Below are 56,829 nucleotides of genomic sequence, written 5' to 3'. Positions count from 1 at the left end.
GCCGAAGCGCTCCTGCTCGAGCTGCGACTGCTCGACGTGCCCGGCACCACCATCGGCGCCGTCCTTGCCGAGGTCGAGTCGCACTGCGCCGAGAGCGGCCAGGACGCACCCGAGGCCTTCGGCGACGCCGTGGCCTACGCCCGCAGCCTGGACCTGCCGACCCGACCGTCCTCGGCCACCGACGTGGTCCGCTCCGCCGTGCCGACCCTCGTGCAGGTCGCCGGCACCATCCCGCTGGTCCACGCCTACGGCGCCTGGCGCTCCTCCGAGTCCGTCACCGTGACCGTCGGTCAGCTCGTCTCGGTCGCCGTGGGCCTCGCACTCGTGGTGATCGCCGTGCGCCACCTCGACACGGTCCTGCGCACCGTCGTGCGCCGGCCCGTCGTGGCCTGGCTCGCCCTCACGGGCGGCACGATGGTGCTGGTGCTCACCCAGCTGCTCCTGACCGGGGTCGTCGGCGAGCTCCCTGCCGGACCGACGGCACTCGCCTCCGCCGCCGTCCTCGCCGCAGGCGTCGTGTGGGCGGTGCTGCACGCGCGGCTCGGTGCCGACCCGGCAGACCCCGTCGTCGCACCACTCGACGACGCGGAGTCCGTGCCGATCGGAGGTCGCTCCACGCTGCTCGTGCGCGCCACAGCGGCCGTGGTCCCCGTGTGGACCCTCGTGCTGCTCGGCCTGACCTGGTGGACGACCCGCTGAACCCGAGGCCGCAGGGCCCACCCGGGACCACCGTGCTCAGGCGTGCCGGACGACCCAGGTGTGCATCGCGATCGCTGCGGCCGCGCCCGCGTTGATCGATCGGGTCGAGCCGAACTGGCGGATGTGCAGCACGTCCTGGGCCGCCTCCTGCGCGGCGGGCGACAGCCCGACGGACTCCTGACCGAACAGCAGCACGCACGCGCGCGGCAGCGGGTAGCCCTCCAGCGGCACCGAGCCGGGCACGTTGTCGATGCCGATGACGGGCAGCGCCCCACCGTCCGGGCCGGCCGTCGAGGCCCACGCCAGCAGGTCCTCGACCGTCGGGTGGTGCCGCACGTGCTGGTAGCGATCGGTCACCATGGCCCCGCGCCGGTTCCACCGGCGACGCCCCACGATGTGCACCTCGGCGGCGGCGAACGCGTTGGCGGTGCGCACCACCGAGCCGATGTTCATGTCGTGCGCCCAGTTCTCCACTGCGACGTGGAACGGGTGCCGACGGGTGTCCAGGTCGGCGACGACCGCCTCGACGGTCCAGTACCGGTACCGGTCGACCACGTTGCGGCGGTCGCCGTGCTCGAGCAAGTCCCGGTCGTAGCGGGGGTCGTCGGGCCAGGCCTGCGGGCCACCCGGCCACGGGCCCACCCCGACCTGCTCGGACGGCTCCTCCTCCACCGGCACCTTCTCGTCCGCCGGCACGTCAGACCAGGTCGACGCGCAGCGCCGCGGCCGATCGACGCGCTCGGTCCAGGGCCTCCTCGACGTCCGCACCGCGCGCGACCGTCACCGCCACGCGCCGACGCCCCGCCACGGACGGCTTGCCGAACAACCGCACCTGCGCCGTCGGCACCGCCAGCGCGTCGCCCACGCCGGAGAACCTCGGCACGCCCGTCCCCTCGGCGAGCACCGCGACCGACGCCGACGGCCCCAGGGTCGTCACCTGCGGCACCGGGAGCCCGAGCACCGCGCGCGCGTGCAGCGCGAACTCCGACACGTCCTGCGAGGCCAGCGTGACCAGCCCGGTGTCGTGCGGACGCGGGGACACCTCGGAGAACAGCACCCGGTCGCCCACCACGAACAGCTCGACACCGAACACGCCCCACCCGCCCAGGGCCTGCGTCACGGCACCTGCGACCCGCTGCGCCTCGGCCAGCGCACCGGCAGGCAGCGCGGCCGGCTGCCACGACTCGCGGTAGTCGCCGTCGACCTGCACGTGCCCGATCGGGTCGCAGAACAGCGTGCCGTCGCGGTGGCGCACGGTCAGCAGGGTGATCTCGGAGTCGAAGTGCACGAACCCCTCGACGATGACGCGCGCCGGTACGTCCGACCCGGGCGCACGCCCACCGGTCTGCGCGTACTCCCACGCGCCGTCGACGTCACCGGCGGTCCGGATCACCGACTGGCCCTTGCCCGACGAGGACATCACCGGCTTGACCACGCACGGCAGTCCCACGTGCTCGACGGCGGCCCGCAGGTCGTCCAGCGAGTCGACGAACCGGTACGGGGACGTCTCCAGCCCCAGCTCCTCGGCGGCCAGCCGACGGATGCCCTCACGGTCCATCGTCAGGCGCGTGGCCCGAGCCGTGGGCACCACACGCACGCCAGCGGCCTCGACGTCCGCGAGCACCTGCGTGGCGATCGCCTCGATCTCCGGGACCACCACGTGCGGGCGCTCCGCGTCGAGCACCGCGCGAAGGGCCACCGGGTCGAGCATGTCGACCACGTGCGCGCGGTGTGCGACCTGCATCGCCGGTGCGTCCGGGTACCGGTCGACCGCGACGACCTCGACGCCCAGGCGCTGCAGCTCGATCGCGACCTCCTTGCCGAGCTCGCCCGAGCCGAGCAGCAGCGCGCGCGTCGCGCCGGGGGTCAGCGGGGTGCCGAGGGTGCCGTCCATGGTCTGGGTCACGGCGACCATCCTGGCAGCCGCGACGCACCGCAGGCACAGCGACCGGTGGCCACCCGCACAGGGTCTGCACACGAGACGTCCGGGGTCTCGACAGGCACGCCCGTAGGCTGGTGCCCATGCCTTTGACGACCGCGCTCGCGGCCATCCAGCCCGCCGTCGGCACCCTGCACGCCCTGGGCCCCGACTTCCTGAACGCCGAGAGCCTCATCGAGTCCTTCGGCACGGCCGCGCTCATCGGCATCGCCGTGGTGGTCTTCATCGAGACCGGGCTGCTGTTCCCGTTCCTGCCGGGCGACTCGCTGCTGTTCACCGCGGGCGCCCTCGTCGCCCAGGGCACGCTCGACCTGAACATCTGGGGGCTGTGCGCGCTGCTGTTCTTCGCCGCGTTCGCCGGGGACCAGGTCGCGTACCTGATCGGGCGCACGCTGGGCCCGAAGGTGTTCAGCCGGCCCGACTCGCGGTTCTTCAAGCAGAAGTACATCGACCAGACGTACGCGTACTTCGACAAGTACGGCGGTCGGACGATCATCGTGGCGCGGTTCGTGCCGTTCGTGCGCACGTACGCACCCGTCGCGGCGGGCGTCGGCAAGATGAGCTACCGGCACTTCGTCTCGTTCAACGTCGTCGGCGCACTGCTGTGGGGTGTGGGCGTCACCCTCCTCGGCTTCGTGCTGGGCAACGTGACGTTCATCAAGGACAACATCGAGGCGCTGCTGATCCTCATCGTGGGCGTCTCGGTGCTGCCGGTGGTCATCGAGCTGTGGCGTGCCCGCCGCAAGGAGGCCGCGCTCAAGGACGCCGGGGTCGACGAGGCGACCGTCGCCGAGGGGCGTGACACGCGCTACGACGAGGCTGCCGAGCGGGCCGCCGTCGAGGAGCGCGCCTTCGGCCGGGCCGGTGCCGAGAGCCCCGAGGCGTGACCCGGTCCATCGCCGGCTGGCTGTCCGACATGGACGGCGTGCTGGTGCACGAGAACCAGGCGCTGCCCGGTGCCGCCGAGTTCATCCGTGCCCTGCGCGACCACGGCCGCCCGTTCCTGATCCTGACGAACAACTCGATCTACACCCCGCGCGACCTGCGGGCCCGCCTGACCGCGACGGGCCTGGACGTGCCCGAGGACGCCATCTGGACCTCGGCGCTGGCCACCGCCCAGTTCCTCACCGACCAGCAGCCCGGCGGCTCCGCGTACGTGATCGGCGAGGCGGGCCTGACCACGGCGCTGTACGAGGCCGGGTACACCCTGACCGCCGCCGAACCGGACTTCGTCGTGCTGGGCGAGACCCGCACGTACTCGTTCGAGGCGATCACGCAGGCCATCCGGCTCATCCAGGGCGGTGCGCGGTTCATCGCCACCAACCCGGACGTCACGGGCCCGAGCGCCGACGGCGACCTGCCGGCCACCGGTGCCGTGGCGGCCATGATCACCGCCGCGACCCGTCGTGAGCCGTACTTCGTCGGCAAGCCCAACCCGATGATGATCCGCTCGGCGCTGAACCGGATCGACGCGCACTCCGAGACGACCGTCATGGTCGGCGACCGCATGGACACCGACGTGGTGGCCGGCATCGAGGCGGGCCTGCGCACGTTCCTGGTGCTCACCGGGTCGACGCGACGCGAGGACGTGGCCCGGTTCCCGTTCCGGCCCAGCGAGATCGTCGACTCGATCGCCGACCTGGTCGACCGGGTCGGCACCCCCGCCTGAGCTGCCCCGGAGGCTGACGTGGCGCGCAAGGGCGGGTGGGTGCCCGACCAGCACGGGGCCTGGGCGATGCTCGCCGTCCCCGTACTGGTCGGCGCCGTCGTGTCAGGGGTGACGTGGCGGCACGCGCTGCTGCTGGTGAGCTGGCTCGTCGCCTACCTGGCGTTCTTCGCCGCCGGGCTGTGGCTGCGCTCGGGCCGCAAGGCGCGCTACCTGCCACCCGTGCGCGCGTACGCCGTGGCCACTGCCGCGCTGGGCGGCTCGCTCGTGCTCACCGCGCCCGGGCTGCTGCGGTGGGCGCCCGTCTACGCGGTGCTGCTCGCGGTGAGCCTGGTGTCGTCCGTGCGCCGCACCGACCGGGGGTGGCTCAACGACACGGTCACCGTGCTGGCCGCGATGCTCATGACGGTCGTCGCCGCCGGGCTGGGCCACGACGCCGACCCGGGTGCCGCCACGCTGCTCGCCGACGGCACCGGCGTGGCTCGTCTGGTGCCGCCCGGCGCCGCCGACCCGCAGGTGTGGCTCGCGACCGGGCTGCTGACGGCGTACTTCCTGGGGACCGTGCCCTACGTGAAGACCCTCATCCGCGAGCGCGGCAAGCGGACCGTGCTCGCCGTCTCGATCGGGTACCACGCGGCCCTGGCGGTCGCCGCGGCCGTGTGGGCGGTGCTGGCGGTCGCACCGGCGGTGACGGCCGTGGCCGTCGTGGCGGTCGCATTGCTGGTCCGGGCGGTGCTGGTGCCACGTCGTCGTCCGTGGCCCAGCGCGAAGGCCGTCGGGCTGGGTGAGGTGGCCGCGACCGTCGCCGTGTGCGCGGCCACCCTCGCCTTGGTGCTCTGAGCCGTGGTGCTCCGACTGCTCAGAAGCTGACCTGGGGTGCGGCGCGCACCTCGGGGTCGTTGACCTCGAAGTACTCGGCGCGCACGAACCCGAACATGTTCGCGATGACGTTCGCCGGGAACGACTCGACCTTGGTGTTCAGGCTGCGCACGTTCGCGTTGTAGAACCGGCGACCGGCCGCGATGCGGTCCTCGGTGGTCGACAGCTCGGTCTGCAGCTGCTGGAAGTTCTCGCTCGCGCGCAGCACCGGGTAGGCCTCTGCGACGGCGAACAGGCGGCCCAGTGCGGCCGAGAGCACGTTCTCCTGCTGGGCCTGCGCCGCCGGGCCGACGCCCGCGCCGGAGGCGGCCGCGCGAGCCTGGGTGACCTCGTCGAACACGGCACGCTCGTGCGCCGCGTAGCCCTTGACGGCCTCGACCAGGTTGGGGATCAGGTCGTGCCGGCGGTGCAGCTCGACGTCGATCTGGCGCCAGGCCTCCTGCACCAGGTTCCGCAGCCGGACGAACGCGTTGTAGGTCACCACACCCCACAGCAGCACGATGACCACGAGCACGAGCAGGACGATCAGCACGACGCCGACGGTGTTCACGATCAGGCCTTTCGCAGGTTCTCCGGTGAACTCGGATCGTAGCCGTGGTCGAGCCAGACATGGCGGGGCACGCTGCGCACCACGGCCGTCAGCAACCCCAGCCGGGCTGCGAGCGTGCTCAGGTCGGTGCCGCCCGAGGTCCACGACACGATCCAGGTGCCCTCGATGCGCCACGGGTTCCGCACCGCGTCGGGTCGCAGCAGCCGTTCCATCAGCCGGGGGTGCAGCACGGCGTGCGCGGTGCGCTGGTCACCGGCGGCCACCCGGTACGCCCGGTTGAAGTCCTCCGACTCGAACTGCATGTCCTGCGCGCCGAGCATCTTGGCGAACCGGGCACCGATCCCCTCGGGCGTCACCTCGATGGTCGGCAGGTAGGCGGGCAGGGCGAGGGCCACGACATGGGCATGGTGGGTCGTCTCCTCCTTGCCGCTGCCCGTGTCCCACTGGTAGTCGAACGAGACGGCCGGCATGCCCTCGAACCGGCCGGTCATCACCTCGGTCGCCCGCCGGGCGTGCCCCTGCCCGAACGGTTGGCCACGGTGCAGCCCGGCGTAGCGGTCGTCGCGGTCGACATACGTCCACCCGTTCCGTAGCGCCCACTGCTGCAGCTGCTGGCGGCGCCGGTGCTGCAGCCACCACCCGAGGCCGAGCAGCCCCAGCCCGAGCAGGGGCACCAGGTAGACGACGAACGCGCCGGGCACGTCGCTCACAGCGCCTCCTCGCTCCACCGTCCGGAGTTCAGCAGCTGGACCTCGCGCCGGGTCAGCCCGTCCGGCAGCGGCGGGTGGTCGTCGACGACGAACGCGGGCAGCAGCTCGGCGAGGTCGAGCGCCACCTGCGCCAAGGACTCGATGCGCCCGAGGTCCGTCCGACCCGGCACGTGGACGGCGACGTCGGCGCCCTCGACCAGCACGCTGAGCCCGTCCGTGTCGGGTCTGCTCAGGCGTTCCATGACCTGCGGGTGCAGCACGGCGTGCGCGAACCGCGCCTGGCCGGCCTGGATACGCCACCGGGCGTTGAAGTCCTCCCACTCGACGGTGACGTCCTGCCCGCCGAGCCGACGGGCCAGCCTCTGCGCGCCACGTTCGGGGGTCAGCACCAGGCCCGGTCCCCGCATGGCCCGCTCCACCATGACGACGTGCCGTCGGCGCAGGCCGCTGTAGGTGAACGAACGGATGCGCCCGCGTTCGTCGTCGCGTTCGAGCGCGTCGGTCGCCACTCCCCCGCCGCGCCCGAACGGCGGTGCCTCCCACCGGCCCACGAGCACGGTGCGTGCCACGTCCGTGCACCAGCCGCGCTCCGCCGCCCAGCGTTCCACCTGACGACGCCGCCGTCGGTCACGCCGGGCGGACAGCACACCGGCCAGGACCAGGCTCGCGCACAGCACGGCGGTCGTGGCGATCGCCCACGGGTCGGCGAGCTCGGGCTCGTCCACGGGCACGCCGCGCACGACCGCCACCCCGACACTGATCCCGGCGTGGGCCATGAGCACGCACGGCACGAGGAGGGCGGCGAGCAGGACCGCCACCACGCCGAGGAGCACCTTCTCCCCCGTGCTCCGCGGGCGCGCGCCCGGCAGCGACCCAGGACCGCGCGTATCGCTCACCGGGGGACAATCGGCAGCAAGACACCCCGACCTGAGGCCACCGACACCGTTCGTGCAGGTCGGCGGTCAGTCGCTGCTCAGGCGAGGCCGAGGTCCGCCAGGCTGTACAGGTAGTGGTACGGCACGCCGAGGGCTTCGATCTTCTCCTGGGCGCCGGTCGCCCGGTCGACGATGACGGCGACACCGAGCACCTCGGCACCCGCCTCACGGGCGGCCTCGACGGCCGCGATGGGCGAACCGCCCGTGGTCGAGGTGTCCTCGAGGACGACGACCTTGCGGCCTGCGATGTCAGGGCCCTCGATGCGCCGCTGCATGCCGTGCGCCTTGGCCTCCTTGCGCACGACGAACGCGTCGAGGTCCTGCCCGCGCGACGCAGCGGCGTGCAGCAGGGCAGTCGCGACAGGGTCCGCGCCGAGCGTGAGACCGCCGACGGCGTCGATCTCCGCGGTGCCGAGGCCGACCTCCTCGAGCCTGTCGAGCAGCACGTGCCCGATGAGCGGCGCGGCCCGGTGGTGCAGGGTGACGCGGCGCAGGTCGACGTAGTAGTCGGCCTCACGCCCGGAGGACAAGGTGACCTTCCCGTGCACGACGGCAAGGTCGACGATGAGGTCGCGCAGCTGCTCGCGCGGGGTCGGGGAGAGGTCGTGGCTCACGGCCGTCAGGCTACCGGGACGAGCCCCCGGAGGCCGTGCCCGCGCCGTCGTCGCCCGCGCCGGCCACATCCAGCGGACGGCGGTAGCGGCCGAGCGCGCGGATCGCCGAACGCGGCACGATCCGGGCCACCGCGGCCGCCGTGCGATAGCGCAGGCTCGGCGTCGAGATGACGACACCGCGGCGCACGTCGGCGAGCGCAGCGGCCACGACGTCCTCGGCGTTGAGCCAGGCGATCTCGGGCAGGGCGCTGGTGTCGATGGCGCCGCGCTGGTGGAACTCGGTGTGCACGAACCCGGGGCACAGCACGGTGGCGGTCACGCCGGTGCCCTTGAGCTCGACGGCCAGCCCCTCGGTGAACGTGCGCACCCAGGCCTTGTGCGCCGAGTACGTGCCCGAGGCCATGAGCGCCGCGATGGACGCCACGTTGAGGACGGCACCGCGGCCTCGTTCGACCATGGCGCCGGTCGCGGCGTGCGAGAGCACCATGACCGTGCGGACCATGACCTCGAGGGCCATCTCCTCACGCTCCAGGTCACCGCCGACGAACTCCTGGTTGAGCCCCAGGCCCGCGTTGTTGACCAGCAGGCCCACGGGGTTCTCCGGGCTGCGCAGCCGGTCGGCGACCCGCTCGACGTCCTCGCGCACCGACAGGTCGGCGACGATCACCTCGGTGCGGATGCCCGCGGCCGCCTCGAGCTGCGAGGCAAGGCGGTGCAGGCGCTCGCGGTCGCGCGCGACCAGGACGACGTCGTGCCGGGCGGTGGCCAGCTGCCAGGCGAACTCCAGGCCGAGGCCGGCGCTGGCGCCGGTGACGAGTGCGGTTCCCATGGACGACACCCTACGGAGCCTCCCCGCTGCCGCGCACCGAACCGCACCTCTCGCGCAGTTCGATCAGATGCTCGCCGCCCTGGACGCCGCGCCGCGCCGCGTCCCCGCCCTGGTCGACGCTGCCGCACGCCGACGCATCTTCACGCACGAGTGAGCGACGCGCCCGAGTACGTCGTCCGCGAGCCCGACGGCTACTCCTCCGGGTTCGACACGTTCACCTGCGGCCATCCGACCTTGGACGCATGGCTGCAGGACAGTGCGCTGCGCGCGCACAAGGCCGGCTCGACGCGGGTTCGTCTCCTCTGGCACCTCGACAGCGCGTCCTTGGTCGGGTACTACGCGATCTGCCCGACAGAGGTGCGTCGGGCAGAGCTCCCGCTGTCCTCGAAGGTGCGCGCGGCGATGTCAGCAGTGCCGGGGTTCATGCTCGCCAAGCTCGCGATCGCGTCGCACGCGCAAGGGCGGGGGCTGGGCCGGGACCTCCTCCTCGATGCCCTCGAGCACATCTGCGACGCCTCCGACCTCGCGGGCGGGCGGATCATCGTGGTCGACCCGATCGACGACGGCGCCACCGCGTTCTCCGCACGATCAGGCTTCCGGGCCGTCGACGGACACACGCGGATGTACCTGCTCGTGCAGGACGCGAAGGCGTCGTTGGACCTGGAGTAGACCCGCGTCAGCGCTCGCCGAGGGTCACGACCACGTGCACGTGGCTGCCTGCCGGGCGGGCCGTGATCGGGGCGCCCGGGTCCTGCTCGACACCGTCGACCACGAGGCTGCGCACCCCGTGGCTCACCCGGTCGGGGTTGCGGACCTCGATGTCGTAGACGGCGCCGCGCCACTCGCGACGCATCTCGAACCCGTCCCAGTCGTGCGGGATCGCGGGGTCGACGACGAGCCCGTCGAGCGTGAGCCGCACCCCCAGGACGTACTTGGTGACCGCGGTGTACATCCAGCCGGCGGTGCCGGTCAGCCACGGGTTCTGCGCCTTGCCGAACCACTCGTGGTCGCGCCCGTAGAGGAACTGCACGTAGGCGTACGGCTCGGCGCCACGCACCTCGATGTTGTCGTTCTGGTGGTACGGGAGGATCGCGTCGTAGAACTGCACGGCCTCGTCGCCGCGGCCCAGCAGCGCCTCGGCGATGATCGGCCAGGCGTTGGGGTGGGAGAAGATCGCGGCGTTCTCCTTGATGCCCGGGTAGACGCGCGTGACGAAGCCGACGGTGTCGTCGACCTGCGTGAACGCCGGCCAGTTCAGGTGGTTGCCGTACGGCGAGCCGAGCAGGTCGCGCACCGAGTCCATCGACCGGGCGCCGCGCTCGTGCGTGGTGATCCCGGCGATCACGGGCCAGGCCTGGTGCTCGAGGAAGATCTTGCCCTCGTGGTTCTCGTGCGAGCCGATCTTCACGCCGTCGCGCGTGTACCCACGCACCCACCAGTCGCCGTCCCACAGCTCGGTGTCGGCGACGCGGGCGATCCGGTCGAGCTCGGCGCGGTACCGCTCGACGTCGTCCGTGCGGCCCAGCGGTTCGGCGACCTCGAGGAACGCGCGGATGGCCCATGCGTGCAGGAACGTGACCAGGGCGGTCTGCCCGCCGCCGAGGTTGAGGCAGTCGTTCCAGTCGGCGCGCAGGCCCAGGGCGACGCCGTTCGGCCCGACGTGCCGCGACGAGAAGTCCAGGGCGCGACGCAGGTGCTCGTAGACCGTGCCGGGCGTGCCCTCGGCGAACGGGATCACCTGGTCGAGGAAGCCGAGGTCGCCGGTCTCCTTGACGTACTCCACGACCGACGGCACGAGCCACAGGTGGTCGTCCGAGCAGGTGTCCTCCAGCCCGTGGATCAGCGAGGCACGGTCGGGCGTGGGCACGATCGTCGGGCTGGGCACGTCGGGCAGCTGCGGCGCGTCGGGGTCGAAGGCCGCCGGGTCGAACAGGTGCAACCCGTAGCCGGCCTCGGTCTGGGCGCGCAGCAGCTCGACGATGCGCTGCCGCGTCTTCGTCGGGTTGGAGTGGATGACGCTCATGACGTCCTGCGCGGTGTCGCGGTAGCCCAGGCCGTTGCGCCCGCCGACCTCGACGAACGACGCGAACCGGGACCACTGCACGCAGGTCTCGGCCTGCAGCAGCGTCCAGGTGTTGATCATCGTGTTCATGCCCTCGTGGGGCGTGCGGATGCGCAGCGCGTCCTGCTTGGCGGACCAGTACGCGCGCAGGCGCGCCCGCTCGAGGTCGACGGTGGGCAGGTCGGCGTACTTGGCACGCATGGCCCGGCCGGCCTCGTCACGCGAGCCGTAGCCGAGCAGGAACACCAGGCGCTTGGTCTGACCCGGCGCCAGCACGACCTCGTGCTGCAGCGAGCCGCAGTGGTTCTGCGTGGTGGCCGACCGGTTCGAGCCGTGGCCGCGCTCGATCGCGACCGGGTTGCTCTCGCTGCGGTACGGGCCGATGAACTCCTCGCGCAGCGAGTCCCACGAGCTGGGCTCCTCGCTGGAGGTGAAGAAGTGGTGGGTCCACGGCTCGTAGTAGAAGTCGTACTCGATGATCCCGTCGGCGTACGAGGAGCCCGACGCGTACAGGGACATCTGCAGGTTCTGGTTGTCGATCGTGATGGTGTGGAAGCTGAACTCCACGTACGAGCCCACGGTCAGCCGGCGTTCGACGTCGCTGCGGTTGGTGACCTCGACGTCCCACACCTCGACGTCGTCGTCGAGCGGCACGAACACGGTCTGGCTGGCCTCGATGCCCTTGTACGAGGCCTCGAACCGCGTGTAACCCATGCCGTGCCGGGTCGTGTACTCCGCGCCGTCCTCGACGCCGTCGGCCGCGAGCGGCTTGCCGACCGGCTGCCACGACACCGACCAGTAGTCACCGTCGGCCGCGTCCCGCAGGTACACGTAGTGACCCGGACGGTCCAGGGGGACGCCGTTCTGCCGGAACCGGGTGATCCGGCCGTACTGCGAGGACTTGTAGTACGAGTACGCGCCGCCGGCGTGCGAGATCACCGTGCAGAGGTTCTTGGTGCCCAGGTAGTTCGTCCACGAGACGGGGACGTCGGGGCGGTCGACGACGTACTCGTCGCGGGCGGTGTCGAAGTGGCCGTAGCGCATCGTCGTCGCTGTTCCTGTCGGCTGGGAGGGTCGCGGGAGCGGGGGGAGGGTCAGACGCCGGCGGTGACGAAGCCGCGCAGCCAGTCGAGCAGCTCGGTGGCCTTCTGCGGGGTGTCGGCCTCGACGAACATGCGCAGCACCGGCTCAGTGCCGGAGAACCGCAGCAGCGCCCAGTTGTCGTTCTCGAGCAGGATCTTCGTGCCGTCGAGGTGACTGACGGAGACCACCGGGTACGGGCCGACGTGCGTGAGCGGCTGGGCCTCGAGCCGGCGCGGCACCGCGATGCGCATCTCCGGCGTGGACGGCACGCCCGCCTCGAGGGTGTGCAGCCGACCGGTGATCTCGTGGATCGCCGTGCGCAGCTCGGAGATGGTCCGACCGGTGCGCGCGAGCATCTCGACGACCAGCGCGCACGCGAAGATGCCGTCCTTGCCCAGGATCCAGCCGCGGATGGTCAGCCCACCAGAGGACTCCCCGCCGAGCACCGCACCGATCTGCTCCATGCCGGCGGTGACGTGCTTGAAGCCGACCTTGACCTCGAGCGACTCCTCGCCGAAGTGCGCGGCCAACCGGTCGAGCAGGTGGGTGGTGGCCAGGTTGCGGACCACACCGCCCTTCTCGCCGCGGACCTCGTGCAGGTACCAGTACAGGAGCAGCAGCAGGTCGTTGCTGGAGACGTACTCGCCGGTCTCGTCGACGATGCCGATGCGGTCGGAGTCGCCGTCGGTGGCCAGGCCCAGGCCGTAGCGTCCGGCGCCCTCGCGGATCATGCCGATGAGCGTGGACAGCCGCTGCAGGTCGGGAGCCGGGGCGACACCGCCGAACAGCGGGTTGTGCGCCTCGTGGATGAACTCGGCGGGCACCCGCATGTCGGACAGGATCGTGCCGAGGGTCAGCTGGCTGGTGCCGTACATGGGGTCGACGACCACCCGCAGGTCGGCGCCGCGGACGGCGTCCACGTCGATGATCTGCTCGATCGCGTCCACGTAGGGCGCGGTGAGCGTGCGCTCGGTGACCACACCGGCCCGCCGCGCCAGGTCGATGTCGAGCGTGATGACGTCCTCGACGGACATGGCGTTGGCCTCGTCCTGGTACCGGTCGGTCTCGTCGTCCAGGGGCAGCGAGCCGTCCTGGCGGAACACCTTGATGCCGTTCCACTCGGGCGGGTTGTGGCTCGAGGTGACGATGATCCCGTAGGCCGCGCCCAGGTACGGGGCGGCGAACGTGACCAGCGGGGTCGGCACGTCGTCGGGCAGCAGGGTCACCGGGATGTTGTTGCCGGCGAACACCTCGGCGGCCGCGATCGCCGAGTCGCGCGAGAGGAACCGCCGGTCGCCGCCGATGACGACGCCCTTGGCCTCCAGGCCCTGCCGCATGGTCTCGTTCGCGATGGCCTGCGACAGCCGGCGCACGTTGGCCAGCGTGTAGCCCTCGCCGATCACGGCCCGCCACCCGCCGGTGCCGAACACGATCTTCGTGTCGGTGTTCTTGGTCGGCACGAACAGCCGCTTGAGCACGATGTCGGCGGCGACGGCGAGCTCCTCGGGCGTGTTGATGCCCTGCACCTCGTCGGTGTCGTGGATCTGGTGGCTGGTGATCTGCTTGCCGCGGGCGATGACGCGGCGGGCCAGGTCGGTGAGCCGGTGCTCGCCGGCGGTGGCCATCGCGTCGAGCTCGTCGAACAGCAGGCCGGGGGCGGCCACGTAGGCGCCGACGTTGATCTCGACGGGGGCGTCACCGGTCGGAGCGGGGTCGGGCGCGCCGTCGTCGCCGGGCTCGGCGATCGCGACGATCCGCCCGTCCTCGCGCACCACGCGGCCGTACCCCTCGGGCGCGGTGTCGACCACGGCGGTGAGCAGCGAGAGGTCGGCGCCCTTGAGCTCGTGCCGGTTGAGCAGCCCGCGCAGCGAGTCGGGGCGCAGCAGCGGGGTGTCGGCGTACGCGACGAGCACACGCTCGACGTCGCGGCCCACGGCCTCCGCGGCCGTGCGGGCGGCGTCTCCGGTGCCGAGCGGCTCAGGCTGCTCGACGTAGGTCAGGTCGTCGCCGAGCAGTGCGGGCAGCCGGTCGTCCCCGGGGGCGATCACCACGACGATCCGGTCGGCGGGGACGACGCGGCGCACGGTGGCCACCGCCAGCTCGACGACGGTCGCGTCGCCCAGCGGGCGGGTGAGCAGCTCGCGGGACGCCTCGTCGTGCCCGGCGGCGAGCACGACCGCCGCCCGGGAGCCGTGCCTGGGTGCGCGCGTGGACCTGGTCATCGCTACCTCGCGGACGTAATTTGTTCGGACTCCTGCGTAACCCATCATGCCCGATGTCGCGCGGAATGGCGAGAGCCCTCGACCGTCGGAGCCGCCCGCTAGCGTGGGCGCCATGCGGCTGGCCACCTGGAACATCAACTCGATCCGTGCACGCCTCGACCGTGCCCTCGCGTTCGTCGAGCGCTCCGGCGTCGACGTCCTCGCGCTGCAGGAGACCAAGTGCAAGGACGAGCAGTTCCCGCGCGAACCGTTCGAGCAGCTCGGCTACGAGGTCGTGACCAGCGGTTTCAGCCAGTGGAACGGCGTGGCGATCCTGTCCCGCGTCGGCATCGCCGATGTCGAGGTCGGATTCCCCGGGCAGCCGACCTTCGGCGACCCGGGCGTCGTCGAGGCCCGGGCCCTCGGCGCCACCTGCGGCGGCGTGCGCGTGTGGAGCCTCTACGTGCCCAACGGCCGCGAGATCGCCGACCCGCACTACACCTACAAGCTCGAGTGGCTCGCCCGGCTGCGCGACCAGGCGGAGCACTGGCTCGCCGAGGACCCTGCCCTGCAGGCCGCCCTGGTCGGCGACTGGAACATCGCCCCGCTGGACACCGACGTGTGGGACCCCGAGTTCTTCGCGGGGCGCACCCACGTCACCCCCGCCGAGCGCGACGCCTTCCGCGCGTTCGCCGAGGCCGGCTGGACCGAGGTCTCCCGCGAGCACGTGCCCGCCGAGCACACCTACACCTACTGGGACTACCAGCAGCTGCGGTTCCCCAAGAACCAGGGCATGCGGATCGACCTGACGTACGCCACCCCGGCGCTGGCCGCACGGGTCGCCGGCGTCTCGATCGAACGCGTCGAACGCAAGGGCAAGACCCCGTCCGACCACGTCCCCGTCGTGATTGATCTCACAGATTGAACAATTCCGACATCTCGGACACGTCTGGTTGGGTGAGAACTGCCCTCAACGGCCCCTCGCAGGCCTGCCGCTCCACTACGTTGCACGCATGAGCACTGAGCACGGGAGCAGCGGAGAGACGTCCGCACCCGAACCTAACGCCTTCGCCGCCCCCGCATCGCCCGTCGCCCCGACCGCCGGCACCTACTCCGCCCCGCCCGCCCCCAGCGGCTACGAAGCGGTCCCGCAGACGGCCTCCACCCCGGCACCCCCCGCGTACGGTGCCGCCGCGCCCACCTACGGTCAGCCCGCCGCCGACCCGTACGGCCAGCAGCAGCCGGCCTCGCCGTACGGCGCGCAGCCCACCCAGGCCTACGGGCAGCAGCCCGGCGCACAGGCCTACGGCGCCCCGCAGGCCACGCCCTACGGCGCCCAGCCGCAGTACGGCGCCTACGGTGCCGCCGCACCGGCCTACGGCCAGCAGTACGGCGGCGCGCAGAAGACCGACGGCCTGGCCATCGCCTCGCTGGTCACCAGCATCCTGGGCTTCTCGGCGATCGCGCTCGGCCTGGGCATCGCCGCGCTGCGGCGCATCAAGCGCTCGGGTGCCGCCGGTCGCGGCATGGCCATCGCCGGCATCGTCATCAGCTCGCTGACCATCGTGGGCATCCTGCTCGTCGTGCTGTTCACGGTCGTGCTCGGCGCCAGCGGTGCCCTCGACGACATCGACACCGGCGACACCACCGGCACGTGGGACGAGCCCCTGGACGACACGGCCGACGGGTCCACCGACGGCGACCTCTACAAGGACCCGGACGACACCGTCCTGCCCGACTACACGCTGGTGACGGGCCTGCAGCCCGGCGAGTGCCTGACCTACAGCGGCACCTACGACCTCAGCGGCGCGGACAGCATCGACTGCGCGCTCACGCACGACATGGAGATCGTCGCGCTGGTGCCCATGAGCGGACCCGTGGAGCTGTCGCTGTCCGCGGACGACCCGGTCTGGTACGAGGCGTCCACCAGCTGCGAGCAGCTGGTCGAGGCCGCCGCCCCCGGTCTGCAGGACTCCACCGGCTGGGCCGACCTGTACTACCCGCACCCCGACCAGTACGCCGCCGGTGAGACCACGGCGTACTGCACGTTCACGTCCTACGGCACCGACCTGACCGGGTCGATCGCCGCAGGCACGCTGAGCGTCGCCGGGACCGGAGCCTGAGCTGACGGCCGACCAGCCCGGCTACCCCGAGCCGTACTACGCGCCGGGGTGGTCGACGGCGTCCCTCGAACGCCCACGTCTCGAAGGGACCGCCGTCGCCGCCCTGGTCACCGGCCTGCTGGGCCTCGGCCCGGTCGCCGTGGTGCTCGGGCTGGTCGGCCTGCACAGGACCCGCACCCGCGGCACGCGCGGCCGCGGGTTCGCCATCACCGGCGTCGTCCTCGGTGTGCTCGGCACCCTGCTCGCCGCGGCGGGGATCGTCGCCGCCGTACTGCTGGTGCGGGCGTCGAGCTCCCTGCCGTCCGACGTCGCCAGCCCGCGCGACGCCCACGTGCAGCAGCTCGTCACGGGCAACTGCCTGGGCACCCTGCCCGAACCCGCCGCCGACGGCACGGTCGACACCGTCCAGGTGGTGCCCTGCGGCCAGCAGCACGCCGGCGAGGTCATCTCGCAGTTCGAGTTCGCCCCGGACGCCGTGTGGCCCGGGCAGCAGGCCGCCGACGCGCGTGTGGCCCGCTCCTGCGTGCTCAGCCCCGAGGAGATCGAGGCCAACGCGACGGTCATCACCTGGGCACCGACGCAGGACGGCTGGGCGCGCGGCGACCGGACGGGCCTGTGCATCGAGGTGCTCGACCTGGCCGAGGACGTGTAGCCACCCCCGGCCCTGCCGAGCACCCCGTCAGCACCCCGTCAGCGGGCAGAGACCACCAGGCCGCCGGCGTCCGCGTCCGCGTTGAGCTCGACGAGCACGCTCTGCCCGTCGCGGATCTCGCCGGCCAGCAGGCGTCGGGCCAGCTGGTCGCCGATCTCGCGCTGCACCAGCCGACGCAACGGCCGGGCGCCGTACGCCGGGTCGTAGCCCTCGAGCGCCAACCACTCGCGCGCCGCCGGGGTGACCTCCAACGTCAGGCGACGGTCCGCCAGCCGCGCCGCCAGGGCGGCGACCTGCAGCTGCACGATCTCGCCGATCTCGGCCAGCGACAGCGGGTCGAACAGCACCACGTCGTCGAGCCGGTTGAGGAACTCCGGCTTGAAAGCACCCCTGACGGCCGCCATGACGGCGTCCTTCTTCGCGGTGGCGTCCAGCAGCGGGTCGACCAGGAACTGCGAGCCGAGGTTCGAGGTGAGCACGAGGATCACGTTGCGGAAGTCGACCGTGCGGCCCTGACCGTCCGTCAGGCGGCCGTCGTCGAGCACCTGCAGCAGGATGTCGAACACCTCGGGGTGCGCCTTCTCGATCTCGTCGAGCAGCACCACGCCGTACGGGCGGCGGCGCACCGCCTCGGTGAGCTGGCCACCCTCCTCGTAACCGACGTACCCCGGAGGGGCACCGACCAGGCGGGCCACGGTGTGCTTCTCGGAGTACTCGGACATGTCGATCCGGACCATGGCGCGCTCGTCGTCGAACAGGAAGTCCGCGAGCGCCTTGGCCAGCTCGGTCTTGCCGACACCGGTCGGGCCGAGGAACAGGAACGAACCGGTGGGCCGGTCGGGGTCGGAGATACCGGCGCGGGCCCGGCGCACGGCGTCGGACACGGCGGCCACGGCCGGCTTCTGGCCGATGAGCCGCTCGCCGAGCACGTCCTCCATGCGCAGCAGCTTGGCGGACTCGCCCTCGAGCAGGCGCCCGGCGGGGATGCCCGTCCAGGCGGAGACGACCTCGGCGATCTCGTCGGGGCCGACGTTCTCGGCGATCATCGGGGTGCCCTCGGCGCTCGCGTCCGTGTCGGCCTCGGTGGCCTCGGCGGCGGCGATCTCCTTCTCGACCGTGGGGATCTCGCCGTACAGCAGGCGGCCGGCGGCGGCCAGGTCCCCCTCGCGCTGGGCACGTTCGGCGTCGGCACGCAGCTGGTCGAGGCGCACGCGCAGGTCGCCGACGCGGTTGTGCCCGGCCTTCTCCTTCTCCCAGCGGGCGGTGAGCCCGGCGAGCTCCTCGCGACGGTCGGCCAGGTCGGCCCGCAGCTTGGCCAGGCGCTCGGCGCTGCCCGGGTCGGTCGCCTCGGACAGCACGACCTCCTCCATCTCCAGCCGCGTCACGGCCCGCTGGAGCGCGTCGATCTCGACGGGTGAGGAGTCGAGCTCCATGCGCAGCCTGGAGGCGGCCTCGTCGACCAGGTCGATGGCCTTGTCGGGCAGCTGGCGTCCGGAGATGTACCGGTCGGACAGGGCCGCGGCGGCCACCAGGGCGGAGTCGGCGATGGTGACCTTGTGGTGCGCCTCGTAGCGAGCCTTGAGCCCGCGCAGGATCGCCACGGTGTCCTCGACGGACGGCTCGCCGACGAACACCTGCTGGAACCGGCGCTCCAGGGCGGGGTCCTTCTCGATGCGCTGGCGGTACTCGTCGAGCGTGGTGGCGCCGACCAGGCGCAGCTCGCCGCGGGCGAGCATCGGCTTGAGCATGTTCCCGGCGTCCATGGCGCCCTCGGAGCCACCTCCGGCGCCGACGACGGTGTGCAGCTCGTCGATGAACGTGACGATCTCGCCCTCGGACTCGGTGATCTCCTTGAGGACGGACTTCAGGCGCTCCTCGAACTCGCCGCGGTACTTGGCGCCGGCGACCATGGCGGCCAGGTCGAGCGAGACGAGGCGCTTGCCGCGCAGGGACTCGGGCACGTCGCCGGCCACGATGCGCTGGGCGAGACCCTCGACGACGGCGGTCTTGCCGACGCCTGGCTCACCGATGAGCACGGGGTTGTTCTTGGTGCGCCTGGACAGGACCTGGACGACGCGGCGGATCTCGGCGTCGCGGCCGATGACCGGGTCGAGCTTGCCGTCGCGGGCGGCCTGCGTGAGGTCGACGGAGTACTTCTCGAGGGCCTTGTAGGTGCCCTCGGGGTTGGGGCTGTCGACCTTGGCCGTGCCGCGCACGGTGGGCAGGGCGGCGGCGAGGGCGTCGCGGGAGGCGCCGGCGCCACGCAGGGCGTCGCCGATGCCGGACTGCCCGGCGGCCAGGCCGAGCAGCAGGTGCTCGGTGGACACGTAGTCGTCGCCCAGGGCGCGTGCCTCGGACGAGGCGGCCTGCAGCGCGGTGTTGAGCTGCCGGGACGCGACGGGCTGGGTGACGGTGTCCCCCGACGAGGCGGGCAGGTTCATCAGGGCGGCCCGCACGGACCGTCCGAGCGCGGTGCGGTCGGCGCCGACGGCGTCGAGCAGGCCGTTGGCGACGCCGCCGTCCTGCGCGAGCAGCGCATTGAGCACGTGGGCGGGCTCGACCTGCGGGTTGCCCGCGGCGGACGCCTGCTGGATGGCGTCGCCGAGGGCCTCCTGGGACCTGGTGGTGAACTTGGCGTCCACGGGACCTCCGGGGTGACGGGTTGTCGGACTGCTCGGCGCAACGGCCGCGAAGTTGAGTCTATTCCGCTCAACCTTCTGCCGCCCGCCCGGCAGCAAACACGACGTCGAGCCGTCACCGACTGCTCACCCCGGCGTCGTCGGCCGGACACGCGTCCGCCCTACCGTCGAGCACGTACCGACGACGAAAGGGCACCGATGACCCTCACGCTGACGCTCGTGCGTCATGGCCAGACCTACCTCAACGCCCGGCGGCTCCTGCAGGGCTGGAGCGACTCCCCGCTGACCCGCACCGGCCGCGCCGGCGTGCGGATCACCGCGCACCACCTCGCCGACCACACCTTCACCGGCGCGTACTGCTCACCCTCGGGCCGCGCGATCGCCACCGCCACCGAGATCCTGCGGCACCACGACGACCTGCGGCTGCGCACCGACAAGGACCTGCGCGAGCTGCACTTCGGGCAGTACGAGCGCCGCCCCGAGCACGAGCTCGACGCACTCGCCCCCTGGCACGAGCTCGTGCCGTCCATGCTCGACGGCACCCACCCGGGCCTGCCCGGCGGCGAGTCGGGCAGCGACTACATGGCCCGCGTGCGGGTCGCGTTCGAGCGCATCGTCGAGGCGCACCCCACCGGGCACGTGCTCGTGGTCGGGCACGGCCTCACGCTGGGCGCATGGCTCGCCACGGTCGACCCCGACCTGGGCCTGGTGGCCCTGCCCAACGCCAGCGTGTCGACCGTGCAGGTCGACCCCGGCGGTGCCCGGCGCGTGCTGAGCACCGGGGTCGACGTGGCCGCGCAGGGGCTCGGCAGCGCACGCAGTGTGCCGACCGCGCTGCCCGTCCCCGCGGCCTGAGGTTCACTCCAGGACGAACGTGACCTCCAGGACCACCTGGAACGCGGTCACCTTGCCCTCGACGACCTCGACCTTCTGCTCCTTGACCCACGCGCCGCTGATGTGGCGCAAGGTCTGCGAGGCCCGCTCCAGGCCCGTGCGGACGGCGTCCTCGAAGCCCTTCTCGGAGCGGGCACTGATGTGCGTGATGGCGGCGACCGAACCCATGACGACCTCCTCGGCGTGCTTGCGTGCGGTCCGTCCAGGCTCACCCCGGGCTCGACCGCCCGCAACAGCACACCCCGTGGCACGATCGCCGCATGGTCGACGACGTCCTCGGGCCCGGCTGGACCGCGCGCACCCTGCCCCTGCGGCCCGACGGGCTCGGTGACGGCACACCGCCGGTCGCGACGCTCGTCTCCCGCGTCACCGACAACCCGCGACCGCGCGCCGTGCTCTACGTGCACGGGTTCGTCGACTACTTCTTCCACGACCACCTGGGGGCGGCGCTCGCCCGGCACGGCTACGAGCTGTACGCGCTCGACCTGCGCGACTACGGCCGATCGATCCGCACCGGCCGCGACCCGAACTTCACCACCGACCTGTCGGTGTACGCCGAGGAGATCGACGCGGCCGTCCGCGACCTGCGCACCCGGCACGACACGGTGGTGCTGCTGGGCCACTCGACCGGCGGCCTGGTCGCCGCCCTGTGGGCCGACGCACGCACCGACGAGCACCTGGTGGACGCCGTGGTGCTCAACAGCCCGTGGCTCGACCTGCGCGGCTCGTGGCTCGAACGGACCGTGCTGACACCCGTGCTCGACGTCGTGGGGCGCCTGGCCCCGCGGCTGGTCGTCTCGCACCTGGCGCCGTACTACGGGCAGGCCCTGCACCGGGACACCGGCGGCGAATGGGACTACGACCTGACCTGGAAGCCGCACGCCGGGTTCCCCGTGCGGGCCGGGTTCGTCCGGACCGTGCGCCGCGGGCACGCGCGGGTCGCACGAGGGCTGCACATCGGGTGCCCGGTGCTCGTGCTCGCCTCCGACGGGATCGGACCCGACGACCGGGAGCACGACGCCCTGCTCAGCACCGACTCGGTGCTCGACCCGGCGCAGATCGTCGCCCGCGCACCCTTGCTGGGCGACGACGTCACGGTCGTGCAGATCGCCGGGGGCGCGCACGACCTGGCCCTGTCCGCCGGCCAGGCCCGGCACCGGTACGTCGAGGAGGTCGTCGGGTTCCTCGACGCGCGCCTGGGCACACCGCCCGAGGGGCAGGCAGGGTCCCTGCCCTGACGGTCCGTAGGCTGGTGGACTGTGACCCTCCCGTCCGACGCGTTCCGGCACGTGGCCGCCCGGCCGCACGAACCCCTGCGCACGTTCCACCCGCGCCGCTCCGTGCTGGGCCGCGACCGCGAGGAGGCGCTCGAGCGGCTGTGGCCCCGGTGGGGCTTCTCGGTGCACGACGACGACCTCGGCTCGGCGCCCCTGACCCCCGCGGGCACGCTCGACACCGCGTCGCTGTACGGCCGGCAGGCGCCGATCGTGCTCGAGATCGGCTCCGGCATGGGTGAGACCACGGCTGCCATGGCCGCAGCCGACCCCGACCGGGACTACCTGGCGGTCGAGGCGCACCTGCCCGGCATCGCGAACCTGCTGCTGCTCGTCGAGCGGGCCGGGCTGACCAACGTGCGGGTCGCGCACGGCGACGCGCTCGACCTGGTCCGTCGTCGGATCCCGGCCGACACCCTCGACGCGGTGCACGTGTTCTTCCCCGACCCCTGGCCCAAGGCCCGGCACCACAAGCGGCGGATCATCCAGCCCGAGCACGTGGCGTTGCTGCGCTCGCGCCTGCGGGTCGGCGGCACGCTGCACTGCGCGACGGACTGGCGGGAGTACGCCGAGACGATGCGCGAGGTGCTCGAGGCCGACCCGGGCCTGGCCGGTCCCGTCGCGTTCGTCGCCCGACCGGCCCACCGGCCCGTCACCAAGTTCGAGCAGCGCGGGATCGACCTGGGCCACGAGGTGTGCGACCTGGTGGTGCGCCGGGCGCGCTGAGCCACCTCGCACCGCTCGTGCGGTGCGCCGACCGGGTGGCACCACGGCGCTCCGGTGTCGCGTCGCGCGTGGTGGTGCTGTGATGGCCGCAGAGGTCCGTCCGCAGGTCGGGCACCTGCGCGGAGGAGCGACGCATGACGATCCACCTGGAGCCCTGGCCGTCCGGCACCCCGGCCTGGGCCGACATCACCGTGCCGGACCTGCAGCTCGCCCGGGACTTCTACGGTGCGCTGTTCGGCTGGGAGTTCGAGGTCGGCGGGCCCGAGACCGGCGGGTACACGCAGGCACTCATCGACGAGCACCGCGTCGTCGGGCTCAGCGAACCCCTGGGCGACGACCCCGCACCGCCACCCGCCTGGTGCCTGTACCTGGCCACCGACGACGCCGACGCGACGGCACAGGCCGCGCAGGAGCTCGGCGCGCACGTCGTCTTCCCCGCGATGCAGGTCATGGACTTCGGGCGCCTGGCCATCCTCACCGACCCGACCGGTGCCGTGTTCGGGCTGTGGGAACCGGCGTCGCACAACGGGTGGCAGGTGGTCGACGAGCCCGGTGCGCCCGCCTGGAGCGAGCTGATGACGCACGACCAGCCTGCCGCGCTCACGTTCTACTCGACCCTGTTCGGCCTCACCGCCGAGGACATGAGCAGCGACGGGTTCCAGTACGCCTCGCTGCACCACGAGGGGGCCGCGGCCGTCGGCATCGGCGGGTACGGCGACAGCGTGGACGCTGCGGTGCCCGCGGCATGGACCGTGTACTTCGCGGCGGCCGACGTCGACGCGAGCGTCGCGCGGGTGGTCGAGGGCGGCGGCGCGGTGGTGCGGGCACCCGAGGACACCCCCTACGGCCGGTTCGCCCTGGTCGCTGGACCGTTCGGCGAGGTGTTCGCGCTCATCGCCTCGGACGCGACCGCCGGCTGACGTCGGGCACCGTTCCCACCCCGGCGTCGCACCTCCCCGGCGGTCCGCGTCAGGGGTCGTCCGTACGCTGAGCGCGTGAACCAGCCCGCCAGCACCCTGCCGTCGAGCTTCCGCCTGCTGCTCGTGCCCGGGGTCAACCCCGACCGCTGGCTGCGCGTGTGGGCCGAGCGTCTGCCCGACCACCCCGTCGAGCTGGTGCACGCCGAGCCGCGCGACCAGCTGGCCGTGCTGCACGAGGGCCGCGCCGACGCCGGGCTCGTGCGGTTGCCCACCGACCGCACCGGGCTGCAGGTCGTCGAGCTGTGGACCGAGCGGACCGTCGTCGTCGTGCCCGACGACCACGTGCTGACCGTGGTCGAGGAGGTCGACCCCGCCGACCTGGCCGACGAGACCCTGCTGGTCCCGGCCGACGACCTCATCGGCTGGTCCGACGCCCCCGGCCGGCCGTTCGCCGGGGAGGCACCCGCCACCACCGCCGACGCGCTCGACCTGGTCGCCGCCGGCACCGGTGTGCTGCTGCTCCCCCAGTCGCTCGCACGTCTGCACCACCGCAAGGACCTGACCTACCGGCCGGTGCGGGACGCCCCGCAGACCTCCGTCGGCCTCGCGTGGCTGCGCTGGCAGGACGACGACCTGGTGCAAGAGCTCGTGGGCATCGTCCGCGGGCGCACGGCCGGCAGCTCCCGCGGCCGTGGTGAGCAGCCCCCGGCCCGTTCGACGGCGCAACCGCCCCGCACAGTCACCCGCTCCCGGGGGTCCGGTGAGCGCAGCAAAGCCTCACGGCCGCGCCGCGGCCACCGATCGGGAGGATGAGCGCACGGGCGCGCCAGGCCGCCACGGCCGCAGGCAGAAGGGCGGTGACGACATGGACGACGACGTGCGCGAGGCGCTCGAGGCGCGCCTCGCCCAGCTCGAAGCCGTCATCGAACGTGCCCCCGTCGGCATCGGCGTCGTCGACCTCGAGGGCCACACCCCCCTCACCAACGCCCACCTGCGCCGCATGCTCGGCTACACCGCGGAGGAGTTCGCGGGCATGCCGTTCGCCGCGTACTCCCACGCCGAGGACAACGCCCGCAACCTGCAGCTGTGGGAACGGATGGTCGCCGGCGAGATCGACGACTTCGCGATGGAGAAGCGCTTCGTCCGCAAGGACGGCAGCCTCGTCTGGGCCGAGCTGACCGTCTCGCTCGTCCGCGACGGCCTGCCCGCCCCGTACGCGATCGGCATGTCCCAGGACATCACCACCCGCAAACGGCTCGAGGCCGAGCTGCGCGCCGCCGAGCTGCGCTCCCGCCTGCTGGTCGAGCGTGTGCCCGCGGTCGTCTACATCAGCGAACCCGGGGCGTCCGGCGCGTGGCACTACGTCAGCCCCCAGATCGAACGCATGCTCGGCTACACGCCCGAGGAGTGGATGGCCGACGCGAGCCTGTGGTTCGGGCGGATCCACCCCGACGACCGCGAGTTCGTGCTCGACCGCACCGTCGAGATCATGTCGAGCGAGCACGGCGAGCTGAACTCCAGCACGTACCGCCTCACGCACCGGGACGGTCGGACCGTGTGGGTGCGTGACGACTCCGTGGTGCTGCGCGACCCCTCCGGCCGTGTCGCGTTCCACGGGGTGATCGTCGACGTCACCGCCGAGAAGGCCCTGGAGGCCCAGCTCGAGTACCAGGCGGCCCACGACTCGCTGACCGGGCTGGTCAACCGCACCAGGTTCCGCCGCGAGGTCGAGGACGCCATCGCCGGCCTGCCGACCGACCGGCGGCGGCCCGCCGTGCTGTTCGTGGACCTCGACGAGTTCAAGGACGTCAACGACCGGTTCGGCCACACCGTCGGCGACCACGTGCTCGTCGCCGTCGGTGCCGCCCTGCAGAGCACCGTGGGCGAGCACGGCACGGCGGCCCGGTTCGGCGGCGACGAGTTCGCCCTGCTGGTGCACGACGTGCCCGAGGACCGCCTGCCGGAGTTCTCCGAGCAGGTGCTCGCGGCCGTGCGCAGCGCCACCGTGCGGCACGAGGGCGTCGACGTGCACGTCGACGCGAGCGTCGGCACGGCGGTCATCGGCCCGCAGGACACCGTCGAGCACCTGCTGCGGCGAGCCGACACCGCCATGTACGCCGCGAAGCGCGCCGACGACCCCGACCCGGTGTAGGCCGCGCGCCCGGCGCCTCGGGCGTCACCGGGCGCCTACGACTGCGGGTGAAACGCGCACGCACGGACGAAGGTCCCCGCGTGCGGGCCGCCGCACGGCCGATGGTCACAGGTCGGGGCACCGAGCGGTGCACCGAGCGGACAAGAGATCAGAGGAGCTCGGTGCCCGAACCCCGTGCCGACGACTTCGGTCGTGCCGTGCTCGACCAGCTGGGCGAGGCCGTCTACGTCGTCGACCGCAGCAGCCGCATCGTGTACTGGAACGCGCAGGCGGAGGCTCTCACCGGCTTCACCGCCGAGCTGGCCGTGGGCCGCTGGTGCGGGGACGGCCTGCTCAACCACGTCGACGAGCTGGGGCGCCCGATGTGCGGTCCGACCGTCTGCCCGCTGCGCCTGACCACGCTGGACGGCGAGACCCGGCGCGCCCGGGTCTTCGCCCACCACAGCGCGGGCCATCTGACGCCCGTCCAGGTCACGGCGTCCGCGCTGAGGGACGCCGACGGCACGATCGTCGGGGCCGTCGAGACGTTCCACGACGACTCGGACGCGGTCGCCTCCGCCGTTCGCATCCGGGAGCTGCAGGACCAGGCCCGACTCGACCCGCTGACCCGGCTCGGCAACCGCCACCACCTGGAGGACCGGCTCGCCACACGTCTGGCCGGGCTGCACCGCGGCCGCGCCGGGTTCGGGCTGCTCCTGCTCGACCTCGACGGGTTCAAGTCGATCAACGACACGTACGGGCACCTGGTCGGTGACGAGTGCCTGCGTGCCGTGGGAGCCAGCCTCGCGGCGGGGAGCCGGGTCGACGAGGACGTCGTCCGGTACGGCGGTGACGAGTTCCTCGTCCTCACCTCGGTCGAGGACGCCGACGCGCTCAGGGGCGTGGCGGCGCGTCTCGCCGGACTCGTGCACCACACCCGGGTGCACGGGTTGACCGAGGGCCGCCACCTCACGGTGTCCGGAGGAGCGGTGCTCGCCCGCCCGGACGACGACGAGGACTCGCTGCTCGCCCGGGCGGACGAGGCCCTGTACACCGCCAAGCGGTCCGGACGCGGCAGGGTGCACCTCGGCGTGTGAGAACGCCGTCGGAGCAGCGCCGCCGCAGGAGCGTGCGGACGGCACGGGCCTGGTGTAGAACCTGCCTGTGACGCGAGCCCGCAGAGCGGTGTGGCAGTCGGTCGGAGCCGTCGTGGTGGTCGGGCTCGTCGTGACCTTCGGGACCACGACCGTGCCCGACGTGATCGGCGACGACACCCGGACCGCGATGCAGAGGCTTGACGCCGCGGGCCTGTCGGACCACCCTCACGTCGCCGGCACGGGAGACACCGTCGTGGGCGTGATCCCCGGGGTCGGTACCCGCGTTGTGCGGTTCTCGGACGTCGAGCTCGTCTTCGGTGAGGGCGCGGACGGCTGACGCGCCGTGCGCCGCCTGACGACGTCGGCTCTCAGAGCGGGACGCGGACGTCCGAACCGCCCTCGGGGGTCTGCCGCCGGGCCATCTGCACGACCGCCGGCTGACCGACGAACCCGCCGGCGAACAGCACCTGCCCCTGCCGGAACCCCGGCGAGCGCTGCAGCAGCTCGGCCGGGGCGAACCCGAACCAGTCGGCCAGCTCGGCCAGGTCACGCGGCGAGCTCATCTTCATCAGGCCGAGGTTGTCGCACTGCGACAGGGCGTTCGGGTGGATCTTCGAGGGGCGCTGCGTCGACAGCAGCAGCCACAGCCCGTACTTGCGGCCCTCGGCGGCGATCTGCACGATCCGTTCGGTGAGGGCGACCTCGACCGGGTCGAACGGTTCGGCCGGGCACAGGTTGTGCGCCTCGTCGATGACGACCAGCAGCGGTTGACGACGGTCGCGGGTGGCCCACAGGTGGTCGAGCACCGCGAGCGCGGCGACCTTCGGCTCGTGCTGCGTGGCGAAGCCGCCGAGGTCGAGCACCGTGGCCCGCGGCCGTGTGTCGACGATGTCCTCGGCGGAGGTCGCACCCCAGGCCCACAGCTCCCACTCGAGGACCCCGAGGTTCTGCAACCGCAGCAGCAGCTGGCGGCGGGCGTGCGAGTCGGAGTCGTGCAGCGTCGCGTAGAAGCTCTCGCGGCCGGGTGTCTGGGTGGCGAACGCGTCCGCCAGGTGGAGCAGCTCGTTGTACTCCTCGGCGTCCCGCATCGGGTCGAGCCGCAGCACCGCGGCCTTCATCCGGATGTCCATCGCGGCGAACCGCACGTGCAGCCGCTCGGGCCAGTCGACTCCCTGGGCGGCGTCGGGGTGCGGGCCCGAGCGCAGCACCCGGATGTCCTGCCCCGCCAGGACCTCGGCGATCCGCGGGTCGGCGTCCTCGCGCACCTCGGTGAGCCGCACGAAGTCCCCGTTGGGGTCCAGCACGAGGATCGGCAGCCGGGTCTGCACGAGCAGCTGCTCGAGCACGACGCCCAGCGCGTAGGTCTTGCCGGACCCGGACTGGCCGCACCAGAACGTGTGCCGGTTGAACCGTGTCGGGTCGAGCACGGCGGGCGCACGGGGGCCGTCGCCCGACGCGTCCCCGGGCTCGTCGACGAGCGTTCCCACAGGCAGGTGAGGCGTCGTGTCCACGACTCGTACGGTAGGGCGGGAGCGCCGTTCCCGCCTTCGGTGGAGACAGGCGCAGCCGGCGGCACCGGCGCGGCTGAGCGTCGCCGGTGCTGCGGGTGCCGTCGCGGCGTCGACCGCGGCGGCACCCGCTCACTCCTGACGTCAGGCGCCTGACGTCAGAACCACGACCAGGGGCACCCGCCGTGGTGCGCGGTGACGACCAGGGCGGTCGAGGTACGGGTGTCCGAGGTGACGTAGCCGCGGGCGGTGGCGGTCACGGTGACCGTCAGGGCCTTGCCGGCGTCGGACGGGCGCGGCACGTAGGTGGCCTGGTGGGCACCCCGCACCGTGCGACCGTCGACCGCCCAGCTGTAGGTGAGCTGGGCGCGGCCGGGGTCGGACTGGACGACGGCGGTGACCCGCGTGCCGACCCGTCCGGTTCCCCGCAGGTCGACCGCGGTGACGGCGACCTGCCGCTGCACGACGACCCGGTAGACGAGTCGGGTGCCGTCCTCGGCGGTCACCGTGACCGTCCCTGTGCCCCGACTGTCCGCGGGCTGCACGATCCGGACCGTGGCGGTCGGGTCGGCGGTGGTGGCGGCGAGGGTCGGCCAGGCCGATCCTCGGCTGAGCACCGTGTACCGGGTGGTCGCCGGGTCGAAGCCCTCGACGGTGGTGCCGTCGAGCGTGAGCGCGGCGAGCCGGGTGTCCGAGGACAGCGGCTGCACGGTCACGGGTGCGGACTCCCCGGTGCCATCGACCAGCCCCTCGGCGGAGGCCACCGCGCGGACCGTGAGGGCCTTGCCGCCCGCCGAGGCCGGCACCACGAGCGTGCTGCCCGTGGCTCCGTCGATCGCCTGGCCGTCGACCAGCCAGGTCAGCGCGACGGCCGCGTCGGCGGGGTCGGTGGTGACCTGGGCGGTGACGGTCTGCCCGACCTTCGCGGTGCCGAGCACCTCGACGGTGTCGATCGTGGCGTGACGGACGACGGTGACCGTGGTGGTCGTGGTCGTCGTGCCGTCCGCCGCGGTCACCTGGACCGTGCCGATGCCACGGTTGGCGGCGGTCGGCTGGGTGACGCGCACGGTGGCGTCGTCGTCGGTGGGCACGGCGGTCAGCGTCGGGAACGCCGTGCCGTCGACGTCCACGGTGTAGTCCGTGTCGGCCGGCTCGAATCCGGGCACGCTCGTCCCGTCCAGGCGCAGCGACCCGAGCGTGGCGACCGAGGCGGCGGCCGGACCGGACGCCTGCACCTCGACCTCGGAGACGATCAGGTGCGTGTTCGCGTAGGCGTTGAGCACGAACCGCACGGCCGTCGCGTCCACGCCGCCCAGGGGCACCGTGACCACGGGGGCGGAGCCGTCCGCCGGTGAGGTCACCGACACGGCCGACTCGTAGCCGGGCACGGACACCCAGGTGCCTGCGGCATCCCGGACCTGGACCTGCATCGACTGCGCCCAGCTGGTCGACGACCCGTCCTTGTAGAACCAGATCGTCGCCTCGCTCAGCTGGCGGGCACCCCCGAACGCATAGGTGAGGGTGTCGGAGGCGTTCTTGTTCGAGCCCTTCCAGTTGGACCAGCCCTTGTCGGTGCGGTCACCGTTGCGGGTGCGGTCCACGGAGTACGCCGAGCTCTCGGTGAAGGTGGCCGAGGCGGTCGTGGTGGGCAGCGTCGCGATGTTGCTGGTGCTGCGCGCGGTGAGGATCACCGTGAGCGTGGCGGGCAGCGGTGCGGCGGACGGGTCGTTCGACGTGGCCGTGCCGGGCACCGTGACGGTGCCGACGTCGGTCAGGTCCGCGTCGGTGAGGGCCGAGAAGTCCCAGGTGACAGCGGCGTCGAACGTGGCGGTCGAGGCACCCACACGGGCGGGCACGGTCACCGGTGCGACGGCCTGCACCGAGGCGAGGGACGCCCCGGCGAACGTCGTGACGGACACCGGGTCGGTCACCGTGTACCCGCCGACGTCGACCGTGGCGACGGCTTCGACCGTGCCGCCGTAGACGTCGGTCGCCGTGCCGTGCACCACCACCTGGCCTGTCGTGGCCCACACGTCCTCACCGGGCAGCTGCCAGGTGACCGGGGCCGGCACGCCGGTGCCCCACGCGTAGGTCGGCACGACGGTCGACGGCAGGGTCGGCACCACACCGGCGACGGTCGCGAGCGTGACCGGACGGCTGCCGGTGGCCTGCGTGCTGCGGGCCCGCCACAGCTGGTTGGTGCCGCCGTTCGAGGTGTACACGCCGACGGTCGCGTTCTCGGCGGTCGACTGGCCGCCGACGTCGAGCGCGCTGCCCAGACCCTGGTTGACCAGGGCGAACGTGCTGCCGTCGGTGGTGCTGAGGATCCAGCGGGTCGCCGGGTCGGCGGCTGCCGCCTCGACGCTCACGGAGCGCAGGTCGGTGCCGGCGGACGTCGCCCCGAGCACCCTGCCCTGCTGGTCGGTGAGCACCACGCGTCGCGTCGACTCACGGGTGGCACCGGCGCCGGGGACCTCGTGCACCGTCCACACCTGGGCGGCGGCCGCCGCGGCGGTGGTGCCGGGGGTGGTCAGGGTCGTGGCGGCGGTGCCGGAGGTCGCGGTCAACGCCTTGCTGCTCTGCACGCCGACCAGCTGCACGGTGCCGCCGTCGGGCAGCAGCGCCGCGGAGTCGGCCACGCCGGAGACACCGTCGACCACGATCGACGAGACCGACCGGGCGGGCAACGTGAGGGTGACGGTGCGTGCGGCGGCATCGACAGCGACCGGCGTCCCGGCCACGAGGGCGTTCGCCCCGGGGGCGTCGGCCGGCGACTGGGTCGTCACGTACGGAGTGGCCGTCGCACCCTCGGCGATCTGGCCATAGCGCGAGAGGTCCACCGTGACGGACAGGTCCGTGGTGCCGGTGTTCGTGTAGACGACCGTGGTCGCCGTGCCGTCCGCCGAGACCGCGGCCGTGGCGTTCGTGCTCGACGTCGGCACGATGCGGTCACCGGGGCGGATGAAGTGCGTGAAGTTGCGGGTCGTGTCGAACTTCGTGTTCGTCACGATCGAGCACTCGGGCACCTGCGTGCTGTCCCCGCCCGCCGCGGCCACCCGACGCGCCGACTTGAACACCTGCGTGCCGGCCTCGTCGTAGTACTGGCAGTCCAGGTCCAGGAACACCGAGCCCCAGTTGGAGTTCTCGGCGGCCGGCTCCATGTTGTAGAGGTCCTCGACGGGCTGCCAGAACACCCACGCCTGCGACTCCAGCTCACGCAGGTCGTCCGTGATGCGGCCGGCCAGACCCAGGCCGTTCGTGATGGACGACGGGTTCCAGCCGGTGACCCAGGACCCCTCGACCTCGCTCATCCACAGGGGCTTGTCGGCCGACTTGGCGATGTCGCGGACCGTGACCCGGCTGCCCGTGCCGTACGTGTGCACGTTGAGCTGGTCGATCGCGTCACGCGTCGCCTGGTCGTAGCCGTTCCAGTTGGTGACGAACGTGCCGGGGTTCGTCTCGTCCATCGCCGAGACGACGGCCTCGGTGGTCGTGGCCGGGTCGGCGAGCTCGGCGGAGAGGGCATCGATCAGGTCGGCCTGCCGGGCCGGACCGACGTGCATGCCCTCCTGGCGTCCGCCCGTGGGCACCCCGTTGGTCAGGGTCGTGCCCCAGTAGTTCGTGTTCGGCTCGTTCAGCGGGTCGATGGTCGCCACGTCGATGCCGTACTGGTCCTCGAGCGCCTCGGTGACGTGCGTGAGGTACGCGGCGAAGTCGTCGACGGCCTCGGGCTTGAGCTGCTCGGCGCTGCTGTTCGTGCCACCGGAGACGTACCCGGACTCGGTCATGAAGTACGGCGCGGAGTTCGCGAACGTCTCCCAGTGCGTGATCTGGCCGTCGGCAGCCAGCTGCTGCACCCACCAGCGCTGCGTCGCGTCGGCCGTCAGGTCGTAGTCGGCCGGGTCGTCGGCGTCCCACGCGGCGAGCATCGCGGCGCGGTCGGCGTAGGTGGTCGTGGTGCCGTACTGGTCGCCCGTGGTGTCGGCCTTCCACCAGCCCTCGACGGCACCGCCGGGACGCAGGTAGTCCACGACGTCCGAGGCGTTGCCGCCGCCGATGTTGTAGCGGGCGATGTTCAGGTCGAGACCGTCGGCGGTGAACAGCAGGTCGTACAGCTCCTGCCGCAGCTCGGCCGGGTAGTCGCCCGTGGCGTTGGCGAACCACACCAGGCTCGTTCCCCAGCCCTCGAACGGCTCGGAGGCCGCCCACGGGTTCGGGGTCACCGTCACCGACGGGATCGCGGCGGCAGCCGCAGCGGAGGTGGCGGCCGCAGGGTTCGCGGAGGCCACGGTGGGCACAGCGGTGAAGACGCAGGTGGCCAGGGCGAGCGCCGTGACGCCCGCCCCCGCCCTGCGCCGTGACGTCGTTGTCATCGGCTCTCTCTCGGTGCAGGAATGGATGACGCCGTCCCTGGCCCGTGCCCGTCCGCGTCCGTGCGGCCGGTCATGCGCAGATGCTGCCGGTCAGTGCTCCGTGTGCCCCAGCGCCGGTCCGTCGACGAACGGCAGCGTGCCGTCGGCCGCGGCCAGCAGCTCAAGGACCACCACACGGTCGTGCGCGCCCTCCACGGCCGGGGCCGGCACGTAGAGGGTGGTCTGCGGGCCCTTGCTCCAGTACCGGCCGAGCGAGGTGCCGTTGACCCACACGACGCCCTTGCCCCACGTGCGGGTCGACACGAACAGGTCGTGCCCCGTCGGCAGGTCGCACTCCCACAGGCTCAGCGACGGTCCGGGCACGGGTCCGGTGGTGACCGGGGCGTCCGCGAACACCGCCGGGTCGGCGACGAGCGCGTCGAGCGGGACGGGCAGCACCTGCCAGCCCGTCAGGGGCAGCCCTCCGAGCAGCGCCGGGCCGATCAGACCCTTCGGCTCCCCGATCCGCGGCCCGTAGTTGACGCGGCCCTGGTCCTCGACGAGCACGTCGAGCCGCGCGTGGCCCACGGCGGGCAGCGTCAGGCTGGTGCCGTGCTCGGAGCGGTCGATGACGCCCACGGGCCGTCCGTCGAGGAACACCTGGGCGCGGTCGCGCACCTCAGCGAACGCGAGCACGCTCGGCGTGGTCAGCTCCACGTGCGTGCGGTGCAGCACGAACCCGCCGAGCACGCCGATCGCGTCGTGCGTGGGCAGCTCGTGCGAGTCGACCCAGCCGGTCGCGCCGTCGAGCGCGTCCCACAGGCTCACCGTGCGACGCCCGTGCAGCAGCGTGAACGTCGGTGCCGGGGTGCGGGTCGGTGCGGTCTGCTCCGGCAGCGTCGTGAACCGGCCGAGCACCTCGCGGAACGCGTCGTACTTGGGCGTGCGGGTGCCGTCCTCGGCGAGCGGGGCGTCGTAGTCGTACGACGTGACGGTCGGCTGGTAGACGCCCTTGTCGTTGGCGCCGTTGGTGAACCCGGCGTTGGTGCCGCCGTGGAACATGTAGACGTTGACCGATGCGCCGGCGGCCAGCAGCTCGTCGAGATCGTGCGCGGAGGCGGCCGGGTCGGTGGTGTGGTGGTGGGCGCCCCAGTGGTCGAACCAGCCGTCCCAGAACTCCATGCACATCAGGGGGCCCGTCGGCTGATGCCGGCGCAGCACCTCGAGGCGCTCGGCGGAGCGTGAGCCGAACGTCGCGGTGCGGTGCAGCTCGGGCAGCCCGCCGCGCTCGAGCATGGTGTCGTCGGCCTGGTCGCAGGTCAGCAGCGGTACGTCGATGCCGGCGCCGCGCGTGATGTCGACCAGGGCGCGCAGGTAGTCCTTGTCGTCGCCGTACGCGCCGTACTCGTTCTCGACCTGCACGGCGATCACCGGTCCGCCGCGTGTGACCTGGCGCTCGGCGACGATCGGCAGCACCTGCTGCAGGTACTCGCCGACGGCCGCCATGTAGACCGGCTCGTGGCGGCGCACACCGACGCCGGGGGTGCGGAACAGCCAGGCAGGGAAGCCGCCGTTGTCCCACTCGGCGCAGATGTAGGGGCCGGGGCGCACGATCGCGTGCATGCCCTCGGCGGCGACCAGGTCGAGGAACCGGCCCAGGTCGCGGCCGCCGGTGGTGTCGAACACGCCGCGCTGCGGGGCGTGCACGTTCCAGGCGACGTACGTCTCGATGGTGTTCAGGCCCATGAGGCGGGCGGACCGGATGCGGTCGGCCCACAGGTCGGGGTGGACCCGGAAGTAGTGGAGGGCACCGGAGAGCACCTGGTACGGCTCACCGTCGAGCAGGAAGTCCTGCTCGCCGATCTCGAAGGTGGGCATGGTGCGGTCAGGGCTCCTCGTCCGTGGTTCGCGTGCGTGCGGCCGTGGTGCGGGCAGTGCCGTCCCGGTCCGGCCAGGCCCGGCGGTGGCGGGGTTCGGCACCCCGCCACCGCCAGGAGATCAGGTGACTGCTCAGGTCACTTGACCGTGAAGCCCTGCTCGTTGCCGTAGTCGATCGACTGCTGCTGCCAGTCGGCGAGGCCGTCGACGATCGTGGTGTCGGTGACGTACGCCTGGCCGACCGAGTCGTTGAAGATCGAGTTGGCGTACACCTGGAACGGCAGGTACTGCCAGCCCTCGACGACGTCCGCCGCCGACTGCGAGAGGACCTCGTTGACCTTCTGGCCGCCGAAGTACTCGAACTCCTTGTTGAGGAACTCCTCGGACTCCAGGTCCGCCGTGGTGGCCGGGAAGCCGCCGCCGTCGATGCGGATCTGCACGCCGTCACCGGCGGCCAGGTACTCCAGGAAGTCGTAGGCGAGGGCCTTCTGCTCGCTGGCCTGCGTCACCGCGAGGGAGCTGCCGCCGTTCTCGGCCGTGGCGCTGGCCCCGGCCTCCCACTGCGGCATCTGCGCGACGCGCCACTGGCCGGCGGCCGCAGGCACACCGGACTCGAGGTTGCCGGGCATCCACGCGCCGATGGTCAGGGTGGCGATGGTGCCGTCACCGAGGCCCTGGTACCACTCGTCGCTCCACGAGCTGATGGGGGCGACCAGGTCCTCGTCGAGCAGCTGCTGCCACAGCTCGGCGAACTTGGTGGAGCCCTCGTCGGTGAAGTCGATGGTCACGTCCGTGCCGTCGACCGTGTAGGGCTTGCCGCCGGCCTGCCAGATCATCGAGGTGGTGAAGCCGGCGTCACCGGTGTCGTTGGTGATGTACGCGTTGGGGTCGGCGGCGTGGATGGCCCGCGCGGCGGCCAGGTACTCGTCCCACGTGGTGGGGACGGCGACGCCGTACTTGGTGAACACCGACTCGTTGTAGAACAGGGCCATCGGGCCGGAGTCGGCGGGCAGGCCGTAGATGCCCTCGCCCTGCTTGACGGCGTTCCACGGTCCGGGGGAGAACGTGCCGTCGAGCTCGTCGGCGCCGAACTCGGTCAGGTCGGCGAGAGAGTCGGCGATGGCGAACTGCGGCAGCGCGTAGTACTCGATCTGCGCGACGTCGGGGATGCCCGAGCCGGCCGCGATCGCGTTCTGCAGCGCGGTGTACTGGTCGTTGCCGGTGCCGGCGTTGACGACCTCGATGGTGACGTCGGGGTGCTCGGCGATGTACGCGTCGGCGATCGGCTGGACGGTGTTGTCCCAGGCCCAGACCGTCAGCGAGCCGCCGTCGGCCTCGGCGGGGGCCGAGCTGTCGTCGGTGTCGGTGCCGCCCGAGGAGCATGCCGCGAGGGCCAGCGTCAGGGCACCTGCGAGGGCGGTGCCCCGCAGGAGCGTGCGGCGGAAGGTGGTGGTCATGACTTTCCTCTCACTTCGTTGTCAGGGAACGACGGGTGGGACGGGTGGATCGGGGAGCCGTGATGGTGACGTCACCATCGGGCAGGGGACGCCGCGGGCGCGGGGCGGGGTGCCTCACTCCTTGACGGAGCCGGCCGCCAGGCCGGACTGCCAGTACCGCTGCAGGAACAGGAAGGCGACGATGAGCGGCAGGATCGTGAGGACCGCCCCGGTGATGACGAGGTTGAAGATCGCCTCGCCGCCGGCCGTGGCCGCCTGCGCGTTCCAGGCGTTCAGGCCCAGGGTCAGCGGGTACCAGTCGGGGTCCTTGAGCATGATCAGCGGCAGGAAGTAGTTGTTCCAGGTCGCGACCATGGTGAACAGCAGCACCGTGACGATGCCGGGGGCCAGCAACGGCAGGCTGATCTGGGCGAACGTGCGCGCCTCGGAGGCGCCGTCCACACGGGCGGCCTCCATGAGCTCGGTGGGGATCGCCTCGGCGGCGAACGTCCACATGAGGTAGAGCCCGAACGGCGAGATGAGCGAGGGGATGATGACCGCCCACGGCGTGTTCGTCAGGCCCATCTGGCTGAACATGAGGAACGTCGGCACGGCCAGCGCGGTGCCCGGCACGGCGACCGCACCGATGACCGTGGCGAACACGGCCCGCTTGCCCGGGAACTGGAACTTGGCCAGGCCGTAGCCACCGAGCACCGCGAGCGCCGTGGCACCCCCGGCCCCGACCACCACGTAGATGAGCGTGTTGACGAGCCAGCGGACGAAGATGCCGTCGTCGTACGTGAGCGTGTCGACCACGTTCGAGCCGAGCGCGAACTCGTCGCCGAACCACAGGCCGAACGAGGAGAACAGGTCGTTCTGCGTCTTGGACGCGTTGACGAGCAGCCAGACCAGCGGGATCAGGCTGTACACCAGCACGATCGCGGTGAGCACGGTGAGCGTGACGCTGCGCTTCGGCTTGTCCACGGAGTAGGAGCGGCGGGCCCGCAGGCGGGTGGCGCGGGCCGAACCGGCGCCGGTCGCGACGCGGACGTCAGGGGTGGCGGTGGTCATCGCGGTCACGCCTCCTTGCGCATGCCGCGCAGCTGGACGACGTAGGCCACGATCATCGTGATGACGCCCATGATGATCGCGATCGTCGCCGAGTAGTTGTACTGCTGGCCCGAGAACGACAACGAGTAGGCGTACAGGTTGGGTGTGAAGTACGTCGTGATGGCGTTCGGTGCCAGGTTCTGCAGGATGCTCGGCTCGTTGAAGAGCTGGAAGCTGCCGATGATCGAGAAGATCGTCGCGATGACCAGGGCCCCCCGGATGGCGGGGAGCTTGATGGCCGCGATGACCCGCCACTGGCCGGCGCCGTCGATCTGCGCCGCCTCGTACAGCGAGGTCGGGATGACCCGCAGCGCCGAGTAGAAGATCAGCATGTTGTAGCCGACGAACTCCCAGGTCACGATGTTGCCGATCGCGGCGAGCACCAGGTCGGGCGACAGCGGGTCGGGGATCGAGACCCCGAACGCGTCGTTGATGTTGCCGACCAGGCCGAACCGTGTGCCGTACATGAAGCCCCACATGAGGCTGGCCACCACGGCGGGCACGGCGTACGGCAGGAAGATCGAGATGCGGAAGAAGTTGCGCCCGTAGAGCCGCCCGCTGTCGATCGCGAGGGCCACCAGCAGGGCGATGCCGAGCATGATCGGCACCTGCACCACGAGGAACACCGCGACGCGACCCAGCGCCGACCAGAACTGCGGGTCCTCGAGCGCGCGCTGGTAGTTCTCGATGCCGACGAACGAGTTGCCGCCGACGAGCTGCTTGCGGAACAGGCTCAGGTAGATCGAGTAGGCGATCGGCGCCAGGAACACGAGCGCGAAGACGGCCATGAACGGGCCCACGAACGCCCAGCCCGACCAGGACCTGCCCCGGCCGGCGCGGGCCGACCGGGCGCGCCGGGCGGGGGCGCCGATCGTGGGTGTGACCGCTTGCGTCACCGAACACTCCCTCGTGTCTGTGCGATGTTGACGTCACCATGGGCGACCTCCACGCACGCTTCCATCGACGGCCGCGGCATGTCAAGCCAGATCGGATCACCTGATGATCACGGTTTGGTGACGTCACCATCTGGGAGCGCGCCCATCCACTCGGCCCGAGAACGGCCGGATGGTGACGTCACCACTGCTATCGTGACGACCATGACGCCCGGGACACCGAGCACCCCCGTCCGGGCCGGCAGTCGCAGTCGACCCGGCCCGTCGATCAGCGACGTCGCACGCCTGGCCGGCGTCTCCCAGCAGACCGTCTCGCGCGTGTCGACCGGAGCGGAGAACGTCCGCCCCGACACCCGCCAACGCGTCCTGGACGCCATGGAGCAGCTCGGCTACTCCCCCAACCACGCCGCCCGCGCCCTGCGGTCCGGGTCGTTCGGCGCCATCGGCGTCATCGCCCACCGCCTGGCCCGCACCGGCGAGTCCCGCACCGTCGAGGCCGTCGTCGAGGCAGCCCGGCTCGAGGGCTACACCGTCAGCCTCATCGACGTGCAGAGCCCCTCGTCCACCGACGTCACCGCCGCCGTCCAACGCCTCGACCACCAGGCCATCGACGGCCTGGTCATCATCCGCGCCGAGGCCGCCACCCCCACCACGCTCGCCCTGCCGCCCCGGCTGCCCGTGGTCGTCTCCGACTCCCGGTTCGTCGGGCACCACCCCGCCGTCGGCACCGATCAGACCGAAGGCGCCTCGCAGGCCGTGCAGCACCTGCTCGACCTCGGCCACCGCACCGTGCACCACCTGGCCGGCCCCGCCGACTCCACCCCCGCGCAGACCCGCGTCGACGCCTGGCGCACCCGCCTGCGCGCAGCCGGCCGCACCGTGCCCGAGGTGCTGCACGGCGACTGGACCTCGCTGTCCGGCTACCAGATCGGCCAGCGCCTCGCCGAGGACCGCGACGTCACCGCCGTGCTGTGCGCCAACGACGAGATGGCCGCCGGCCTCATGCGCGCGCTGCACGAGCACGGTCGGCGCATCCCCGAAGACGTCTCCGTGGTCGGGTTCGACGACATCCCGCTCGCCGAGTACCTGTGGCCGCCGCTGACCACCGTGCGGCAGGACTTCCGGGCCATCGGCTCCGAGCTCGTCGCCCTGCTGCTGCAGCAGATCCGCGAGCGCACGTCGTTGGCCGGGCACCACGTGGTCGTCCCCACCGAGCTGATCGTCCGCGCCAGCACCGGGCCCGCCCGCCAGGTCTGAGGTCGAGCGTCAGGGCCGGAGCGTGGTCAGCGGCACGACGTCCACACCGTCAGGGCGCCGATACGCGTATCCCGAACCCGTCACGACGACCAGAGCCGCGGGCGGCCGCACGACCCGCCGATCGGCCAGGGCCCGCAACGCCGTCGCCGCCTCGTCCACCCGATGCTGACCCAGCTTCACCTCGACACCGACCCACGAGCCATCACGACGCTCGACGACCAGGTCGACCTCGAGGTCCCCCGACCGCTCGCGGTAGTGGAAAACCTCAGCGTCCAGCGCCTGCGCGTACACCCGGAGGTCGCGAGCGACCATCGACTCGAAGACGAAGCCGAACGTCCGGAGATCGCTGCGCAGCCGGTCCGCGTCGGCGCCGAGCAGCGCCACCATGAGCGAGGGATCGACGAAGCACCGCTTCGGCGCCTGGGTGAGCCTGGCGCGCGAGCGGAGATGGGTGTTCCATGCAGCGATCTCCTCGACGACCATGAGCCTCGCTGCGAGGTCCAGGTAGTCGTCTGCCGTCGACCAATGGACGCCCTCGGCACCATCGGGACCGAGGGTTCGACTGCGGATCGATGCGAGCGAGGCCGTCTGCGCACCGACCTGCGCGTACGCCTCCAGGAAGCGGCGGAACCTCAACGGATCGCGGCGCCGGGCATCGACCAGGGGGAGGTCGTGCTCGACGATGGCGTCCACATACCCGCGAACGAACCGCGAGGCCCTCCCTCCGTCCGAGCCGAGGAGCGCCGGCCATCCGCCGCGCACGGCCAGGTCGACCGCGGCGAGGGGTTCGTGGTCGGCGTGACCGCGTGCCGACGATCCTGCGAAGAGCGCCTCGAGCGACACCTCACCGGTGGAGTCGCCGCTCTCCCACAAGGACATCGGGCGCATCCGGATGCGTGCCATCCTGCCTGCACCCGAGTGCCGCGCGGCGTCCTCGGGCAAGACTGCCGAGCCTGTGAGGATGAACTGCCCGGGTGCCTGCCGGTCGTCGACCGCGCGGCGCACCTGGTTCCAGATCGTCGGCACGAGCTGCCACTCGTCGATGAGTCTCGGGGTGTCCCCCGCGAGGACGAGCGCGGGGTCGACACGGGCGAGCTCGGCCATCCCCGGGTCGTCCATGCGAACGGAAGTGGTGGCAGCCCTCAGGGCCGTCCATGTCTTGCCGCACGCACGAGGGCCCTCGATGACGACCGCACCGAGCGCTGTCATCGCATCGGCGATGTCCGTATCGACGACCCGGCTGCGGTACTGATCGTTCGACACGATGCCTCCTGCTGGGCGAACGCGGCGTCGGGCGCCTGCACCGCCGAGTATAGAACTCGCCAACGGTCAAGTGTCGAACTCGCCGACAAGAGAATGGAGAACTCGCCGGAGTCCGAGTGGAGGAGTCGCCAGCCGGCGACCTCTCTCGCAGGTCTGACCTGCGGAAGTAGGCCAGAACCGCCCCGCAGCGGCTCGACCCGCCCTAACCTCGGCACGTGCGTCTCCTCTCCCGCCGAATGCTGCCCGGATGACCGACGAGCGCAGCGCAGCGCAGCGACGGGCACGCGCGCTGGACCGACCGTCCGTCGAGGCGTGACCCGACCGCAGGCCTGGTACCTGCTCTTCGGGTTCCTCGGCCAGCTCGGCCTGTGGGTCGCGACCGCCACCCTGCCCTGGTACGCCCTGCAGGGCACCGGTGGCATCAGGGCGCTCGCCGTGGTCCAGTCGTTCCAGTTCCTGCCCAGGCTGGTGCTGGCCCCGTTCGCCGGCTCGTGGGCCGACCGGTTCCGCCCCTCGACGCTGCTGCGATGGGCGATGGGTGTGAGCACCGTGACGATCGGCGGCACCGCCGTGCTCAGCCTCGGCTCGTCGTGGGGGCATGTGCTGGGAGTCGCGCTCCTCGCCGGCCTGATGACCGCGACATCGGTCACTGTGTTCTCGGCGACCCAGGTGCTGCTCGGGTCCCTCGTGGCCGACGAGGACCGCACCCGGCTCGTGGGCCTGGCGGGCATGAACGGGTCCGTCTGCCGGGTGCTCGGTCCGGTGCTCTCGGCTGCCCTCATCGTGCTCGGCGGGGCACCGGCGGCGTTCACCGCCGGTGCGCTGTGCGCGGCCGCCGCCGTGCTCGCGGTGCTGCCGCTGCGCCGGATCGAGGTCTTCGACGCCGCGCGCCCACAAGGGCGGTGGCTCGACGGCATCCGGTACGTGCGCAGCAGCCCCGCGCTGGCCCGCGAGCTGCTCACGTTCACCGTGGTCTCGCTGATCGTGCTGAACTTCTCGACGCTCGTGCCCCTCGCCGTGGACTCCTGGTACGAGAACGACCCGCGGGTCCTCGGTGCGGCGAACGCCGCGCTCGGCGTGGGCGCCCTGGCAGGCGGCCTGCTGCTCGCGACGGCGAAGGCGCACGCCACCACGGGACGGACCGTCGCCACTGCGGCCCTTGGCACCGCGGCGCTGCTCGTCATCCCCGCCGGCCGGTCGCTCCGCGCCCTGCTGGCCGTGCTCCTGCTGCTGGGCGCGGCCCGGCTCGTCTACACCACGGTGGTGCAGGTCCGTGTCGTCACGGCGACCCCGACCGAGCACCGCGGCAAGGTCTCGGCCCTGTACACCATGGCACTGAGCGGGACCACCTCGATCGGTTCTGTGCTGACGGCCGCCGTCGTCGCCTGGGGCGGTCTCGCCGCGGGATTCGGGCTGGCCGGGTTCGTCAGCCTGGCGGCGACGCCCACCCGCCGGACCCGGTCAGCAGGCCAGGCATGAGGCGGCCGATGGTGAGGCTGCAGCGCCGGGTCTAGCGTCGGGACGACTGGTCGTCGCGGCGAGAGGGGGCGACCGTGCCGTTCATCGGACCGGACCCGGCGGATGCCTCGCTGTGGCGGCAGATCACCACGGTCGACCTGCGCCAGCTACCTGTGACGCGCCGCTGGAAGGTGCTGTTCGAGGTCATCCGTGAGTTCGGGTACACCGAGCTGCCCGCCGACCGGGGCACACCGCAGAGCCCGGCGTGGTCGGCGGGGGCCGTGCAGCACCTGGTGCCGCGCGGCATGGAGACCGACCTCGCCTCGGTGCCGATGTTCCTGTGGGGTGTGATCGCCAGCTACGGCCGCCAGACCCTGCCGGCACTGCTGCACGACCGCCTGTGCTGGGCCGCGCAGCAACCCGACCAGCCTGCGCCGTACCGTCGGCGTGCCCGACGCCAGGCCGACGACCAGTTCCGCCGCACGTTGCGGGCCAGCGGCTCGGGGCTGATCCGGCGGTGGCTCATGTGGGCGGCGGTGCGGGTCTTCGGGCGCCCGCCGGTGCTGGTGTCGTTCGCGCTGCTGGTGCTCGGGGCGGTGGGGCTGCTGGCCGTCGGGCCCGGGTGGACGCCGGGGCTCGTCGCGGTGCTCGCCGGTGGGGTCGGCGTGCTCGCGCTGAGCGTGGCGGGCGCGGTCGAGCAGGACCGGGTGCCGGTGATCGCGCCGCCCGGTGCGGTGGTGCCTGCCGCGGACGAGTACGCGCCGCGCCGGTTCGAGCCGCGTGCGCTCGCCGGCCTGCTCGGGGCGGTGCTGGTCAGCCTGGTGGCGGCGTTCCCGATCGCGGTGCTCGGCGCGGCCACGTTCGTCGTCGAGCTCGTGGTGGGGCTGGGCGAGCGCACGACCGTGGCCGCGGTCGGGGGCCCCGTCACGGCGGAGGGACGCACGGGAGTCACGGCGCGCATCCAGTGGAGGCCGCTGGTGGACGAGGGCGCGAGCACGGTGAACGCCAACCCGGACCCGGCCGACCTGTGAGGGTGTCCTCGCAGGTCACAGCCCCACCCCGTGTCAGACCAGCGGGCTAGCCTGCCCCGCATGACCGACCCCGCTCGCACCACCTCGTGGACCACGCTGCCCTACGGCAGCCACCCCGACCAGGTCACCGAGGTGACCGTGCCCGACGGCACGAGCGGTCCGCTGCCCCTCGTCGTGCTGCTGCACGGCGGGGTGTGGCGCGAACCGCACGACCGCGCGCACATCCGGCCGCTGGCCGCTGCCCTGGCCGCCACCGGGTTGGTCGTGGCCAACACCGACTACCGCCGGGTGGGTGGTGCCGGCGGTTGGCCGCAGACGTTCGAGGACGTCGCCGTCGCCACCGACACCGTGCCCGACCTGATCGAGTCGGCCGGCCTCGCGCAGCTCGACCGCGGGGCCGTGGTGCTCGTGGGGCACTCGGCGGGCGGGCACCTGGCACTGTGGGCGAGCGTGCGGCATCTCACCGCCGCGGACGCACCAGGCCACCGGTCGACCCCGCTGTCGGTTGCCGGCGTGGTCCCGCTGGCGGGGGTCGTCGCACTGAGCTCGCTGCAGCGCACCGGGCCCGACGCGGACTCCGTGGAGCGGCTCATGGGCGGCGACCCGCTCACCGTGCCCGACCGGTACGCCGCCGGCGACCCGACACTGCTCGGCGCCCCTGCGTGCCGGACGGTGCTCGTGCACGGTACGCAGGACGAGGCCGTCCCCGTCGGGACGGCCCGCGACTACGCGGCCGCCCACCCGGGTGTCGAGCTCGTCGAGCTGGCGGGCACCGGTCACTTCGAGGTGATCGACCCGAGGTCCGCCGCGTGGCCCGCGGTGCTCGGCGCGGTACGGGTGGCCCTCGGCTCGGGGCACACCACCTGACCCGGACGGCGCCCTGGACGGGCAGGTCACGGCACACGCCGCTATCGTCGACGCACCGAGGCCGGTGCCACGGAACCCGGCGGCGATGACCTGGAGACCGTCATGTCAGCGCAGTCGCGGTCAGGCCACGTGCCCCGAGGCACGCGGCCCGGAGCGCTCTCGCGGGTGCTGCCCGAGCAGCAGCGACGCACCGTTCTCGAACTCAGCGACGACCTCGACCTGACCTCGGGCGACCACGGTGCCAAGCGGTCCGCCTACTGGACGATGCTGACGCTGTCCGCGGTGATCGCCTGCGCGGGGGTGCTCGCGGACTCCACCGCGACGGTGATCGGCGCCATGATCATCGCCCCGCTGTCGACGCCGATCATGGGCGTGGCCCTCGGCATCGCGACGGGGCGTCGCGGCACCGGGCTGGCCTCCGCCCGCTACGCGCTGCTGGGTGCCGCGCTCGCAGTGGGAGTCGGGGCACTCTTCTCGCTGGCGGTTCCCGGGTCGTTCGACCTGCTGGCCAACGGCCAGATCGCAGGGCGCACGTCACCCGGGCTGCTCGACCTGGTGGCGGCGATCGCCACCGGGTTCGCCGGCGCCATCGCACTGTCCCGTCGCGACGTCGCCGCCGTGCTGCCGGGAGTGGCGATCTCGATCTCGTTGGTGCCACCGCTGGCAGTCGTCGGAGTGTGCCTGGGACAAGGGGCCGTGGGCCTCGCGCTCGGTGCGCTGCTGCTGTTCGTGTCGAACCTGCTGGCGTTGGTCCTGGCCGGCACCCTCGTGTTCGCCACCGTCGGGTACGGCACCGAGCAGGACGTCGCCCTGGGTCGTCCGCGCAGGCGGGCGGCACTGGCGGTCGGGCTGCTGCTCGTGCTGGTCGGTCTGCCGTTGGCGGCCAACACCGTGGCCGCCTACCTGCTGACCGTCCTGACCGGCCGGGTGCAAGAGGTCGCTGACGAGTGGGTGAGCGCCGTCCCGGGCGCCTCGGTCGTCGACGTGGAGCTCGCCTCGACGACCTTCCAGGTCGACGTGCAGACCCCCGGTGCGGTGCCGCCGGTGGGCGACCTGGTGGACGCGCTCGTCGGGCAGGTGCCGGACGGGATGTCGGTGGTCGTGACGACGTCCCTCGGTGAGCGGATCGAGGCGGGCGCGGTCGGCAGCTGACCGGCAGGCGGGGTGGCGCGACGCCGTCACCGCGGCGAAACACCGCCCGGCTACGGTCGCCGCGGGAGGGCCGACCATGCCGACCTCGTCCGTCGTCCGGACCACCCCCGACACCATGCGGTCCCGGGGTTTCGCACTCGTCGCGCTCGCCGGGGTCCTGTGGGGCACCGGGGGGCTCGCCGGGTCGCTCGTCGCGCGCGTCACGGACCTGTCGTGGCCGGCGATCGCCTCCCTGCGCCTGCTCGGCGGGGGGTTCGTCATGCTCGCCGCCGCTGCGGCGACCGGGGCACTGCGGGCGCTGCCGTGGAACCGGGCCGTGGCGGTGCGGGTCGCTGCCACCGGGGCCCTCTCGGCGGTCTACCAGGGCGCGTACTTCGTCGCGGTCGACCTGGCGGGTGTCGCACTGTCCACCGTCGTCGCGCTCGGCAGCGCACCGCTGGCCGTGGCCGTGGTGACCGCGTGGGGCACCCGACGCATGCCCCCGCGCGCGACCGTCACCGCGTTGGTGGCTGCCCTCGTCGGCCTGCTGCTGCTCACCGGCACACCCACCGCCGGGGACGGGCGTGCCGCCGCGGCCGGCTGCGGGTTGGCGCTCGTCTCGGGTGCGTCGTTCGCCGCCACCACGCTGCTGAACCGCGTGCCGGTGCCGGGGCTGTCGCCGACCGCCCTGATCGGTGCGTCGTTCACGCTCGCCGGGGTGCTGCTGGTGCCGTTCGGGCTCGTCGCCGGGTTCGCCCTGTCGGGCACCTCCGCCGCTGCGTGGGGCTGGGTGGTGTACCTCGCGGCCCTGCCGACCGCGGGCGCCTACCTGGCCTACTACTCGGGCCTGCCTCGGGTGCCCGCGACGACGGCCGCCGTCCTGGCCCTGCTGGAGCCGGTGACGGCGACCGTGCTGTCGGTGCTGGTGCTCGGCGAGACGGTCAGCCTGCCGGGACTGGTGGGAATGGCGCTGCTGCTCGCCGCCGTGGTGCTGCTGCGGCCGGCGGCCGAGCCCTCAGCGCGCTGAACGCAGGCGACGCAGCCCCGCTCCCGCCAGCACGAGCACCAGTGCGAGCACGAGCACCGGTGCGGTGTCGGCGCCGGTCGAGGCGAGCGCGGCCGCCGGGGCCGCCGCCACCGGCGCGACCCCGGAAGCGGCCACGACGGTCACCGGCACCTGCAGCACCACGACACCGTCCTTGAGCACCACGAGCGTGTGGCTGCCGGTCGGCGTCCCGGCCGGGACCGTCACGTCCACGGAGGCAGTGCCGTCGGCGGCCGTGGTGACCGCGCCGAGGGACACGGGCGTGGAGTGCAGCTCGAGCGCGTAGAGGGTCGACGGCAGCAGGCCGTGCAGGACGACCTGCAGGCGACCGCCCGGCCTCGTGGTCACGGTGCCCGCGTCGTCGGGCGTCTCGACCCACGGCGGGTTCACGGTGCGGCTGGGTGCCGAGCCGACGACGTGGTCCGCGGACCCGGCGCGGTGCGCGGTGACCTCGACGTAGACGTAGCTGCCCGCGTCCTGCGCGGTGGCGGTGTAGGTGGCGCTGGTGGCACCGGCGATCAGGGTGCCGACCGGCTGGGCCTGGCTGGCCCGGTACCACCGGTACGTGACGCTGGTCGGCGTCGGGGCCCAGTCGGCGGTGTGCGGGTCGACGGTGAACGTGGTGCCGACGATGCCAGGTCCGCTGAGGGTGGGCACGGGCGCCGTGGTGAACGGGGCGAGCGCGACGGCCCCGGTGAGGTTCGAGGCGACGACGTACGGCTGCGTGCTGGTCCGGGTGGCGGTGGCGATGACGTACAGCTGGCTGCCGACGTCGGCGGTGGTGGGCGTGTAGGTGGCCCCGGTGGCCCCGGGGATCAGCACGTCCGGCGTCCGGTACCACTGGTACGCGAGCGCGTCGGGGCTGGGCGTGAGGGTGGGAGCGGTCACCGTGACGGCGGTGCCGACGTGCACGGCGGAGGGGATCTGCGGTGCGGTGACGAGGTTCAGCTCGGCGAGTGCGACCGCCCCGGTGGGCGCCGAGGCGACGACGTACGAGTCGTAGTCGGCCCGGGTGGCGGTGGCGACGACGTACACCGACTCCCCGAGCAGGGCGGCGGTCGGGGTCAGGCTCTGCGTGTTCGCTCCGGCGATGGACGTGCCGTCGTGCAGGTACCACTGGTAGGCGATCGCGTCCGGTGCGGGGCTCAGCTGCGGGGCCGTGGCGGTGACGGTCTGCCCCACGCGCAGCCCACCGGCGACCGTCGGCGGCGCGGTCAGGGTGAACGCACCGGGGCCGACGGCCCCGATCCACGGCGAGTAGACCGCGGTGTCCGTGTACCCGGTGCGGGTGGCGAGGGCCTGCACGACGATGACGCGGCCGAGGTCGGCCGCCGTGAGCTCGTACGAGGTTCCTGTGCCGAGCTGCGTCCAGGGGTCGACGTCGTACCAGGTGTAGGTGACCGCGTCGGGTGTCGGGCTCCAGCCTGCGGTGGTGTCGGTGACGGTGAGCGTCTGGCCCACCCGCGCGGTGCCGGCGACGGTGAGGGAGCCGGGCGTCACGAAGGAGCCGGGGAAGACGGTGGCCTGACCGTACGCGACGTAGACCGCATCGGGCTCGGGCACGGTGCTCGTGAAGGTCGCGGTGAGCAGGAGGTAGTGGTCGGCGTCCGCAGCGGTGGTCGTGTACGTCAGCGTGGTGAGGCCGGACGGGTCAGGCGCACCCGACTGCGTGGTGATGGTCGTGATCGCCCCGCCGCCGACCGGCTGGCGCTGCCAGAGGAGCTCGTAGTCCGTCGGCACCGGGTTGAGCCCGGTGGTGTTCAACGTGACGGTGTAGGTGGCCCCGACCGAGGTCGACGACGCACCGACGACCTGGGCGGAGCCGGTGAAGCCGGCAGCGGCCGCGGGTGTGGCCACGCCGACCAGTCCCGCCCCGACGAGCGCGGCGGCAGCGACGAGCGACAGGGCGGCGTGCAGGGACCGGCGCAGCATGGAACACCTCCGAAGGGGCGCGGAACAGCCCGCGCACCGTGGAGCGTAGGGGGACCTAGGTCCTCTGTGGAGGGGGCGCGCACCTTCGGACGCGATTCTGGGCGAATTGCCCCGATCTCTCGCTGACCTGCGGGATCGTCGCTCGGACGGGGCACGACGGAGGCCGTCGCGGACCGGGTCGAGGTCGGGCCGAGCGTGCAGGTGCTCGTCACGTACCGGCTGCCGGTCTGGTTCACGGCCGTGGTCACGGCGGTCGGCGACCGGTGCACGTGCACCCGGCCCGTAGCATCGGGACCATGGCTGTCGTTCGCTCAGGTCCGGGCCGTCGGGGCCTGTCGGCCGAGCGGGTGGTCCAGGCGGCGGTGGCCCTGGCTGACGACGAGGGCCTGGCGGCGGTGTCGATGACCCGCCTGGCGCGTCGGCTGGGTTCGGCCCCGATGTCGTTGTACCGGCACGTGCTTGACAAGGACGAGCTGCTGCTGCGCATGCACGACTCGGTGTGGCGGACGGCTGCCGTGGCGGGCGGTGCGGGTGCGAGCGGCCGGTTCGACGCGTCCGCGGGGTCGGATGCGCAGGCGGTCGTGCCGTGGCGGATGCAGCTGGACGCGTGGTGCCGTGCGCAGCGGGCGGTGCTGCTGGCGCACCCGTGGCTGGAGGAGATCCGGCTGGCCGACCGGGCAGGCACGCCGAGCCAGCTGGTGTGGCTCGACCGGGGTTTCGCATGCCTGGCGGGGACCGGGCTGTCGGAGCACGACAAGTCCGATGCGTTGCTGCTGCTGAGCGGGTACGTGCTGTGGGAGGCCCGGTGGCGGGCGGAGACGACGGTGCCGCCCGGCGAGCGCAGCCGGCTGGCGGAGGACTTCGGCGGGACGGTGCGGGACATGCCGCAGACGCGTGAGCTGCCGTCGCTCGGGCGGGCGCTGGACGCCGGTGCGTTGGCCGCACCGGCGTCGTCGTACGGCACGTTCGACTTCGGGCTGGAGCGGATCCTGGACGGCCTGGAGGTGCTCGAGCGGGCGTCGCGGCCGGGAGGCTGATCGGTTCCGACCTCGGAACGGGGTCCGGATCCGGACCGGGCGCGCTACCGTGATGCGTATACCGTACGCATCACGTGTGAAGGAGTCGACGATGACCAGCACCAAGGCCGCGGCCGAGACGTTCCTGGCCGCCCGGCGGATCGCCGTGACGGGCGTCTCCCGCACCCCGGGCAGCCATGGCAGCAACGTCGTCTACCAGCGGCTGCGGGACACCGGCTACGAGGTGTTCGCCGTCAACCCGCACGCCGAGTCCGTCGAGGGCGACCCCGCCTACCCCGACCTGACCTCGATCCCGGGCGGCGTCGAGGCGGTCGTCATCGGCACGCGCCCCGACCGCGCGCAGGCCACCGTCGAGGAGGCCGCCGGGCTGGGCATCACGCAGGTGTGGATGCACCGCTCGGTCGACGCCGGCAGCGTCGACCCGGCGGCGGTCACCTGGGGGCGCGCGCACGGGATGACGGTCATCGACGGCGGGTGCCCGCTCATGTTCGGCACCCCCTCCGACCGGGGTCACCGGATCATGTGCCGGTTCATGACGCTCACCGGCCGGGTGCCCCGCACGGTGTGAGCATCAGACGACCGCGTCGTACTCCTCCCGTGCACTGAGCACGCCGGCCATGTGCCGTTCGGCCCAGTGCTCGAGCGCCCGCAGCGGCTCCTGCAACGTGTGCCCGGCCTCGGTCAGCTCGTACTCCACGCGGGGCGGGATCTCCGGGTAGTGCGTCCGCGTGACCAGCCCGTCGCGCTCGAGCGCCCGCAACGTCTGGGTGAGCATCTTCTGCGAGACGCCGTCCACGCGGCGGGCGACCTCGGAGAACCGCAGCGGCCCGTCGGCGAGGGTGCCGACCACCAGCACCGTCCAGCGGTCCCCGATCCGGTCCAGCAGCTGGCGCGTCGGGCAGTCGCGCACGTACGGGTCGAACGCTCGCTCGGTCATCGCCACGCTCCTCGGTCTGCGCACCCCGACGGAAGTCGGTTACCAGGAAGTGCCTACTTCCCAGTCGCTAGTCACTCTCCTACGGTAACCATTAGTCGCTTCGCAGGGAAGCACGACGGAAGGAACGCAGTCATGGCACGCATCAAGGTTCTCGGCGGCACGGGGTACACCGGCGGCAACATCGTCCGCGAGGCCGCCCGGCGCGGGCACCAGGTGACCTCCTACTCGCGCAACGCCCCCGCCGAGCCCGTCGAGGGCGTCACCTACGTGACCGGCGACGCGACCGACAGCGCGCTCCTGCAGCAGGTCGTCACCGACGCGGACGTCGTCATCGAGGCCCTCGCCCCCCGCGGCCCGCTGGCTGGAGCCGTGCGCGGCGTCGTCGCCGAGCTGACCGCCGCCGTGCAGGGCACCGGGACACGCCTGGGCGTCATCGGCGGTGCCGGCTCGCTGCACGTGGCCCCCGGCGGCCCCCGCGTGTACGACACCGAGGGGTTCCCCGCCGAGTACAGGCCCGAGTCGCTCGAGATGGGCGCGGTCCTGGACGACCTGCGCGCCTCGGACGAGCAGGTCGACTGGTTCTACCTCAGCCCGGCCGGCGGGTACGGCGCGTTCGCACCTGGTGAGCACACCGGCACGTTCCGGCTCGGCGACGACGTGCTGCTCGTCGACGCGGACGGCGGCTCGAACATCTCCGGCGCCGACCTGGCGCAGGCGATCGTGGACGAGATCGAGGCGCCGGCGCACCGGCGGGCACGGTTCACCGTCGCGTACTGAGCACCCGACGGACCCGTCCTGCCCCGCTGACCGCTGACGGCCGCCGGCGGTCAGCGGGGCAGGACGGGCACCGCGACCTCCATCACGGGCCCCTCGGCACCCGTGCCGAACGCGGGCCGGTAGATCTCCCGGTTCGCACCGACGGGCACCAGGTCGTCGGCGAACGCCCCGGTCGACAGATGATCGTGCACGGCGACCAGCAGACCTTGGTCGTCCACCTCGTGCTGCGTGAGCACCACGAAGGCCTCGGCGTGCGCCCCCTCGACGCCCAGCCGGAAGCCCGCAGCGGGCGGACGCACCGCCTCGACCACCGGCACGTGCACCACCAGTCGCGCGGCGACACCCTCGGTCGCCCGCTCCGGGTACTCGACGAACGGTGCCGCCGCCAGCGGCACCCCGGCCGCCTCGAGCGCACCGAACAACAGTCCCGTCGCCCCGCGGATCGCGTCGGGCACACCGCCCAGCGTCGCCGACGTCTCGATCGACAGGGTCAGCAGCTCGGGGACCTCACGCACCCGCACCTCGCCGACGGGCACCCGCACCGACCCGGCGAGCACCGAGCGCGCGTACTCCCCCGCCTCGAGGGAGACCCGCAGGTCGACCCGCCGCTCGCCCCACACCGCGTCGAACGCCGCGACCGGGTCGGGCGCGTCGAGCACCTGCGCGACCTGGGCGAGCGGCAGGTCCAGCGACCGCAGCAGGCCGACGGCCCGGGCGCGGGCCACCTGCTCGGGCCCGAACTCGCGGCGCCCGGTCCGCGGCTCGCGGTCCGCCTGCAGCAGGCCTCGGTCCACGTAGAGGCGCACGGCCTTCTCCGTCAGGGAGGCCGCCCGCGCCAGCGCACCGGTGGTCAGCACCGGTGCCACACCCGGCCGGGCATCGTTCGTCGTCATGCCCGCCACGCTAGGTGCTGCCCTTGGGGCAGGGACAAGACGGCGGCACCGGGGCGACGACCACACGCCCCTAGCTGACGTCGACGCGCTCGGGGTCGACCAGCGACAGGCGGCTGTCCAGCACCAGCGCATCACACGGCGACGGCCGGGCCAGCAGGTACCCCTGAGCCAGGTCGCACCCCAGCCCGCGCACCGCCGCCAGCTGCGCCGGCTCCTCGACACCCTCGGCGATGACCGCCAGGCCGAGCGCACGGCCCAGGGCGACGATGGCCGTCACGATGGGCCGGGTCGTCGCATCGGCATCGATGTTCCTGACCAGCTCGCCGTCGATCTTCAGCTCCCGGACAGGGAGCGCGCGCAACCTCACGAGCGAGGAGTGCCCGGCGCCGAAGTCGTCGATCGACAAGGCGATGCCCAGCGCGTGCAGCTCGTCGACGGTGGCCGCCGCGGCGGCGCTGCTGTCCATGACGAGGCTCTCGGTGACCTCGAGCACCAGACACTCAGGGGGCAGCTCGGAGTCGGCCAGAGCCCGGCGCACGGTCTCGGCGAAGCCACCGTCCTGGGCCTGACGGACAGAGACGTTGACGGTCACGGCCAGAGGTCGCGAGCGGCCGCGGTTGAGCAGCACGACGTCCTGGCACGCGCGACGCAGCACCCACTCGCCGATGCCCACGATCGTGCCGGTGGACTCCGCGGCCGGGATGAACCGGTCGGGCGGCACGACGCCCCACAGCGGGTGGTGCCAGCGCACGAGCGCCTCGACGCTGGCCACCTCACCGGTGCGCAGGTCCACGATCGGCTGGTACTCCACGACCAGCTCCTCGCGCTCCACGGCCCGGCGCAGGTGACTCTCCAGCTCCAACCGCGACTGCGCCCGCTCGAGCAGCGGCCGCTCGAACACCCGCACGGCCCCGCTCCCCGCAGCCTTCGCCGCGTACATGGCCAGGTCCGCGTCGCGCATCGCCACCTGGACGTCGCCACCTGGCTGCACCACCGCCACCCCGATGCTCGCCGAGGTGTGCAGCAGGCGGCCCTCCACGGCGAAGGGCTGCTCGAGCACCGCGACGATCGAGCCGGCGACCGTCACACCGACCACCTCCGGCACAGCCGGCAGCAGCACCCCGAACTCGTCGCCACCGAGCCGGGCGACCGTGCCCCGCTCGCCCACGACGTCCTGCAACCGTGCCGCGACGGCGATCAGCAGGGCGTCGCCAGCGCCGTGCCCCAGCGAGTCGTTGACCACCTTGAAGTCGTCGAGGTCCAGCATGAGCACGCAGACGGCAGGCTCAGCCTGCGCCCCAGCCCCAGCCCCAGGCACTGCGCCTGGCCCGGACCCCAGCGCCCCGAGCAGGTCCTCGGTGAAGCGCGCCCGGTTCGCCAACCCGGTGAGCGGATCGCTGAACGCCAGGTGCTCCAGCTCGTCACGCTGCGCCGCGAGCTCCTCGACAGCACGATCCAGCCGTTCGGTGAGCTGGCGTGCGTCGGCCAGGTCGCCCTGCAGCATGCCGGCACGCCACGTGACCAGGCAGAACGAGACGAGCCCGCCGACGATCATCGCACCGGCGTGCGAGGGGTCGAACAGGGCGAGCGCGAACGGCACGAGTGCCGCGACCAGCGGGACGACGTGCCGCATCGCCGTCCACACGGGCCCGTGCCGCACCTCCCGTGCACCTCCGGCCAGCTCGGAGGGGTCGGTCCGCGCGGCGAGGGTCGCCAACGCACCGCACGCGACCAGCCACAGCGCCGTGACGGCCGAGGAGTACTGGAAGTTGCCGCTGGTCATCTGCCGGCCGTAGATGACGTCACCCACCGCCTCGGCGCCGACCCACAGCAGGATCAGCAGACCGGACGGCGTGCGCAGGGTGCCGGTGGCGGCCACCAGCCGACCGGCGACCATGACCATCGCGATCGAGAACCCCGGGTACGCGAGGGCGACGATCGTGGCCGCGGGGGTGGCCGCGTCCGCCAGGGTCGGACGGATGAGCGTGACCCAGATGACGGCGCACGCCGCGGTCGTGAGGATCAGCGAGTCGACCAGCGCGAGCCGGCTGTCCAGCGCACCGGTCGGGCTGCGGTCGCGCAGCACGAGGGCCAGGAACGCCAGGTAGCAGCAGAACACGGCGAAGAACACGAGATCGAGGGCCGAGGGGAAACCGACCGGCCGGCCGGCGGCGAGCGCCAGGTACCACACGCCCATCGCGACGCCGTAGGTGCCGGAGGCGATCCACAGCAGCCGGACCCGCCGCCGGGCGGCACCCCGCAGCGCATGCGCCCGCATGCCGAGCACGACGGGCGCGAGCGCGAAGCAGACCGTCGCGGCCACGGTCTGGGCGATCCCCCCGTCGGGCAGCACCAGGAACGCGACGATCGCGAGGGCACTGACGAGCGCGACGGGTCGCTGAAGCCGCCCCTCGCGCAGCCTGCGCATCGACCTGCCCCCGTCCTCGGGGGCCGGGCGCCCCTCATCGTGGGCTTTCGTCACCGGTGAACACCCCCTGAAGCCCCTGTGCGGGCGAAATGTGGGAGACGACGGCAGACATTGACAGCCGTCGATGTCTGGTCCATCCTCGTCATATCGACGATCATCAATGTCATATCGCAGATCGTCCGCCCGACCCGAGGAGAAGACATGCACCCCGAACTGATCCTGATCGTGCACCGGCAGGCCGAGGCGACGCTGGAGCGCGAGCTCGCCCACCGGCGCGCAGCCGAGGCCTGCCCCGGCTGCGTGGTGCACCCGCAGCGCTGGGCCCGGACCCGGGCGAGAGCCGACCAGGCCCGCGCCCGGATCGTCGCGGGTGTCGGCGGTCGGATCGCCCCACGCGACGCCTGCTGCGCCGCCTGAGCGCGGCCACCGGGCGCGAGGCAGGTGCCGTCCCCGTCATCCGACACACCTCCCTCTCACCGGCACCAGTCACAGGCGCCGCAGGTCATCCCAGCGGCAGGTGCAGGCTCACGATGCGGTCGTCACCCTCGCGCGGCGTCCCGCGACCGTCGGTGTTGTTCGTGACGACCCACAGCCGACCGTCGGGAGCCACCGCCACCGCCCGCAGCCGACCGAGCTCGCCCGCCAGGTGCACCGACGAGGCGCCGAGGTCGGCCACGGGAACCGCCCGCAGCACCTGCCCTCGCAGGTTGGCGACCAGCACGGTGCCGTCGGCGACCGCGATGCCGCTCGGGCTCGCCTCGTCCGGGTTCCACTGCTGCACCGGGTCGACGAATCCCTCGACACCCGCGGCGCCCTCCACCTGCGGCCACCCGTAGTTGCCGCCCGGCACGATCACGTTGAGCTCGTCCCACGTGTCCTGCCCGAACTCGCTGGCGATCATCGTGCCGTCGGCCGCCCACGCCAGACCCTGCACGTTGCGGTGACCGTAGCTGTACACCGGCGACCCGGGGAACGGGTTGTCGGCCGGCACGTCGCCGTCGGGCGTCAGCCGCAGGATCTTGCCGCCGAGCCGGTCGAGGTCCTGCGCGGACGACCGCTCCCCTGCGTCGCCCACCCCCGCGTAGAGCATCCCGTCGGGCCCGAACGCGATCCGCCCACCGTTGTGCACGCCCGCCGACGGCAGGCCGTCCACGATCGTCTCCACCGACCCCAGCCCGTACGAGCCGGGCCCACCCGTCAGCGTGAAGCGCTCGATCCGGTTGCCGTCCGCGCCGGTCGAGTACGCATACAGCCGGTCCTGCGCGTCGACCGCCAGCCCCAGCAGCCCGCCCTCACCGGTGGCGACGACACCCTCGACCGTGCCGACCTCCCGCGTGGTGCCGTCCGCCGCGAGCTCGAGCACCCGGGCGGTGCCGCGCTCGCTGACCAGGGCCACGTTGCCGGCGAACACGACCGACCACGGCGCCTGAAGCCCCGTCGCGACGACCGTGGGTCCCACCGGGGCGGGTGTCGGCGGGCTGGTGGCGTCCTTCGCGAGCGTCGGTGCGGCCGTCACGACCGTCGGCGTGGGCGACGACGGACCAACCGGGGTGCAGGCGAGCAGGGCACCGCCGACCACGAGGACGAGCACGGACGCCAGCGCGCCCCGGACCGCTCGCTCCATCCCCACTGCCACCAGCCCCGTCCAGCCACGTCCGTCTCGACGACCCCGACGGAGCCGGTCAGGCCATGGTCGACCACGGCCGGGCCGTCCGCACGGCCGGGCCGTCCGGACCGGGACTCAGAGCGCGTCGGCCCCGCGCTCGCCCGTCCGCACGCGCACGACGTCCTCGACGTGCTGGACCCACACCTTCCCGTCGCCGATCTTGCCGGTGTGCGCGGAGGCCACCACGGCGTCCACGGCCACCTGCACGTCGGCGTCGTCCACGAGCATCTCCAGGCGGACCTTCGGCACGAAGTCGATCTGGTACTCCGCCCCCCGATACACCTCGGTGTGCCCGCCCTGCCGGCCGTAGCCCTGCGCGTCGGACACCGTGAGACCGCGCACACCCACGGCGGCCAGCGCCTCGCGCACGTCACCGACCTTGAACGGCTTGACGATGGCGGTGATGAGCTTCATCAGGAGACCCTTCCCAGGCCGGAGGTGGAGGTGAGCTCGTAGGCGGTCTCGGCGTGCTGGCTGGAGTCGAGACCCTCGTACTCCTCGTCGGGCGTGACCCGCAGCCCGATGGTGGACCGCAGCACCCAGGCGATCGCGTAGGTGACCCCGAACGCGAAGAGGCTGACCGCCACGACGCCGAGCAGCTGACGCCCCAGCTGGGCCACGCCACCGCCCAGCAGCAGGCCCTCGTGCACGACCGCCGGGTTGACGGCCGCCGCGGCGAGCAGGCCGACACCGATCGTGCCGATGACGCCGCCGACGTAGTGGACCGCGACGACGTCGAGTGAGTCGTCGTAGCGGAACCGGAACTTCAGCCGGATCGCCAGCAGGCACACGGCGCCGGCCACCATGCCCAGCAGGATCGACGGGATCGGCGAGAGGTAGCCCGCGGCCGGCGTGATCGCGACCAGTCCGGCGACCGCGCCGGACGCGCCGCCCAACGTGGTGGCCTTGCCGGTGACCCGCTTCTCGAGCACGAGCCAGCCGATCATGCCGCCGACGCCGGACAGGTGGGTGGCCAGGGCTGCGCTGGCCGCGAGCTGCCCGGCGCTGAGGGCCGACCCGGCGTTGAAGCCGATCCAGCCGAACCACAGCAGCCCCGCCCCGAGCAGCGTCAACGGCAGGTTGTGCGGCGCCATCATCTCGCGCGGCCACCCGCGTCGCGGCCCGATGACCAGCACCAACGCCAACGCGGAGGCCCCCGAGCAGATCTCCACGACCGTGCCGCCGGCGAAGTCGAGCAGCCCCGCCCGCGCCAGCCAGCCGCCCGGCGACCACGCCCAGTGCGCGACCGGTGCGTAGACCACCACCGACCAGATCGCGAGGAAGGTCACGAACGCGCCGAACCGCAT

52 protein-coding genes and 1 pseudogene (2 of these 53 running past the window's edge) are annotated in these 56,829 nt (G+C 72.7%); 27 read left to right on the top strand and 26 right to left on the bottom strand.

Annotation, left to right across the window (positions count from 1 at the left end; genetic code table 11):
- Positions 1 to 699, top strand: the 3' portion of a protein-coding gene (locus ACTHAM_RS03000) for a hypothetical protein (RefSeq protein ID WP_440684284.1). Its footprint begins 39 nt before the window's first position; only the last 699 of its 738 coding nucleotides appear in the window; its start codon lies beyond the left edge, outside the window; its stop codon occupies positions 697 to 699.
- A gap of 36 nt (positions 700 to 735) precedes the next feature.
- On the opposite strand, the gene ACTHAM_RS02995 is transcribed toward ACTHAM_RS03000, so the two are convergent.
- Together ACTHAM_RS02995 and purT are read right to left on the bottom strand one after the other, a co-directional pair.
- Positions 736 to 1,371 carry a TrmH family RNA methyltransferase gene (locus ACTHAM_RS02995; protein WP_440684283.1) on the bottom strand — a complete coding sequence of 212 codons (636 nt, stop codon included), beginning with the start codon at positions 1,369 to 1,371 and terminating at the stop codon, positions 736 to 738.
- 25 nt (positions 1,372 to 1,396) lie between these two features.
- Positions 1,397 to 2,605, bottom strand: a complete 1,209-nt coding sequence (purT, locus tag ACTHAM_RS02990; RefSeq protein WP_440684282.1) for a formate-dependent phosphoribosylglycinamide formyltransferase — start codon at positions 2,603 to 2,605, stop codon at positions 1,397 to 1,399.
- 116 nt (positions 2,606 to 2,721) lie between these two features.
- Here purT and ACTHAM_RS02985 point away from each other — a divergent pair, with 116 nt between their 5' ends.
- From ACTHAM_RS02985 to ACTHAM_RS02975, 3 genes are read left to right on the top strand one after another with little or no spacing between them, the layout of a single operon-like run.
- Positions 2,722 to 3,525 (top strand): VTT domain-containing protein, encoded by an 804-nt coding sequence (locus ACTHAM_RS02985; RefSeq protein WP_440684281.1) that lies wholly within the window; start codon positions 2,722 to 2,724, stop codon positions 3,523 to 3,525.
- On the top strand, positions 3,522 to 4,307 hold the full coding sequence (locus tag ACTHAM_RS02980; RefSeq protein WP_440684280.1) for an HAD-IIA family hydrolase: 786 nt from the start codon (positions 3,522 to 3,524) through the stop codon (positions 4,305 to 4,307). The genes ACTHAM_RS02985 and ACTHAM_RS02980 overlap by 4 nt, the downstream gene beginning before the upstream one ends.
- Before the next feature lie 18 nt (positions 4,308 to 4,325).
- Positions 4,326 to 5,144 carry a YwiC-like family protein gene (locus tag ACTHAM_RS02975; RefSeq protein WP_440684279.1) on the top strand — a complete coding sequence of 273 codons (819 nt, stop codon included), beginning with the start codon at positions 4,326 to 4,328 and terminating at the stop codon, positions 5,142 to 5,144.
- A gap of 19 nt (positions 5,145 to 5,163) precedes the next feature.
- On the opposite strand, the gene ACTHAM_RS02970 is transcribed toward ACTHAM_RS02975, so the two are convergent.
- The 5 genes from ACTHAM_RS02970 to ACTHAM_RS02950 all read right to left on the bottom strand — a co-directional run bounded on the left by ACTHAM_RS02970 (position 5,164) and on the right by ACTHAM_RS02950 (position 8,821).
- A complete protein-coding gene (locus ACTHAM_RS02970) occupies positions 5,164 to 5,733 on the bottom strand; it encodes a LemA family protein (RefSeq protein ID WP_440684278.1) in 570 nt (189 codons plus the stop codon).
- A 2-nt stretch (positions 5,734 to 5,735) separates the two neighbouring features.
- Complete coding sequence (locus tag ACTHAM_RS02965; RefSeq protein ID WP_440684277.1) at positions 5,736 to 6,443, bottom strand: DUF3137 domain-containing protein; 708 nt, start codon at positions 6,441 to 6,443, stop codon at positions 5,736 to 5,738.
- Positions 6,440 to 7,339, bottom strand: a complete 900-nt coding sequence (locus ACTHAM_RS02960) for a hypothetical protein (protein WP_440684276.1) — start codon at positions 7,337 to 7,339, stop codon at positions 6,440 to 6,442. Before ACTHAM_RS02960 ends, ACTHAM_RS02965 begins: the two co-directional genes overlap by 4 nt.
- Positions 7,340 to 7,416: 77 nt before the next feature.
- A complete protein-coding gene (gene pyrE / locus ACTHAM_RS02955) occupies positions 7,417 to 7,992 on the bottom strand; it encodes an orotate phosphoribosyltransferase (protein ID WP_146952566.1) in 576 nt (191 codons plus the stop codon).
- A 10-nt stretch (positions 7,993 to 8,002) separates the two neighbouring features.
- The gene (locus tag ACTHAM_RS02950) at positions 8,003 to 8,821 is read right to left on the bottom strand and encodes an SDR family NAD(P)-dependent oxidoreductase (protein WP_440684275.1); all 819 of its coding nucleotides are present in this window, start codon (positions 8,819 to 8,821) and stop codon (positions 8,003 to 8,005) included.
- Here ACTHAM_RS02950 and ACTHAM_RS02945 point away from each other — a divergent pair.
- The gene (locus ACTHAM_RS02945; RefSeq protein ID WP_440684274.1) at positions 8,820 to 8,975 is read left to right on the top strand and encodes a hypothetical protein; all 156 of its coding nucleotides are present in this window, start codon (positions 8,820 to 8,822) and stop codon (positions 8,973 to 8,975) included. The two genes, ACTHAM_RS02950 and ACTHAM_RS02945, sit on opposite strands and share 2 nt — an antisense overlap.
- Entirely contained in the window at positions 8,972 to 9,490 is a 519-nt protein-coding gene (locus ACTHAM_RS02940; RefSeq protein WP_440684273.1) for a hypothetical protein, read from the top strand. Before ACTHAM_RS02945 ends, ACTHAM_RS02940 begins: the two co-directional genes overlap by 4 nt.
- 7 nt (positions 9,491 to 9,497) lie before the next feature.
- On the opposite strand, the gene ACTHAM_RS02935 is transcribed toward ACTHAM_RS02940, so the two are convergent.
- Both ACTHAM_RS02935 and ACTHAM_RS02930 read right to left on the bottom strand, forming a co-directional pair.
- On the bottom strand, positions 9,498 to 11,927 hold the full coding sequence (locus tag ACTHAM_RS02935) for a GH36-type glycosyl hydrolase domain-containing protein (protein WP_440684272.1): 2,430 nt from the start codon (positions 11,925 to 11,927) through the stop codon (positions 9,498 to 9,500).
- 50 nt (positions 11,928 to 11,977) lie between these two features.
- Positions 11,978 to 14,188, bottom strand: a complete 2,211-nt coding sequence (locus tag ACTHAM_RS02930) for an NTP transferase domain-containing protein (RefSeq protein WP_440684271.1) — start codon at positions 14,186 to 14,188, stop codon at positions 11,978 to 11,980.
- A 112-nt stretch (positions 14,189 to 14,300) separates the two neighbouring features.
- Between ACTHAM_RS02930 and ACTHAM_RS02925 the strand changes: the two genes are divergently transcribed.
- The 3 genes from ACTHAM_RS02925 to ACTHAM_RS02915 all read left to right on the top strand — a co-directional run bounded on the left by ACTHAM_RS02925 (position 14,301) and on the right by ACTHAM_RS02915 (position 16,942).
- Positions 14,301 to 15,092, top strand: a complete 792-nt coding sequence (locus ACTHAM_RS02925; RefSeq protein ID WP_440684270.1) for an exodeoxyribonuclease III — start codon at positions 14,301 to 14,303, stop codon at positions 15,090 to 15,092.
- Positions 15,093 to 15,180: 88 nt separating this feature from the next.
- Complete coding sequence (locus ACTHAM_RS02920) at positions 15,181 to 16,290, top strand: DUF4190 domain-containing protein (RefSeq protein WP_440684269.1); 1,110 nt, start codon at positions 15,181 to 15,183, stop codon at positions 16,288 to 16,290.
- Positions 16,291 to 16,393: 103 nt separating this feature from the next.
- Positions 16,394 to 16,942 carry a DUF4190 domain-containing protein gene (locus ACTHAM_RS02915; RefSeq protein ID WP_440684565.1) on the top strand — a complete coding sequence of 183 codons (549 nt, stop codon included), beginning with the start codon at positions 16,394 to 16,396 and terminating at the stop codon, positions 16,940 to 16,942.
- A 38-nt stretch (positions 16,943 to 16,980) separates the two neighbouring features.
- Here the strand turns inward: ACTHAM_RS02915 and clpB are convergent, their stop codons facing one another.
- On the bottom strand, positions 16,981 to 19,584 hold the full coding sequence (clpB, locus tag ACTHAM_RS02910; protein WP_440684268.1) for an ATP-dependent chaperone ClpB: 2,604 nt from the start codon (positions 19,582 to 19,584) through the stop codon (positions 16,981 to 16,983).
- Between the two features lie 195 nt (positions 19,585 to 19,779).
- Between clpB and ACTHAM_RS02905 the strand changes: the two genes are divergently transcribed.
- Entirely contained in the window at positions 19,780 to 20,436 is a 657-nt protein-coding gene (locus tag ACTHAM_RS02905; RefSeq protein WP_440684267.1) for a histidine phosphatase family protein, read from the top strand.
- 3 nt (positions 20,437 to 20,439) lie between these two features.
- Here ACTHAM_RS02905 and ACTHAM_RS02900 read toward each other — a convergent pair whose 3' ends face one another.
- Positions 20,440 to 20,643, bottom strand: coding sequence for a dodecin family protein (locus tag ACTHAM_RS02900; protein ID WP_440684266.1), 204 nt, complete (start codon positions 20,641 to 20,643; stop codon positions 20,440 to 20,442).
- A gap of 92 nt (positions 20,644 to 20,735) precedes the next feature.
- On the opposite strand from ACTHAM_RS02900, the gene ACTHAM_RS02895 reads away from it, so the two are divergent.
- The 7 genes from ACTHAM_RS02895 (at position 20,736) to ACTHAM_RS02865 (ending at position 26,960) form a co-directional block, all read left to right on the top strand.
- Positions 20,736 to 21,713, top strand: coding sequence for an alpha/beta hydrolase (locus ACTHAM_RS02895; protein WP_440684265.1), 978 nt, complete (start codon positions 20,736 to 20,738; stop codon positions 21,711 to 21,713).
- A gap of 21 nt (positions 21,714 to 21,734) precedes the next feature.
- On the top strand, positions 21,735 to 22,475 hold the full coding sequence (gene trmB, locus ACTHAM_RS02890; RefSeq protein WP_440684264.1) for a tRNA (guanosine(46)-N7)-methyltransferase TrmB: 741 nt from the start codon (positions 21,735 to 21,737) through the stop codon (positions 22,473 to 22,475).
- Between the two features lie 134 nt (positions 22,476 to 22,609).
- Positions 22,610 to 23,395, top strand: a complete 786-nt coding sequence (locus tag ACTHAM_RS02885) for a VOC family protein (protein ID WP_440684263.1) — start codon at positions 22,610 to 22,612, stop codon at positions 23,393 to 23,395.
- Between the two features lie 75 nt (positions 23,396 to 23,470).
- A complete protein-coding gene (locus ACTHAM_RS02880) occupies positions 23,471 to 24,208 on the top strand; it encodes a LysR family substrate-binding domain-containing protein (protein WP_440684262.1) in 738 nt (245 codons plus the stop codon).
- A gap of 52 nt (positions 24,209 to 24,260) precedes the next feature.
- Entirely contained in the window at positions 24,261 to 25,547 is a 1,287-nt protein-coding gene (locus ACTHAM_RS02875) for a PAS domain S-box protein (protein WP_440684261.1), read from the top strand.
- Between the two features lie 161 nt (positions 25,548 to 25,708).
- Positions 25,709 to 26,623 (top strand): sensor domain-containing diguanylate cyclase, encoded by a 915-nt coding sequence (locus tag ACTHAM_RS02870; RefSeq protein WP_440684260.1) that lies wholly within the window; start codon positions 25,709 to 25,711, stop codon positions 26,621 to 26,623.
- A 67-nt stretch (positions 26,624 to 26,690) separates the two neighbouring features.
- Positions 26,691 to 26,960 (top strand): PASTA domain-containing protein, encoded by a 270-nt coding sequence (locus ACTHAM_RS02865; protein WP_440684259.1) that lies wholly within the window; start codon positions 26,691 to 26,693, stop codon positions 26,958 to 26,960.
- Between the two features lie 31 nt (positions 26,961 to 26,991).
- Here ACTHAM_RS02865 and ACTHAM_RS02860 read toward each other — a convergent pair whose 3' ends face one another.
- The 6 genes from ACTHAM_RS02860 to ACTHAM_RS02835 form a co-directional block, all read right to left on the bottom strand.
- Entirely contained in the window at positions 26,992 to 28,134 is a 1,143-nt protein-coding gene (locus tag ACTHAM_RS02860) for an ATP-binding protein (RefSeq protein WP_440684258.1), read from the bottom strand.
- A 155-nt stretch (positions 28,135 to 28,289) separates the two neighbouring features.
- The gene (locus ACTHAM_RS02855; RefSeq protein ID WP_440684257.1) at positions 28,290 to 32,504 is read right to left on the bottom strand and encodes an RICIN domain-containing protein; all 4,215 of its coding nucleotides are present in this window, start codon (positions 32,502 to 32,504) and stop codon (positions 28,290 to 28,292) included.
- A gap of 90 nt (positions 32,505 to 32,594) precedes the next feature.
- Entirely contained in the window at positions 32,595 to 34,361 is a 1,767-nt protein-coding gene (locus ACTHAM_RS02850) for a glycoside hydrolase family 35 protein (RefSeq protein ID WP_440684256.1), read from the bottom strand.
- Between the two features lie 137 nt (positions 34,362 to 34,498).
- Positions 34,499 to 35,818, bottom strand: a complete 1,320-nt coding sequence (locus ACTHAM_RS02845; RefSeq protein WP_440684255.1) for an ABC transporter substrate-binding protein — start codon at positions 35,816 to 35,818, stop codon at positions 34,499 to 34,501.
- 114 nt (positions 35,819 to 35,932) lie between these two features.
- A complete protein-coding gene (locus tag ACTHAM_RS02840; RefSeq protein ID WP_440684254.1) occupies positions 35,933 to 36,868 on the bottom strand; it encodes a carbohydrate ABC transporter permease in 936 nt (311 codons plus the stop codon).
- Positions 36,869 to 36,873: 5 nt separating this feature from the next.
- Positions 36,874 to 37,695, bottom strand: a complete 822-nt coding sequence (locus ACTHAM_RS02835) for a carbohydrate ABC transporter permease (protein WP_440684563.1) — start codon at positions 37,693 to 37,695, stop codon at positions 36,874 to 36,876.
- Positions 37,696 to 38,004: 309 nt separating this feature from the next.
- On the opposite strand from ACTHAM_RS02835, the gene ACTHAM_RS02830 reads away from it, so the two are divergent.
- Complete coding sequence (locus ACTHAM_RS02830) at positions 38,005 to 39,057, top strand: LacI family DNA-binding transcriptional regulator (RefSeq protein WP_440684253.1); 1,053 nt, start codon at positions 38,005 to 38,007, stop codon at positions 39,055 to 39,057.
- A gap of 9 nt (positions 39,058 to 39,066) precedes the next feature.
- Here ACTHAM_RS02830 and ACTHAM_RS02825 read toward each other — a convergent pair whose 3' ends face one another.
- Both ACTHAM_RS02825 and ACTHAM_RS02820 read right to left on the bottom strand, forming a co-directional pair.
- Positions 39,067 to 39,750 carry an ATP-binding protein gene (locus ACTHAM_RS02825; protein ID WP_440684561.1) on the bottom strand — a complete coding sequence of 228 codons (684 nt, stop codon included), beginning with the start codon at positions 39,748 to 39,750 and terminating at the stop codon, positions 39,067 to 39,069.
- Between the two features lie 183 nt (positions 39,751 to 39,933).
- A pseudogene (locus tag ACTHAM_RS02820) lies at positions 39,934 to 40,266 on the bottom strand (AAA family ATPase); the annotation flags it as partial.
- A 366-nt stretch (positions 40,267 to 40,632) separates the two neighbouring features.
- Here ACTHAM_RS02820 and ACTHAM_RS02815 point away from each other — a divergent pair.
- From ACTHAM_RS02815 to ACTHAM_RS02795, 5 genes are all read left to right on the top strand, one after another.
- A complete protein-coding gene (locus ACTHAM_RS02815; RefSeq protein WP_440684252.1) occupies positions 40,633 to 41,799 on the top strand; it encodes an MFS transporter in 1,167 nt (388 codons plus the stop codon).
- A 74-nt stretch (positions 41,800 to 41,873) separates the two neighbouring features.
- Entirely contained in the window at positions 41,874 to 42,809 is a 936-nt protein-coding gene (locus ACTHAM_RS02810) for a DUF1353 domain-containing protein (RefSeq protein ID WP_440684251.1), read from the top strand.
- 60 nt (positions 42,810 to 42,869) lie between these two features.
- Complete coding sequence (locus ACTHAM_RS02805; RefSeq protein ID WP_440684250.1) at positions 42,870 to 43,676, top strand: alpha/beta hydrolase family protein; 807 nt, start codon at positions 42,870 to 42,872, stop codon at positions 43,674 to 43,676.
- A gap of 129 nt (positions 43,677 to 43,805) precedes the next feature.
- Positions 43,806 to 44,828 (top strand): DUF389 domain-containing protein, encoded by a 1,023-nt coding sequence (locus ACTHAM_RS02800; protein ID WP_440684249.1) that lies wholly within the window; start codon positions 43,806 to 43,808, stop codon positions 44,826 to 44,828.
- A gap of 76 nt (positions 44,829 to 44,904) precedes the next feature.
- Positions 44,905 to 45,834: a DMT family transporter gene (locus ACTHAM_RS02795; RefSeq protein WP_440684248.1), complete on the top strand. Its 930-nt coding sequence runs from the start codon at positions 44,905 to 44,907 to the stop codon at positions 45,832 to 45,834.
- Here the strand turns inward: ACTHAM_RS02795 and ACTHAM_RS02790 are convergent.
- Positions 45,823 to 47,784, bottom strand: coding sequence for a hypothetical protein (locus tag ACTHAM_RS02790; RefSeq protein WP_440684247.1), 1,962 nt, complete (start codon positions 47,782 to 47,784; stop codon positions 45,823 to 45,825). The two genes, ACTHAM_RS02795 and ACTHAM_RS02790, sit on opposite strands and share 12 nt — an antisense overlap.
- A 296-nt stretch (positions 47,785 to 48,080) precedes the next feature.
- Here ACTHAM_RS02790 and ACTHAM_RS02785 point away from each other — a divergent pair, with 296 nt between their 5' ends.
- On the top strand, positions 48,081 to 48,821 hold the full coding sequence (locus ACTHAM_RS02785; RefSeq protein WP_440684246.1) for a TetR/AcrR family transcriptional regulator: 741 nt from the start codon (positions 48,081 to 48,083) through the stop codon (positions 48,819 to 48,821).
- Between the two features lie 91 nt (positions 48,822 to 48,912).
- The gene (locus ACTHAM_RS02780; RefSeq protein ID WP_440684245.1) at positions 48,913 to 49,389 is read left to right on the top strand and encodes a CoA-binding protein; all 477 of its coding nucleotides are present in this window, start codon (positions 48,913 to 48,915) and stop codon (positions 49,387 to 49,389) included.
- Between the two features lie 3 nt (positions 49,390 to 49,392).
- Here ACTHAM_RS02780 and ACTHAM_RS02775 read toward each other — a convergent pair whose 3' ends face one another.
- Entirely contained in the window at positions 49,393 to 49,758 is a 366-nt protein-coding gene (locus ACTHAM_RS02775) for a winged helix-turn-helix transcriptional regulator (protein WP_440684244.1), read from the bottom strand.
- 132 nt (positions 49,759 to 49,890) lie between these two features.
- Here ACTHAM_RS02775 and ACTHAM_RS02770 point away from each other — a divergent pair, with 132 nt between their 5' ends.
- Positions 49,891 to 50,535, top strand: a complete 645-nt coding sequence (locus ACTHAM_RS02770) for an NAD(P)-dependent oxidoreductase (protein WP_440684243.1) — start codon at positions 49,891 to 49,893, stop codon at positions 50,533 to 50,535.
- Positions 50,536 to 50,585: 50 nt separating this feature from the next.
- Here the strand turns inward: ACTHAM_RS02770 and ACTHAM_RS02765 are convergent, their stop codons facing one another.
- Both ACTHAM_RS02765 and ACTHAM_RS02760 read right to left on the bottom strand, forming a co-directional pair.
- Positions 50,586 to 51,428, bottom strand: a complete 843-nt coding sequence (locus ACTHAM_RS02765) for a MerR family transcriptional regulator (protein ID WP_440684242.1) — start codon at positions 51,426 to 51,428, stop codon at positions 50,586 to 50,588.
- 70 nt (positions 51,429 to 51,498) lie between these two features.
- Complete coding sequence (locus tag ACTHAM_RS02760) at positions 51,499 to 53,856, bottom strand: putative bifunctional diguanylate cyclase/phosphodiesterase (RefSeq protein WP_440684241.1); 2,358 nt, start codon at positions 53,854 to 53,856, stop codon at positions 51,499 to 51,501.
- A gap of 201 nt (positions 53,857 to 54,057) precedes the next feature.
- Here ACTHAM_RS02760 and ACTHAM_RS02755 point away from each other — a divergent pair, with 201 nt between their 5' ends.
- Positions 54,058 to 54,273 carry a hypothetical protein gene (locus tag ACTHAM_RS02755; protein WP_440684240.1) on the top strand — a complete coding sequence of 72 codons (216 nt, stop codon included), beginning with the start codon at positions 54,058 to 54,060 and terminating at the stop codon, positions 54,271 to 54,273.
- A gap of 85 nt (positions 54,274 to 54,358) precedes the next feature.
- On the opposite strand, the gene ACTHAM_RS02750 is transcribed toward ACTHAM_RS02755, so the two are convergent.
- The 3 genes from ACTHAM_RS02750 to ACTHAM_RS02740 all read right to left on the bottom strand — a co-directional run.
- The gene (locus tag ACTHAM_RS02750; protein WP_440684239.1) at positions 54,359 to 55,480 is read right to left on the bottom strand and encodes a PQQ-dependent sugar dehydrogenase; all 1,122 of its coding nucleotides are present in this window, start codon (positions 55,478 to 55,480) and stop codon (positions 54,359 to 54,361) included.
- Positions 55,481 to 55,597: 117 nt separating this feature from the next.
- On the bottom strand, positions 55,598 to 55,936 hold the full coding sequence (locus tag ACTHAM_RS02745) for a P-II family nitrogen regulator (protein ID WP_440684238.1): 339 nt from the start codon (positions 55,934 to 55,936) through the stop codon (positions 55,598 to 55,600).
- Positions 55,936 to 56,829, bottom strand: the 3' portion of a protein-coding gene (locus ACTHAM_RS02740; protein ID WP_440684237.1) for an ammonium transporter. 387 nt of this gene lie beyond the right edge of the window; 894 of the gene's 1,281 nt are visible here — the last part of the coding sequence; the start codon falls outside the window, past its right edge — the gene reads right to left on this strand; its stop codon occupies positions 55,936 to 55,938. Before ACTHAM_RS02740 ends, ACTHAM_RS02745 begins: the two co-directional genes overlap by 1 nt.

This window comes from Cellulomonas soli, from assembly GCF_052036975.1.
GTDB lineage: Bacteria > Actinomycetota > Actinomycetes > Actinomycetales > Cellulomonadaceae > Cellulomonas > Cellulomonas soli_A.
The sequence above is the reverse complement of the archived record's forward strand: the minus strand, read 5'-3'. Positions and strand labels throughout refer to the sequence as shown.

Coding starts and splice junctions, on each gene's coding strand:
- ACTHAM_RS02985 (WP_440684281.1), top strand. CDS start 2,722: ATGCCTTTGACGACCGCGCTCGCGGCCATCCAGCCCGCCGTCGGCACC.
- ACTHAM_RS02945 (WP_440684274.1), top strand. CDS start 8,820: ATGGACGACACCCTACGGAGCCTCCCCGCTGCCGCGCACCGAACCGCA.
- ACTHAM_RS02950 (WP_440684275.1), bottom strand. CDS start 8,821: ATGGGAACCGCACTCGTCACCGGCGCCAGCGCCGGCCTCGGCCTGGAG.
- ACTHAM_RS02935 (WP_440684272.1), bottom strand. CDS start 11,927: ATGCGCTACGGCCACTTCGACACCGCCCGCGACGAGTACGTCGTCGAC.
- ACTHAM_RS02930 (WP_440684271.1), bottom strand. CDS start 14,188: ATGACCAGGTCCACGCGCGCACCCAGGCACGGCTCCCGGGCGGCGGTC.
- ACTHAM_RS02925 (WP_440684270.1), top strand. CDS start 14,301: ATGCGGCTGGCCACCTGGAACATCAACTCGATCCGTGCACGCCTCGAC.
- ACTHAM_RS02920 (WP_440684269.1), top strand. CDS start 15,181: ATGAGCACTGAGCACGGGAGCAGCGGAGAGACGTCCGCACCCGAACCT.
- ACTHAM_RS02905 (WP_440684267.1), top strand. CDS start 19,780: ATGACCCTCACGCTGACGCTCGTGCGTCATGGCCAGACCTACCTCAAC.
- ACTHAM_RS02900 (WP_440684266.1), bottom strand. CDS start 20,643: ATGGGTTCGGTCGCCGCCATCACGCACATCAGTGCCCGCTCCGAGAAG.
- ACTHAM_RS02895 (WP_440684265.1), top strand. CDS start 20,736: ATGGTCGACGACGTCCTCGGGCCCGGCTGGACCGCGCGCACCCTGCCC.
- ACTHAM_RS02885 (WP_440684263.1), top strand. CDS start 22,610: ATGACGATCCACCTGGAGCCCTGGCCGTCCGGCACCCCGGCCTGGGCC.
- ACTHAM_RS02875 (WP_440684261.1), top strand. CDS start 24,261: ATGGACGACGACGTGCGCGAGGCGCTCGAGGCGCGCCTCGCCCAGCTC.
- ACTHAM_RS02855 (WP_440684257.1), bottom strand. CDS start 32,504: ATGACAACGACGTCACGGCGCAGGGCGGGGGCGGGCGTCACGGCGCTC.
- ACTHAM_RS02850 (WP_440684256.1), bottom strand. CDS start 34,361: ATGCCCACCTTCGAGATCGGCGAGCAGGACTTCCTGCTCGACGGTGAG.
- ACTHAM_RS02845 (WP_440684255.1), bottom strand. CDS start 35,818: ATGACCACCACCTTCCGCCGCACGCTCCTGCGGGGCACCGCCCTCGCA.
- ACTHAM_RS02840 (WP_440684254.1), bottom strand. CDS start 36,868: ATGACCACCGCCACCCCTGACGTCCGCGTCGCGACCGGCGCCGGTTCG.
- ACTHAM_RS02835 (WP_440684563.1), bottom strand. CDS start 37,695: ATGGCCGTCTTCGCGCTCGTGTTCCTGGCGCCGATCGCCTACTCGATC.
- ACTHAM_RS02830 (WP_440684253.1), top strand. CDS start 38,005: ATGACGCCCGGGACACCGAGCACCCCCGTCCGGGCCGGCAGTCGCAGT.
- ACTHAM_RS02805 (WP_440684250.1), top strand. CDS start 42,870: ATGACCGACCCCGCTCGCACCACCTCGTGGACCACGCTGCCCTACGGC.
- ACTHAM_RS02795 (WP_440684248.1), top strand. CDS start 44,905: ATGCCGACCTCGTCCGTCGTCCGGACCACCCCCGACACCATGCGGTCC.
- ACTHAM_RS02790 (WP_440684247.1), bottom strand. CDS start 47,784: ATGCTGCGCCGGTCCCTGCACGCCGCCCTGTCGCTCGTCGCTGCCGCC.
- ACTHAM_RS02785 (WP_440684246.1), top strand. CDS start 48,081: ATGGCTGTCGTTCGCTCAGGTCCGGGCCGTCGGGGCCTGTCGGCCGAG.
- ACTHAM_RS02780 (WP_440684245.1), top strand. CDS start 48,913: ATGACCAGCACCAAGGCCGCGGCCGAGACGTTCCTGGCCGCCCGGCGG.
- ACTHAM_RS02775 (WP_440684244.1), bottom strand. CDS start 49,758: ATGACCGAGCGAGCGTTCGACCCGTACGTGCGCGACTGCCCGACGCGC.
- ACTHAM_RS02770 (WP_440684243.1), top strand. CDS start 49,891: ATGGCACGCATCAAGGTTCTCGGCGGCACGGGGTACACCGGCGGCAAC.
- ACTHAM_RS02765 (WP_440684242.1), bottom strand. CDS start 51,428: ATGACGACGAACGATGCCCGGCCGGGTGTGGCACCGGTGCTGACCACC.
- ACTHAM_RS02760 (WP_440684241.1), bottom strand. CDS start 53,856: ATGCGCAGGCTGCGCGAGGGGCGGCTTCAGCGACCCGTCGCGCTCGTC.
- ACTHAM_RS02755 (WP_440684240.1), top strand. CDS start 54,058: ATGCACCCCGAACTGATCCTGATCGTGCACCGGCAGGCCGAGGCGACG.
- ACTHAM_RS02750 (WP_440684239.1), bottom strand. CDS start 55,480: ATGGAGCGAGCGGTCCGGGGCGCGCTGGCGTCCGTGCTCGTCCTCGTG.
- ACTHAM_RS02745 (WP_440684238.1), bottom strand. CDS start 55,936: ATGAAGCTCATCACCGCCATCGTCAAGCCGTTCAAGGTCGGTGACGTG.